Here is a 57,671-nt window from a genome sequence, read left to right as displayed (position 1 = left end):
CGAGCACCGATTGATCCACCAGCCAGTCAAACAGCACCACGTCAGCTTGCTGTAATAATCGAAACGCTTTTAGTGTGAGCAGCTCTGCATCACCGGGGCCGGCACCAACGATAAACACTTCACCGTTTTTACGGCGGCGTTGCGCGGTTTTGCCACCCACAATTGAGTCGCCGTGGTCACCAAACAGGGCGGCACCCATGCGGGATACTTTCAACATCAACGGCATCATCAGTGTATTAAAGCGCATATTCATTGGTTGTTTCCTTATTCTGTTCTGTCGCTGCCGTTGTCGATGCAATCAAACCCGCCAATTCGGTTTTACACGAACCACAATTGGTACCGCATTGCAGCGCCTTGCCAAGCTCACTAACGGTGTTAGTGCCCTGACTAATGGCTTGCCTGATGGTCTTTTCACGCACGCCAAAGCAGCTACAAACCACTTTACCGAGGCGGAATTCTTCGTCTGGCTGTTGCTCTAACAAGCCGTTAATCTGTTCAGATGTGAGTGACTCACTGCTATACAGTGAGTCCAGCCAGTCGCGCGGTATATCGTTTGGCCGGTGGTTAATTAGCACGGCGAGAATGAGCTTTTCTTTGTGGGTAACTACAACACTTAACTGTTCAGGGCCTTGCTTGGTAGCCCACTGCGCATCTCGCGGTAAGCACGGCAGGATTTCGCTGAGCATTTCCTGTGGTGTACGCGGATCAGCCACATCTATGCTTTGTGCCACCGGCGTTGGCATCTTCAGAAAATAATAAGCCGCCGTTTGTAAACGCTGTACCAGTATCTCATCACCAAAGATTACGCCATAGCTCTGCATCTCCACCGGGCTTAATTTAATGGCGCCGTGTTTTAATTCTGGCTGACCAGATAGTGTATCGTTTGCACCGTTCAGCAGCGCGCCAACCCGGGCATGAGAACCCCAGGTAGCAGACCAGTGAAACGGCGCGAACACCTCGCCACGACGCTGTTTATCATCAATTTTTACCGGCAAAATGACGTCTATATCGCCAGCACAGGCAGCTTGAGCTTTGATCAGATCACCGTCTTTAACGGCAAGTGCTTGTGCATCCACAGGATGAATACTTAACCAGGGCCGGTCGATATGTTTAAGTAAGCGCGGCGCGTTACCAGTGCGGGTCATGGTGTGCCACTGGTCCCGCACGCGACCGGTGTTTAATACGAAAGGATATTCGGCGCTGGTTTGCTGTTCAGGTAAACGTGGCGTGATGGCCACAAAATTAGCTTTGCCGTTAGGCGTGTAAAAAGACCCGTCAGCAAACAGGCGCGCTGTCCCAATACGGTGGGTGTTACTCAGGGGCCATTGCTGCGGGCGCAGACTATCGTATTGTGCGATGCTTAAGTCGGCCAACGGGCCTAAATCCAGCGCACGGGTGCCGTTGTTGTTCGCTGCGGTCAGCGCACAATGCTCGGCAAAAATCTCGGCCGGATGCTGATAGGCAAAAGCCTCTTCAAAGCCCATTGCCCGGCCTACCATCGACACTATTTCCCAGTCGTGTTTGGCTTCCCCCATGGGTTCAACCAATCCGCGCTGACGGGAGATTCGACGCTCAGAATTAGTCACGGTACCGTTTTTCTCTGACCAACCCGTTGCTGGTAAAGCGATGTGAGCATAATTGAGGGTGTCAGTTTGTGCAGCCGTGTCTGACACGATGACCAGCTCACAGTTTTTTAGCGCGGCTTCCACTAAGGCCCGGTTTGGCATACTGGCTACCGGGTTGGTTGCCATGATCCAGAGGCATTTCACTTTGCCATCGGCCGCCGCCTGAAACATATCCACCGCCCGTAAACCGGGCTTAGTGATGAGATTCGGCGCCCGCCAGAATTCTTTAACCGTTGCATGGTGCTGAGGGTTATCGATATCCATATGCGCGGCCAGCATATTGGATAAACCACCCACCTCACGCCCTCCCATAGCATTGGGCTGACCGGTAATCGAAAACGGCCCACTGCCCTCTTTGCCGATTTTGCCCGAGGCTAAGTGGCAGTTGATAATGGCATTGCCTTTATCCACACCACTGGTTGACTGATTAATGCCCATAGAGAAAAACGTAATAACCCGGGGCAAGCTCGCAAACCAATTAAACAACAGCTCTATTTCAGCAACCGGTACATCACAGGTTTCAGCAACCTTCGCCACCGTCCACGCTGACGCTTCAGCCAACGCCTCGGCAAAGCCATTGGTTGAATTCTGGATAAACGTATCGTCCAGGGAGTTGTGATGGGCAAGATAATTCAGCAAGCCACAAAACAATACGGCATCGGTGCCTGGCTTAAGCGCCACATGTAAATCGGCCAGTGAACAGCTGTCGGTTTGTCTGGGATCCACTACCACTACTTTCATGTCCGGATTACGCAGTTTAGCCCGTTCGATGCGCTGGAATAATACCGGGTGCGTCCAGGCCGCGTTGCTGCCGGTCAGGATCAGTAGATCGGTATGCTCAAGGTCTTCGTAATTACACGGTACAATGTCTTCGCCAAAGGCCCGTTTGTGGGCCACCACCGCAGAAGACATACACAGCCGCGAGTTAGTATCGATATTCGCAGTACCAATAAAGCCTTTCATCAGCTTATTGGCCACGTAGTAATCTTCGGTAAGCAACTGACCTGAGCCATAAATCGCTACGGCATCCGGGCCATGTTGCTCAACAATACTTTTCATTCTGGCCGCAATGATCGACGTCGCTTCATCCCAGCTGGCCGGCTGGCCAAACACCACCGGTTTGAGTAAACGCTTATTGCCGTCCAGGGTTTCCAGCAGATGGGTGCCCTTGATACACAGGCGCCCAAAGTTGGCCGGATGTTCAGCGGACCCTTTCAGCTCGCTGAGACTGCCTGTCATGCCGCCGCTTTGCACCACATCCACACCACAACCCACACCGCAGTATGGACAAGTGGTTTGAACCAGTTTATTGGCTGGTTGGTGTTTAGTGGTTGTTTGCGGCAGCATGGCATTCATCTCATCACCCGTCATTAAAGTTCGATTAACACGCGCTCGTGTTCAACGCGCACCGGATAGGTGTTAACGCTGATATCATCGCGTTCCAGGCACGTTCCCGTAGCCAGATCGTAGTGCTCTTTATAAAGCGGTGACGCCACAACAATTTTATCGGTCAGCGTGCCGACGATACCGCGAGACAGCACATTGGCCTCACCAATGGGATCCCAGTTGCTGATAGCATAGAGGTTCTCCTCGCCGTCGAGCTGTACACTGAAAATCGCTACCTGCACATCGCCGATAAGCGCACACACACCACTGTTAGTGACCAGGTCATCCACATGACACACATCATGCCATTGAGCAATAATATTAGCCTGAGCCTGCATGATAATTCTCCTAAACGAGTTCTACGGGAATGGCTTTACCAGCCGAAAATTTTTCGGCCTTGGTGGCCGGACGAATCTGCTCGCGCTCAGTCACAAACTGGATATTGGTATCCGACTCATCACTGTTAACGAACTGACGAAAACGTTTTAATGCTTCAGGTGATTCAACGGTGGTTTTCCACTCGCACTGATAGGTATCGGCGATATGCTGCATCTGCGCTTCAAGCTCGTCACAAATGCCCAGCGAATCGTCAATCACCACGGATTTAAGATACTCCAGTCCACCCTCGAGGTTTTCCATCCACACCGATGTGCGTTGTAAACGGTCTGCCGTTTTTGTATAGAACATCAGCACACGGTCGATGTATTTGACCAGCGTGGCATCATCCAGATCGGTAGCGAATAAATCGGCGTGGCGCGGTTTCATCCCGCCGTTTCCGCATACGTAGAGGTTCCAGCCGTTTTCGGTGGCGATAATACCTATGTCCTTACCCTGCGCTTCAGCGCATTCACGGGTACAACCGGAGACAGCAAATTTGATTTTGTGCGGGGCGCGCAGGCCTTTGTAGCGATTTTCTAAATCAATGGCCTGACCAACGGAGTCCTGCACGCCATAACGACACCAGGTACTGCCTACACAGGACTTAACGGTACGCAGTGCCTTGGCATAGGCATGCCCGGTTTCAAACCCGCCGGCCACCAGCTCTTCCCAGATAGCCGGAAGCTGGTCTACGCGGGCACCAAACAGGTCGATACGCTGGCCACCGGTAATTTTAGTGTAAAGATTGTACCGTTTAGCCACATCGCCAAGCAGAATGAGTTTGTCGGGGGTAATTTCCCCGCCGGCCACCCGTGGCACAATGGAATAGGTACCGTCTTTCTGCATATTACCCAGATAGGTATCATTGGTGTCCTGCAGCGGCTGATGTGCTTTTGCCAGAATGTAATCGTTCCATACCGAGGCAAAAATCGATCCGGCAGCCGGTTTACAAATATCACACCCTAAGCCCTTGCCGTGTTTTTCCAACAGCTCTTCGAAGCTTTGGATCTTACCGACCTGGATGAGATGATAGAGCTCCTGACGAGAGTAGTTAAAGTGCTCACAAAGGGCTTTGGACACTTCTACGCCGCGTTTTTCCAGTTCGCTGTCGACGACGTTTTTCAGTAATGCTGCACAACCACCACAACCGGTAGCGGCTCTGGTATTCGATTTCACATCGCCCACAGAGCAGCAACCGCTGTCTATAGCTCCTACAATGTCACCTTTAGAAACGTTGTGGCACGAACAAATGGTAGCCGTGTCGCCCAGTGCATCGGCACCCAGCAATGGCTTTTCGCCTGCCGACGGCAGGATCAACGATTCAGGACTGTCCGGTAAAGCAATACTGTTAAGCGCATACTGCAACAATGTGTCGTAATCGCTGGTATCACCGATGAGCACCGCACCCAGCACCAGGGATTTGTTGGCATCCACCACTAACTTTTTATACACGCCTTCCGGTTGATTATGATAGGTATAGGACAATGCCCCCGGGGTACGGGCATGGGCATCGCCAATAGAGCCTACTTCCACACCCATAAGTTTCAGTTTGGTGCTCATGTCAAAGCCGGCAAACTCGCCTTCATTACCGATGATATCGGCGACGGCAGCGCGAGCCATGGCATAACCAGGTGCAACCAGACCATAAATTTTCTTATCCCACAGGGCACATTCGCCAATGGCATAAATGTTCTTATCAGTGGTTTTACACTGATTATCGATGACGATACCGCCACGTTCGCCGATAACTAACCCAAATTCGCGAGCCAACTGATCGCTGGGACGGATCCCGGCAGAAAACAACACCAGATCGGTTTCCAGGTGTGTACCATCAGAAAACTTCATGCGGTAGCGACAGGTTTCACCGGCTTCAATACATTCGGTGGCTTTCTGGGTATGCACCTGCACACCGAGCGCCTCAATTTTGTCTTTCAGTAGTTCACCGCCCATGGGATCGAGCTGTACCGCCATCAATTGCGGGGCAAATTCTACTACGTGAGTGTCAAGCCCGGCCTGCTTGAGCGCATTTGCCGCTTCCAGGCCTAACAGGCCACCACCCACAACAACACCCACTTTGCTTTGCGCGGCAGAAGCGCTGATGGCTTCTAAATCTTCAATGGTACGGTATACCAGGCAGTGTTCCTGTTCGTTACCAGGAATTGGCGGCACGAACGGGTAAGAACCGGTTGCCAGTACCAGGGTATCGTACTCATACGTCTCGCCTGATTTGGTTGTAACAACCTGCTTATCACGATCGATGTCGGTTACCCAGGCGTTGGTGACGGCATTCACGCCCCAGTCCTGATAGGTTTGCTCATCGGTCAGCGCCAGGTCAGCAGCGGTTTTACCAGAAAAATAAGAAGAGAGGTAAACACGGTCATAAGCCAGACGGCTTTCGCCACTTAATACCGTGATATGGCAGTTGTGCTCACTGTTAATCAGTTGCTCAACAAAGTGGTGACCCACCATACCATTACCAATAATAACGATGCGTTGTTGCCGTGATGAAATGTTCATTTCGTCTACCTTTTTTAAAGGCAAAAAAAAACCCACAACCATTCCTGGTTGTGGGCTTCGTTGCCTGTTTAAGCATTTGCTAATCTGTTTGTGTAGGCTCTTGTACTACGCTATTGCCTGGCCGCGTAACTGCTACAAGAGTCTCGATATGTTTACTAATACAAGTTAAGTGCCAACATTTATAATTAATAACTTCAATCACTTAGCTTTTTTAAAGCTCACCTGCCCCATACTGACACGCACCAAAACGAAGCAAAATCCTATTATTGGTGCATCGCACTGTCTACTTTAGGGTGCGTCGAACAACAGCACCAGCAATACAATGACCGTAATAGCCAGAATGCCAGAGATACCCTGCCATACCCGAACCGGATGACGTTCCATTAAGGGTAGCGTGCGCCCGTACGCCGGATTAGGATGATGCAGGTCATAAACAAATTCCGACAAACTTTCGTAGCGTTTGCCAGCCTGAGGATGACAGGCACGTTTTATGGTGGCATCCAGCCACGCGGGCAACGATACATTGCGCTGATTTAAGCTGATGTAGCGCAGTTTGAGCAACCCTGCATAACTGGTCTTTTTGGCCACACCGGCATCATAGGGATACTCCCCCGACAACAGGTAATACAGTAATACCGCTAAAGAGAACTGCTCGGCGCGCTCATCAGGCCACAGGCCAACGAAATACTCTGGCGCAGCAAACAGCAAGTCACCGGGAATAAACAGTTGCTCCGTAGCCATTAAAAAGTTGTGTCCGGAAATGCTTGCCGCGCCAAAATCAATCAATGTGAGACTATTGTTTTCGCCTACCAGCACGTTTTCCGGACGAATATCCTGATGCAATATACCCTGCCGGTGCAGCGCAGTTAAAGCGCCGGATAATTGCGTAGCCCAGTCTCTGAGTAACATTAAATCAGGGGTGCCATTATCATCACGCCACTGCCGCAGACTAATGCCCGGGCAGTATGTCAGCACAACGTAAAAGCAGCTACGGGAAAACGTCTCACTGACGCCAGAAAGTAATTGCGGGTGACTCACCCGCTTAGCCACCCACTCCTCTTTGATCATTTCATCCAGAAAGCCGCTGTTATCCTGCATCGACACGGCAGGCACTTTAAGCACCACTTGCTCATTTGAGTGGTTATGACGGGCAAGGTATACGCTACTGCGCTCGGTATTGCTGAGCTGCTTTTCCACACGCCAGTCGTCAATGAAGCTCCCGACGCTCAGCGGGCTCTGTACAAATGGCAGGTAACCGGATGACTCATAACTCACCGGCACCGACTGATGAATAGAAGTAACGTTAACCGCGGCTATGGTCAGGTTATCATTACAACCGAAATCCAGGGCCATATTAGCAACCTGTTCACAGCCCTTATTTAAGTCGGTGTCATCTTGTTGCAAAACGGCTAACCAGTCTTCGACGCTAAGCGTTTCGGCGATGCCGTCGGTCATCACCACAAAGGTATCGCCGGGCAACATATCCCTGACACTAATATCGACTTTTAAATCGGGTTTAATACCCAGTGCGTTGCTGAGGTAATGATGGCCGCCCTCACCTTGCTGACGATGATCTTCGGTACACAGTTGGGCCTGATGCTGACGCACATGATAAATACGGCTGTCACCGCAGTGCAGCAAGATGGCTTTATCACCCTGCAGAAGCACGGCACTAAAAGTACACACGTAGCCCTTATCCGGGTTCTCCCGATAAGGGCTAAGCTGTGACTTGATATACAAGCGGGTGTTGACTGTTCGCAGGACCAGCTCAGCGGCGCGCGCCGGAGACCAGACATCGGCAGTCATCAGGTAATCGCGAACAAACTCATTAATTGCCAGTTCGCTGGCGTATTGACTCACCTGACTACTGCTTATGCCATCTGCAACAGCGGCTATCACACCACGATGCTGCAAACGCGAAAAATCAGGCACTGTCACAGCATGACAGTCCTGATTAATGTTTTTTATTCCTTTGCCGGAGAATGCTCCCCAGCGTACTTCAGGCATATAAACTTAGACTTTATCGTTGACCTTCGCTGCTGGGACGGCTTTATTAGTACCACCGGTAGCCAGTACACGCTTAGGGGCAGTTTTAACGTGCGTTGAGTAAAGTGTCAGGCCGGTGAACGCTAAACCACCTACCAGGTTACCTAATGCTGTTGGGATCTCGTTCCAGATAAAGTAATCCATCACTGAAAACTCACCACCCATGATCAGGCCAAATGGGAACAGGAACATGTTAACCACTGAGTGTTCAAAACCCATAAAGAAGAACAGCATGATAGGCATCCACATCGCTAGTACTTTACCGCTAACGTGAGTAGAAATCATTGCGCCTACCACACCCAGCGACACCATCCAGTTACACAGCATACCGCGAATAAAAATGGTAAACCAACCTGCCGTACCGAACTCGGCATAACCCAGCGTCCGTGCTTCACCAATGCCCGCTACCTTCGTCGCGATAGCGCCACCGTCAGTGTTATAGCCCATGGTAAAGATAAAAGACATCATAAAGGCAACAGTGAGCGCGCCGGCAAAGTTACCCACGAACACCAGCCCCCAGTTACGCAGGATCTGCGGCCAGGTAACACCGGGCCGTTTCGCCAGCCAGGCCAGTGGTGCCAACACAAACACACCGGTTAACAGGTCAAAGCCCATCAGGTAAAGCATACAGAAACCAACCGGGAACAGGATGGCCCCAATCAGAAATACGCCGGTTTTAACAGCGATGGTAATCGCAAACACTGCCGCTAATGCCAGGATAGCACCCGCCATAAATGCACGAATTAACGTGTCGCGGGTAGACATGAAAATCTTGGATTCTCCCGCATCAACCATTTTGGTTGCAAACTCAGAAGGTAGTAAATACGCCATATTAATCACCTAAATATATTGAACAGAAACACACCCACAAACACTTCATTACAATTGTCAGGCACAAAAAAAGGCGTCCGCACTCACTTCAAAGAAGTAAGTTGCGGACGCCTTTATCCGAATTCTTTTCCAATTGTAAAACCATTACGGTTTGCTATTTCTACGAATACAATTTCGATGCCAATTTAAATAAAAATAAATTAAACATATTTATCAATAACTTAAAATAAACCTGCAATTTTTAGAAACACTTATCCATAAATACGGCGCGCCACGATAGCGCAATTTCACCAATAAAGTGCATCATTACCGGTGCAACCTCCTTTGCTGCGGTAATTATTGCGCGCATTTTGGGCAAATCCCGCTATTACTGCCTAATTAAAACTCAAACTGCCTTCTTTATGACCAGATTATTACATGGGAATAAGAATTGCTTGCTTCTGAAGTTTACTAACCAGCCCACGTTACGGAGCGCCTGATGAGCAAACAAAGTGACATTACCAAGCGATTTTTATTGTCAGCGAAGCATCAGGAAATTCAGGCATTACAGCATTTATCTTCAAACTGCCGCACGGTAAAAGCCGTAAAGGACATGATCCATCAGCTCCAGCGCGAACGTGGTTTAAGCAATGTGTTCTTAGGTTCAAAGGGCGACCGGTTTGGTGAGCAGCGCCAGCAGCAGATCACCGCAAGTGAAGTCTGCGAGCAGGATTTACGCAGCCTGCTTAAGTCGCTTTACCTTGGCCAGCACGATAACGGCCAGTCCATGCGTTTACTCAGCAGTATCACCTTTGCTCTGCAGGGCATGGATCACTTACCCGATTTACGTAATAAAATTGCCGCTCAGCAGCTTACACCGCTGGAATCCACCAACGCCTATTGCCGCCTAATTACCGGTTTACTCGACGTTGTTTTTGAAGCGGCCGATGTAGCCAGCGATCCAACCATGACACGCCTGCTGGTAGCCCTGTTTAACTTTATGCAGGGTAAAGAATACGCCGGGCAGGAGCGCGCCTGGGGTGCTATTGGTTTTGCTGAAAGTCACTTCGACAGCGACCTGGGAGATAGAGTCAATGCGCTTACCGACTCTCAGCAGCACTGCTTTGAAACCTTCGCGAACTTCGCCGATGAAGAAGAAATGCAAATGTGGCAGTTACAACAAAATAGCGACACGGCTTCGCAAATAACCCGCTTACGCGGAATGATTCATTCACTGGCGTCTGGCGGGGAATGCTCAGCTGAGCTCAGTGAAATCTGGTACGACATCGCTACGCAGCGTATCGACGCCATGCAGTCCATTGAAGAGCATCTGACTGATCGTCTGACCGACCAGGCGACCCTGCGCATTCAACAGGCCGAAGAAGAGCTGCGTAATCATGAGATGCTAATCGCTTCCCTGAACAATTCACCACCGCTTACTGATACGCCAATTACCATGCTCTACGACAATACGGTAAAGGGTCTTAAGGGCGCCGGAAGAGAGGCGAAAAAACTGCCCGAGGGCTCTGCCCTGTCGGCGCATAAATCATTCTACGATCTTATTCGTGGTCAGGCTCAGCGTATCGAGGATATGGCCGATGAGCTCAGCGCCGCCAGACAGGCACTTAATGAGCAAAAAGTGATAGACCGGGCCAAGCTCTTATTAATGCAACAAGGTGGCCTGTCTGAACAACAGGCTTACCGCAAATTGCAAAGCTCCGCTATGGAACAAAATATGCGTTTGTCTGATTTAGCGCAGCGGGTGGTGAGCCGCGTGGGGTAATGACGCTTCTGTAAAATTTTGTTATAACTTTACCGCAAAATACTATAGCTATAGGATGTAGCCATGAAGAAATACCTTTTTATCAGTCTGATAACCCTGCTTGCCGGCTGTGCAAGCAACCAACTGACCGAAGATTCACAAGATAACTCAATTAACGACAGCAACTCTGCAGATCTCGCGTTATCAACCGACACCGAGTTTAACGCCCTATGGAAAGTTCAAAAACGCGTGGATCCCGGTTACTCTATGGATGCCGCGCGAAAAGGCTTGTCTGGTTGTGTAAAAGTGATGTTTGTAGTGAACAGCGAAGGAAAGGCAACAGAACCAGAAATTATCGATTCATTTCCGGCCGGTGTGTTTAACAAGCAGGCGATTGAGGCTATCAGCCAATGGCGCTGGCAACCTACAGCAGCAAACGCCGAAAGAGCACCGGCTCCAACAGACGTCAAATTTGATTTCATGATACAAGGCACACAAAATAAAGCGGCGGCAGAAAAGCACTGCGATATTACTGTTCCCTCTTTCTGAATGCATTAAAAGCAATAACAGGCACTGGTCACAGTAGCCCTTCAGCATATTGCCGGTGCCTGTCTGACTATTTCAAACACAAATCCACAGCGTTAAGAACACTCAGATTTTTAAGGATCCTCTGATGCGATTATGGACCTATCGACGTCCCTTCACCTATGACAACGACAGCTATGAAATCCGCTATTCGTTTTCGTTTACCACCTATACATCACGGCTGTATAAAAACGGACATCTGATTGATGAATTAACCGGTAACTTTATCGACGAGCTAAAAGTACTTACCCATACTGTCCACTCTGATGACGCAGGCAATACGCTAAAAGTGTCGGTGGGTTACATCAACTGGCTGACCGTTGGCATTGAGGTTTACCAGAGCGACGAGCGCATCTACGCCAGTCACCCGGATAACGACATTTACTTTGCCGATAAAAAACTAAAAAAACTCGCCGGCGCATACGCACAAGATACCGAAACGCTTAAACAGGAACGCCAGAAACAAAGTGACCAGTGGCGAAAGAACAAACACTCCATCTTCGCCGATATCGGCTTAGGGGCGGCATTTTTTATTGTATCCAAAACAACCGGCGACTTAACCTTGGCGGCATTTACCAGCATCGCTCTAGGCTTAGCACTGGTGGTAGTACAGCGCTTTGTAAAAGTGGATTTACTTGGCGGCTTTGCTGTTTTTGGTACGGTTATGCTGTTGATATCCGCATTGTTATCGCTCACTTTCGACAGTGAGTTTTTAGTGCAGCTAAAAGGCACAATAATGGGTGTGCTGGGCGCTCTGGTATTGCTAACCGATGGCGTATTCCGTAAAGGGAAGTACTTTGGCCCCCGGTTTGAACGCTATCTGAACGCGCCTATTAAATATCAGCCTTTCGTGATCGGGCTGAGTGCTATCGGATTAATGATGGCAGGCATTAATTACGCTGTGGCGATACTGCTTAGCGAAGATCAGTGGTTAACCTACACCACGTTTATCGATATGCCCTTATACCTTGTTTTGTTTTTTATGTTGATATCGAAAACAAGTCAAAAAGAAGCGTCCGAAATCAGTAACCGGTAAGCTCCATATAGCCCTTACCGGCATGACTGCCGCCAAACGATACCGCTCCCTCGTAATAAGGAAAGCGGCTGTCATTCCACTGGTCTGTTTTAAACGCTTTAGTGGAGATTTCGATTTGCTGTGCAGGAATAGTAATTTGCCATTCTACCGGGATATCCCGCCCTGCCACCAGACTCGTTTTGAGTGGTGATATTTGCAGCTCATCTGGCCCCAGTGTTAGCGACTCGCCATGTGCGCTGATTAATGTACCGGTGGTATAAGCCTCGCCGCCATCCACATACATGGTAAAAGCCATCAGTTTACGGCCATCATCAAAGTGCAGCGAAAACCAATCCCAGCCGAGGGCGTCTTCATCAACCAATTGCGACGTCCATTCGTGATCGTACCAGCCTATACCGCTAACCTGATGGGGCTCGCCCTCAACCTTAATCTGGCCGCTGGCGTTAATAAACGGCTGGCTGTAGTAATAGGAACGATAGTCTCCATCGCCGGTTTTAAAGCTCACGCCTTGTTGTCCATGCTTAATGAACGGTTTGTCAGCGGTGAGTGCCAGCGTGATCCCGGCCGGGCCTGAAGTGGCATTCAGGCGAGCAGGAAATAGTGTCGCGTCCTGCTCACTTTGCCATTGCCAGTTATCAATGAAAAAATTCACCGGTTCAGTAGAAAACCCGGCGATGCCGGTTCCCTGCTGGGCAAACTTTTCATCAAAGTAATGGCTGGTGTGGGTGTGAAGCGACGAATGTCCCATCCACACCGCGCCCTCGCCCCAATTTGACGCCATTTCAGGTCGGGCAAATTTGAACAACGTAAACTGATAATTAAACGGCTCGCCGGCGTCATTCTCCAACAGCAGCGTAAGGTACCACCACTCAATCTGATAGCCGTTATGCGGGCCGTGATCGGCGGGTAAGCTCACCGGTTGCTCACTACTGACTGTTGCCTGGTTATTCGCTTTAAAACCACCAAATAATGAAGTTCGGTTGTTTTGCTGAGCTAAAACGGCGCCCGGGAAAAGGCTCACCAGCAGCAATCCCCCCCACCACTGTCTGTTCATACTGCCTCCTGCTGCGAATAAAACCTGGCCTGTAACCTGCCAAGCGGCAATGCCATAAGTAGCAGTAACAGCCCCAGTCCGATTAGCAGACTTTGCATAATAATCATCGGGTCGAGGATCAGCGGATAGGTCCAGTGAAAGGCAAAACGATTCACCTTATTCACCAGCAACCAGGCCAGTAACAGCGCAAATGGCAGTGCCAGAAGCGCACAACTCACCGCAATAAAACAATATTGCGAGAACAACGACAACTTGATACGAAACGGACTGACGCCAACGCTGCGCAGCAGCAACAGTTGCGGTTTAATATCCATCACCAGCAGCGTAATCGATACAAAAAACGACAGCGCGGCCACCAGCATTGTGATCAGATTTAACGTATCAGTGGTTAAAAATGTGCGGGAGAACAACCTCATCGACTGCTCAATCAGCGTTTCACGGGGGATCAGCCGTGCTGACTCATTGCGCGCTTTGAGCCAGCTTTCAAGCGCCGCCTGCTCTGCAGGCGATGCAAAAGCCGCATAAGCTGAAATAAGCGCATAGTCACGGCAAAGCAACGCCTCTGGCAGCAACACTTGCGCTTTTGGATTACCGTAATCCGGATACACGCCCACTATTTCAAAGGCCTGCAAACCGGTATTTAAAGGCAGGCTCACAACGTCACCGGTGTTAAGCCCCTGCCGATACGCCAGTTGTTGATTAATGAACACCCCACGCTGTGCATGAAAGGCAGACCAGGCAGAGGGCAATTGATTATCAAGCATTAAATACTGCTGATATTCGGCGCCATCGGGAAAGCTGCGTAGCTCGAGGGTTTGCCCATTAACGCGAACGTCTTTGCCATAGCGGGCTAGCAGTGGCACCGGCGTGCCCTCCTCGGCCGACAAATCCCCGTCAAAATCCGTGTAGATATAAAACGGTGCAAACAGGCGTTGCTCCAACCATTGCTCCGTAGCCTGGCGAAAACTGTCGACCATCACATTCATGCCGATATTGGCCGCCAACGCGATAAAAAATGCACAGGCCGCCAGTCTGGTTCGCTGCGACAGACTCACCGCATTATGCATACTCCAGTGCAGCAGCGGCTTTGTTGTACTTACCCGCCGTGCAACCAGGCTCATTAACTGGGGCATCAGCAACACCACCGTGGTGCAACCGGCAATCAGAACCAGGCCAATATACAAAAGCGCCTCGCGCTGACTGGCTACCAGCCACGCACCCAGCGCCACTATCGCTAAGCTCAGTAACAACCAGACGTTATAAACCGGTTTGAAACGCCGCTTAAATGCCGCTACCAGATAACTGCGCCGGGCCAGACTGTGAGCCAGACGTTGCCTGATCAACAGCCCCATTACCATCACTGCGATTGCACAAAACACCACGGCCAGCAACATCAGGCGCGGCGTGGAAAACTGTCCACCGCTAAACTGCCCGTCCAGTAGAAATCGATAAATATTACTCAGCAACGGCGTGATTGCGCTAACCAGCGATGCTCCGGCAATTACCCCACCAACCGCGCCAACAAGGGCCAGGATCAACATTTCCAGTTGTAAAACACGTAGCAGTAATGCCTGACCAACCCCGAGTTGGCGCAGTTTAACCAACACCGGCGTACGCGCGGCTAACAGCAGGTTAAAGGCATTAAACACAATAAAAATGCTCACCAAAACCATCAGTGCGCCCATGGCCCACAGATTGAGGCTGAAACTGTCACTCAGGTTGTTGGCGGATGAAGTCAGCACAAAGGGGGCTAATTGAAGGTGTGCAGGGAGTGATTCTTCCAGCAACGCATACTGCTCAGTCGACAATGCCCCCATCACCAGCAGGCCGCCTAGCTGATGGGTTTGTAAAGTGACATCACCTTGATAAAACTGATTAATATCCTCAATACCATTGAGCGCTGCTTGTTGTGCAAAGCTGTTTTGCTGTGATGCTGCGCGATTAGCCATTGGCAACAGGTTAAACAGCGTAACCGTATCAACCGCTAGCCGATCACCGGTTTGAGTGTAAGCCACTAAAGCGTTAACACCCTGTCGCCGAAGCTCGGCATAATCAGAGCGCCTGAGAGGTTTATTTTCATTGCGCGGAATTATGTGAAAATTAACCGGTACATCACCCAGGGTAAACTGCTTTAACTGAGAAGACGCGCCGGCATTGATAAGTGTGACGGCAGTGAGACCTGCGCTGGCAATAAAGATCGCCACAATAATTAGCAATGGCTCCCAAAACCGCGCCCGGTAGGTGGCTAGTTGGGTACGCAGTGCCAGAATAAGAACTCGCATGGCCCGCGACATTATACTAAGGCTAACCGGCCCTGATGGAGCCGATACTGAGTTTGAGCGCGCCTGGCAACGTCCGGGCTGTGGGTAACTACCACCAACGCAGCACCCTGCTCCTGACAATAATTAAACAGCAACTGGCTCACCACATCGCTGGTTTGTTCATCGAGGTTGCCCGTGGGTTCATCGGCAAGCACCACATCAGGCTGATGATTAAGTGCGCGGGCAATGGCAACCCGTTGCTGCTCGCCACCAGAGAGCATACTGACCGGCGCTTTGTGCCGCTCCGCCAGCCCAAGATTTTCTAACAAGGACTGCTGACGGGAGGCATTGTAGTTACCTTTTAAGCGAGCGGTAAAGGCCACGTTGTCCCAAACGTTAAAGCAGTCCAGCAGATTAAACTGCTGAAAGATAACGCCAAGGTGGTGCATTCGAAACGCATCGGCAGCTTCCTGCGACAAACTCTCTAACGCATGTCCGGCAATCACAATGGTGCCGCCAGAGCTTTGTTCAAAGCCCGCCAGTAACGCCAGCAAAGTGGATTTACCACAGCCGGATGCGCCCTGAATACTCACCGATTGCCCGGCAATAACATTCAGCGAAAGCTGGTCGATAATGGGGGTGGCTGAGTCAGGGTAGTGTTTTATAAGGTCAGATACTGCGATCATTATTCGATTTTGTTCCTTAATCGACCGCACCTTACGAGGCGCTGTATACCTCTAGTTTAACGTAAATTAATCAAATTAAGATTAATTACAAGTTCACCAGATAGGCAACATCAATGTCTTAGCAAAAAGCTTTTAGTCAAACACCAAAACGGCTTGTCGGCTCAGCGCCACCAACCGTTCATGTTCATCCCAAATTTTCGCCTCAGTATGGGCATAACCATTAGCGGCAAACCGGGTATCCACCTCATACGCAAACCAGGGGTTACCGGCAACGGGAATAAGCGGGTTCACAAACTCCAGATCCCAGCTTACCGTACTCATCGGTGCCGGAGCTTCCAGTTGCTGCACCAGCGCTGGCGGCCATGCATCAATCAGCGCGATCAGGTGGGTATGGCCAAATAACTCTACCGGCGCGCGGTTGCGCATCCAGCCGTAATAATGACAGTGTGAACTGCCGGTGAAGGGGCGTTGCCCCTGAAGCATAGCCAGATCGTAGTGATGGAAAAACCTCGGCAGTTTAGCGGCGTCAGTTCCCATTAACATTGCCTTATCGGGTAGTTCAAATTGATGCGAAGTCAGCTTGTTGATATGCAATTTCGAGGTTAACTCAACACCATAACAGGCCTGCACACAAACGCTGACTTTGCCTGCCTGATTCAGCCTTACCAGGTATTGCGACATATTGCGGCCGGAGCGTAATTGCTCTATGACCACTTCAAAGGGTTCATCAAATACCACCGGACCAACAAAGTTAGAGTGAAAGGTACGTAAGGCGCGATCCGGCGCTACAATCAGACTCAGCGCATAATGCATCATCGCCGCACTGATACCACCAAAAGCCGTACGCCCCTGCCCCCAGTCATCGGGCAAACCGGGGTGAGTTACCCGCCATTGGTTGTCGCTTATTGGTGTAACGGCCGATAAGCTCGTAAACAATTGATCAATGTGATGCATCAGACAACCAGTTCCTTTTTTTGATTATTAGAATGTTAATAGCTTAGTAACACTAATACTTTAGAAGTATCTTTTCCTTTTAACTGAAGTATCAGTCAGTTAGCTATAATGCTCAATTAACCTTGCCATCTGGCTATCGAAACAGACACAAACTGATAACATCTATTCCTGGTAAGCTTATGATTAAAAAGACATTTGGCACATAAAGTGCTTCATTCTCTGACTTATTCGTGAGACGTGCTGTTAGAGCTACAGTTGCGCAAAGAGAGTGCAAATGGTCCTTTATATCTCCCCAAAATTGAGCTATCCGCTGAAACGTTCCAGCCTTTTTCTTTCATGCTGGTTATTTGCCTTTGGGATAAGCCCTTATTCCGCATCCCAGGCGGAAGAACAATGGTTTACCCGCGATCTGGCGGCCGACATCATCGACGACCGTTGCGAAACCTGCCACAACGATTACGAATTTGCCGGTAACTGGTCGGTAGCCGATATACATGTAAGCGACCTGACCAAAGGCAAAAACCAAAAACTATGGGAAGGTATCTTAAAGTCTGTCTCCATGGGCGATATGCCACCGGCCGATAAAAAACAGTTAAGCGCAGACGAGAAAACGGCCTTTCTGAACTGGCTTGAAGGTTCGCTGGATGACTATAGCGAGGCTCATCCTAACCCCGGCAGAGCCACCATAAGACGGCTCAACCGTAATGAATACGCCAGGTCAGTACGCCATTTACTGGCGCTGGATGTGGATATCAGCGATTCACTCCCGGGAGACGATTCGGGGTACGGCTTCGATAACAACGCCGATGTGCTAGGCGTCTCTACCACCCTCCTGGAGCGTTATCTGTTTGTTGCCGGCAAGCTCAGCAAACTGGCCACCGGCACCGCCGGCGAAGCCGCCGGTAAAGAGAGCTACATCGTGCCTAAAGACGGCCCGGTGAAAAACAGTGGTGTGCCCTCTTTTGATTTGCGCATGAGCGATGCACTGCCACTGGACTCCAGAGGCGGTGGCAGTTTTGAATTTTATGCACCGGTCAGTGGTGATTATGAAATCGCTGGTTTTTTGAATGCCAATACCAATAACGAAGTCGACCGCCTTGATATTCATCGCTATAGCCATACGCTCACGCTTACTGCAGGCCGACATCAAATCGGTATGACTTTTCGTAAAAACCTGGCCCTCAATGAACATGTGCCAACCATCCGAAAGGGCACAGACTACGTGGTGATCCCCGAGCGCCCCCCGGTTGAAATGACGCTGGATTTTATTGTTGATGGTGCACGTCTACATTCAACCAACGTCCCTTCTTACCACATGTCTGCGCGTTTCTCTCAGGCTGCATTCTTACGTGATGTGCTGGAAATTGAAGTGATTGGGCCGTTAACCCCCGGCAGCAGTGTTGCCTCGCAAACGGCCAGCACCCGCAAAATATTCAGCTGTCTGCCGGGGCAACAATCAACCGCAACAGCAGAACTTGATTGTGCCCGGCAGATTATAAGTTCATTAACCGCAGAGGCGTACCGCCGCCCGGTTAGCAACGAGGATATACAGCCCTTACTGGCAATTTTTGAGCGAGCCCGGATGGATATCAGTTTTCGCGCCAGTATCGCTACGGCCATACAGGCACTGCTGGTGTCGCCAAACTTTTTATACCTGCAGGAAATTCCGCCTGCCGAGGTTGAGCCTGGCAGCGTTTACCGCATTAGTGATACAGAATTCGCTGCCCGGCTAGCGTTGTTTTTATGGAGCAGCCTGCCGGATAAGGAACTTACCGCACTGGCCAGCGCGGGTAAGTTAAGAGAGCCGCAGGTGCTTACGCAGCAAATCAAACGCATGCTCGCAGCCGACAAAGCCAACGCGCTTACCGATAACTTTGCCGGACAATGGCTGTATTTACGCAATCTGCCCTACCATTTTCCGGATGTGTTTGAATTCCCGGAATTCACTATTCCCCTCAGGCATTCTATTGAGCGTGAAACGGAACTGTTCTTTACCCGTATTCTCAAAGACGACCTGCCCATTTTTGACTTTTTAAATGCCGATTACAGTTACCTCAACGAACCATTGGCAAAGCACTATGGTATCGATGGCGTTAAAGGCTACGCTTTTCGCAAAGTCTCCTTAAGTGACCAATCCCATCGCGGCGGATTACTCGGTCAGGCGAGTATTTTAACCCTCACCTCCAATCCTAACCATACGTCGCCGGTAAAACGTGGTAAGTGGATCCTCGACAACCTGTTAGCGGCCAGCCCCCCGCCGCCACCGCCGGATGTGCCGGCTTTGGTGGCCGAGCACGACGGTATGGCACTGACAGCCAGGGAACAGTTAAAGCGGCACCGGGCCGACCCGGTTTGCGCGGCCTGTCATGTGCGCATGGATCCGCTCGGTCTGGCACTTGAGCAATATGATGCCGTAGGCGCTTTTCGTACCCGCTATGCCGACCAGCCAATCGATGTTACTGCTACGATGCCCGATGGCACCCAGTTTGAGGGCCTGAACGGTCTTCACGATGTACTGTGGGACAGACGGGAGCGCTTTACCCAGGCATTTATCGACCGCCTGCTCACCTATGCCCTCGGTCGCGGTTTAGAAGCTTACGATCAGCCTGTTATCCGCACCATCGCCAGGCAAGCCAGTGAGGAAGATTACCGCATTCACAGCATTATTGAAGCGGTAGTCACCAGTACGCCATTTAACTTTAAAAAAGCACCAGAGGCAGCTAATGAACCACAACAATTCGCTAAAGCGCCGTAACCCAGCGTTATCCCGTCGTACCTTTTTAAAAGGCCTGGGCGTTAGCATGGCGTTGCCGGTGATGGAATCATTGGTGCCTGCAGCCATGGCAAAATCGCTGGAGCAGCGGCCCAAGCGTATGACAGTATTTTACTCCCCCAACGGGGTAAGAATGCAACGTTACACGCCTGCAACCGCCGGTAAAAATTATGCCATGACACCCATCTTAAAACCCCTCGAAAAAGTACGCGATAAGTTTACAGTGATTTCAGGCCTGGCCCATTACCAGGCCAGTGCGTTCGGTGCGCCGCCGGCCGGACATGGCCGTAGCTGCCCGGCATTTTTAACCGGCGCACATGCCAAAGCCACCGAAGGGGCTGATATTCAGTGCGGCATTTCTGCCGATCAGGTAGCCGCCAGTTACTTCGCCAAAGACACCCAGCTCGCCTCCCTTGAACTGGGCATCGAGCCGCCCAGTTTAATGGGCAGTTGTGATATTAATTACAGTTGTACCTACACCAACACCATTTCCTGGAAGAGCCCCACGCAGGCGTTGCCAGCAATGGTTGCTCCCAGCGATGTATTTGAGCACCTGTTTGGCGACGGCAATCAAATCGACGAGCAAACCCGTCAGATGCGACTAGCCCATAAGAGCAGTATTCTCGACTTTATTAACGATGAAGCTAAGCGGGTTAATAAACGTTTAGGCGTTAACGATCGGCATAAAATGGCACAGTATCTGGAATCCGTCCGCGATGTGGAACGACGCATTGCCAAAGCCCGGGAAACGGCGATAGAAATGGATCTTGAAGGCTTCACCGTGCCAGCGAATATTCCTGTGGATTACGAAGAACACGTGAAGATCATGCTCGACCTGCAAATGCTCGCACTGCAAACGGATATGACCCGGGTCAGTACCTTTATGCTCGGCCGGGAACTGAGTAATCACGCCTATAACAATCTGGGTATTCCAGATGGCCATCATGCGCTAAGCCACCATGCGAATATTCCGGAAAAAATCGATAAGCTGGTAAAAATCAATGCCTATCACATGCAGCTGTTTGCCGATTACCTGGAGAAAATGGCCAGTATCCCGGACGGTGAATCCAATCTGCTCGACAATACCTTTGTGGTGCGCGGCGCTTGTATAGGTGAGTCGAATGAACACGATCATATGGATTTGCCCATCATACTCGCCGGTGGCGGTCTGGAAGGAAACCGCCATATTGCCGCCAATAAACACACGCCCATGTGCAATTTACTGCTCTCGGTATTGCAGCAAATGAACGTACCTGTGGAAAGCTTTGGCGACAGCACCGGCCCGCTCGCCGGTTTGACTGCCTGAGGAGTAAGTAATGAATTCAATCACCAATATCCCGATTAAGGCTCTGCTTGTTGCGCTGGGTATTGCCGCGTTATCGGCCTGTCAATCTGAGTCACAGCTCACTAATGTGAAGCCTGCGCTGACCAGCGAGCAACACGATAAGCTGCTCATCGAGGCCAAACAGGCCATTCTCGCATCTGATATAAGCCGACTCGCAAAGCTTAGCAGCCAGATTGATGTTAATCGCCCGCTACCTGATAACGCCAGTTTGCTGGCCTGGGCAGTGGAAACTCAGGATCCGAAACTGGTTAGCCTGTTACTGGAAAACGGCGCGGATGCTAATCCCACCGCGGGAAACCGCTTTACCCCAATCATTCAGGCCTGCCGCTATGGCAATTCTGAGATCATTAACGCTTTACTGGCAGACGGAGCAAACCCTGATGATGCGGTGGAAGACGGCACCACTGCATTCCATCTGTGCGCTGGTTCAGCAAACCGCAGGGCGCTGGAAAAAATAGCCAGCCTGGGCGCAGATATCCACGCTAGCAATGAACATGGCCAAACCGCCCTGATGTTTGCGGCCAATCAGGGAAATACCGATAATCTTCAATATCTGGTGAATGCCGGTGCCAACATCAATGCACAAACTCTGGAGGGTTACAACCCGCTCTTTTTTGCGATTAAAAGTCAGGATGTGACAACAGCTCAAATGGCCATCTCTCAGGGCGCCGACGTATTTGCTGCCGCCAAAGACGGTACTACAGCTGCGCAACTTGCGGTATATGCGAAAAACTTTGCATTTTTAACCTGGTATATGGGTGAGCTGCCGGCGTTGATGGATGAGCAAGGCATAGATAGCGTCATTAATTCTCACGACCGCGATGGATACCAACTGCTCCATGCCGCCGTTAAAGCCAATCAGCCTGAGCTGGTTGCAAAGCTGCTGGCGCTTGGCGCTAATCCCAATCAGCGTAGTGAGCCATCAACCTTAACATGGCGATACGAGGCTAACTTCAAAACAGAAAACTATATGCCACCACAGCTGACGCCCATGGAAATTGCTGAGCAAAAAAACCTCACACACATTACTGAGATGTTGCAACACAACAATCCGTCACTGTCACTGGCGGGCATTTAATATCGGGCCTCAGGGCCCGATAACGAACATTTTAAAAGATGCTTAGTACAGGTTTAAAAGGCATTTTTTGCCAGCAACCATCAACCCTTTTCTACCTGAGTGATTTCGCCGGTTATTTGCCGAATTTAAAAATAAAGCGATCGGTTTTGCCTCGAATATCAGCGGCAAAGACTGATTTTTGCAAATCATCTTCCGGATTACGCAGATAAAACGCCTCTTCTCTGAGCGTAAAGCCTGCGCTTTCGAATTGGTGCTTAATAATATGAGGATCAATACGATGCAGAGTGTTCGCCGCGTTAAAACCTGAGCCCGCCTTGGCACTGTGGTCAATAATAACGACCACCCCATCCTCTTTAAGAATGCGTTTAAAGGTACTCAGTACTGGCATGTAATCAACAGCCTCGTCGCGGAAAGAAACGACTTTCCCATCGCGGACCGTATCGGTGAAATACATATCGTGATAGCCCAGTGCGGCAAAAATAATATCCACCGAATTGTCGGGAATTGGCATTTCGGAAAGAGCCACATTGTCCAGTCTTACTACATTGGGCAATCTGTTATCCTGAGTGCGTTTGATAATATCTTTTTGCGCAAATTGCCAGTAAACACTGTCATTTTGCATATATACCTTACCCGTTTCCCCTACTGCTCTTGAGAGAAGTTCGGTATACCAGCCACCACCAGCAAAAAAATCCAGCACTACGTGCCCCTTTCCAATGCCTGTAAAAGACAGCACTTGCGCCGGTTTTCTGGCTTCATCCCTCTGACTGTCTTCCTGCGGCCTTTCGCTGGCGCTAACAACCTCTGCAATTTGCTGTTGGCTTAACGGTGCGTTGGCAGCTTGAATTTGAAAAGACATCGCAGAAACGGCAAGAACAAAAGCAACGGATTTGGAAAGACTTCCAGTGAACATAGGGTTTTTCATTGAACTTAGGCCTAATTCGTTAAATAGAAGCATAAGGTTATCCTCAACTGTTCAGTATGTGTACAAAAAACTGTAACAGAACAATTCAACTCCCGACTAAAATACGAATCGGCTAAAACAACTGCCAACGTTCATTGGTTATTTTAAACGACCGGGTTTGGAAAGCCTGATAATAAGGGGAATTCCGACTGGATTTTATTACTCAGTAACCAGAAAAAACGATGGGGATTAAATGGTTTTGATACTGATATTTGAAGTCATATAAATGGTGCGTCTACCCTGATTCGAACAGGGGACCTCTACCATGTCAAGGTAGCGCTCTAACCAACTGAGCTATAGACGCGAATCTGAACGTCGGTGATTACCGAGTGGCGCGTATAATAGCGATGCGCCCGCCACTGTGCAAGCAGAAATTGTGAGAAATGCTTTAATTGCCTGTAGTTTAACCAATCAGGAAACTAACTCGCCCGACACAGAAAAGGCAGTGGTTGAATAACATCCATAATGCTGCCCTTACGATAGATATCGGCAAAACATTCCCCTAAACGATCTGACTCGCTAATAACCGTTTGCCAGTATTTGATACGCTGGGTGTCATCCATTTTTTCGAAGTCTTTGCGGTCGGGAATTTTGCCGTAGGGCAAGGAGGCAACAAACTCATCAGATGGCACCAGCATCACCACATTATCAAAACTACTGGCATGGGGAATACGTCGCTTCAGGGCTTTGTCGAACCAGCCAGGAATGGCCTTTGGATAAAAATGCGGATATAACACCAGGGCATCCTGGGGTCCGAACGACAAATCAAAATGATAATCGAGGATCCCGCCATCCCGATACATGCCACTAGGAGCAGCCACCATGTGCTCCACCCCATCGATTACCAGGGGTATGGAGCCCGATGCTAACAAAGCATCCTTTACGTTATTAAAGCCCAGCTCGATGTATTCTGTGGTTAACTGATACGGATCGGTGATATGTAGCTGACTGTCCGGCGCTGAAAATACGCTGCGGGTGTACAGTTTTTTTAGCAGGCGCCGGTTCATGGTATTTGCCGCGGCACTCACACCCAGCCCCAGCATTTGTCGGTACTTGCCGTAATGTTGCATTAAACCATGACAACGCGCGGCAATAACGTGCAACTTAAAGCGCTTATTGGTGAGTACTTCCATAACACCATTACGCCCCATCACATAATCGATCAGCTCGCGGGCTTTATGGGTGATTTCTCCAGGGCCTGGTTTGGGGGAATATACGGTTTGAGAATAGTTTTCGGCCAGCCGGTTAATGGCGGCTACCGGGTCGCGCTGGACAAAACAGGCAGAACGAAAGGCGCCGGCAGAAGAGCCAATAACGTTCACAGGTTGTGAGGAAGCCGCAAAAAATGCCGGAAACAGGATCCGGTCGATCCCGGCCAGAACAAACCACTTAGGCCCGCCCGAGGCCCCCAGCACATGGGAAAATAACGCAGGCGAAAGCCCGTGTTCACGTATACGTGCCAGCGCCGTAGGCCCGGCATAAATAGAAAGCGGCGTTCCCAAAACGGTATGTACCTTTGCGGTTAAATTTTGATTTTATTGCTTAATCCTACCTTAATGGCCCAATCAGGTAAATTGCCCCGAGGTACAGGTTTTAGCCGCCGCAAAAAGTTGTGAAAAAGTCTGGATTCCTGCTCTGATTTATGCACATCAACATACTGAACATATATTATACAGCAAGATAAAACCATTAATTTCATTAACTTACACGTTACCACATAACTACTCAACAAAGTTATCCACAGATATAGTGGATAACCTTGGTCAGTCGAAATAATACTTGGGATTGATTTTTGGTTAAGGTATAAATGGACGTGAATTTACTAACCTAGCAGTGTATGACCTACTCAATTGCCAAACCGCTCAGTTATTCAGCGCCCGCATCGGCCGGGGTGGTTATGCAGTTAAAAGCGCCGGCTACCGGTGAAGTGTTGCGACTGGACGAACTATCACACCCTCTGCTGCAGGCTGGCCTGCTGGGATCCGGGGCCGCGGTTAGTATGACCACAGGCGAAAACTGTGCGCCAGTCAGTGGCGTTGTGCACAGTATTAGTGTTGCCAGGGCACAACTGGTTCTGGTGCATCCGAAGGGCCTGAAATTGCAGTTACAAATTGGCCAGCCGGGCGAAATTGGTTATGGCGAACGGCTCCGGTGGCTGGTTAAAAAGGGCCAGCGGTGTGAAGCTGGTCTGCCGTTAATTCAGAGCGATCCTCTGTGGATAAAACAGCAAGGCGCACTTCCGGTGTGCGTCCTTACCCTGCTTAATGCGGCCAGGCTTAAAGCCCTCGTATTAACCTCAGATCCGAAGGTCAGACTTAATGACGATGGCTTTTTAACCCTGTACGCTTAGTGCACATCTGTTATTTATTCAGTGTGTGTGTCAGCGTAATTTCGGCATTCAGTACTTTCGATATCGGGCAATTTTCCTTTGCACCGTCAGCGATTTCCTTAAACTGTGCTTCGTCAATGCCTTCTACTATTGCATCGAGCACCAGTTCGGATTTCACAACGCTAAAACCGTCCCCATCTTTCTCCAGCGTAACGTGCGCTTCTACCGACAGTTCTCCCTGCTCAAAGCCTGCATCGGCCAGCGCAAAAGACAGCGCCATCGCAAAACAACTGGCATGAGCGCTGCCCAGTAGCTCTTCAGGATTGGTGCCCGGCTCATCTTCAAAGCGGGTATTAAAACCATAGGGTTGATTTTGCAGTGCGCCACTTTGGGTACTCACCTTGCCTTTCCCCTGTTTGCCCAGTGGCTGATAGTGTGCTGATGCGGTTTTTACAATACTCATCGATAACCTCCGATAGTTTGTTTAAATTGCCGGCATTGTTTCAGCCGGCCATAAAGAATGTACAGTGATTGAAGCATTACCCATGCCGATATCCTAAAATACGCTATACGCCTTTACCGGCAGGCCATAGCGTAAGCCTCAGGCTATCAAATAGTTAAAATCCGTGGGCGGTCTGTGTCATAATTACCGGCATTGCACAAAATTTTCATACTGGCAGAGCCCTTTAATCCTGAGATTTTACTCGGTGAGACGAGCAGGATAGACTTGCCAGCATTTATCGATTCAACGAGGCAACAACAGCATGACGGTAGTGATGTACGGTATTCCCAATTGCGATACCATTAAAAAAGCCAAAACCTGGTTAACTCAGCACGATATTTCTTTTACTTTTCATGATTATCGCAAGCAAGGCGTGCCACAAGATGTGCTGACCAGTGCGGTCAGTGAGCTGGGCTGGGAAAACGTGATAAATAAACGGGGAACCACTTATCGCCAGTTATCCGACGAGCAAAAAGAACAGTTGTCGGCAGACACCGCTGTGACTCTGATCACCGAACATCCGGCAATGATTAAGCGCCCTTTGCTGGTAACAGACAATGGCATGCACCTGGGCTTTAAACCGGCTCAGTACGAGGAGATTTTTAGCTAATGACCGACGTACTAGAGTTAACCAAAGAGCTGATTAATCGCCGCTCTGTGACCCCTGAAGATGCAGGGTGTCAGGAATTTATGAAAGCCTGGCTGGCCGAGTCGGGTTTCGAAAATGAAACCATGGTGTTTGAAGATACCACTAACCTGTGGTCACGACGCGGTACTCAGGGGCCGGTGTTTTGTTTTGCCGGCCATACTGATGTGGTGCCCAGTGGTCCGGAAGATGCCTGGCAAACCCAGCCGTTTGTAGCCACCGAAAAAGACGGTAATTTACACGGTCGCGGCGCTGCCGACATGAAAGGCTCACTGGCCGCAATGCTCGCAGCCACCAAACAGTTTGTGGCGGATTATCCGGATCACCATGGCAGCATTGCCTATTTAATTACCAGCGACGAAGAAGGCCCGTTTATTAATGGCACCACCCGGGTCATCGATACCCTGGAAGCGCGTAATGAGAAAATCACCTGGTGTGTAGTAGGTGAGCCCTCGAGCACCGACGTGGTTGGTGATGTAGTGAAAAATGGCCGTCGGGGCTCGCTCACCGGCGACCTGGTGGTGAAAGGGATCCAAGGACACGTGGCCTATCCGCACCTGGCCCGTAATCCGGTTCATCAGGCGGCTCCGGCCCTCGACGAACTGGCCAGGTCTCACTGGGATAACGGCAACGAATTTTTCCCACCGACCAGCTTTCAGATATCCAATATCCACGGCGGTACCGGCGCGGGTAATGTAATTCCCGGCGAATTACACGTTTGTTTTAACTTCCGCTTCTCTACCGAAGTAACCGATAAACAGCTTATCGCACGGGTAGAAGACATTCTGGATAAGCATAATCTGGAGTACCAGATAAAATGGACATTTAATGGCCAGCCCTTCCTGACCGATCACGGCGATTTATTAACGGCCACCCAAAAGGCTATCAGCAGTGAGATGGACTTCGACACCTGTTTGTCTACCGCTGGCGGCACTTCAGATGGCCGTTTTATTGCGCCCACAGGTGCACAGGTGGTAGAGCTCGGGCCGGTAAATGCCACTATCCACAAAATCGACGAACATGTGCGCATTCAGGATCTGTATCACCTTGAACGTATCTATTACCGTCTGCTGGAAAACCTGCTCACATGAATCTGACTCAAGCGTGGCTGGGGCGCGATGACAGTGCACTGATAAAGGTTGGTGAACACCATCAGTTGCTGCCCGACGTGGGCGGAGCATTTCTTGCCATGCAGCAACAGGCCCGGGCCGACGGTCAGGACATGCAAATCGTTAGCAGCTACCGCAATTTTGACCGTCAGTTGTCCATCTGGAACCGAAAGTGGCGCGGCGAACTGCCCTTGTATAACCATCAGGGGGAGCAGTTGGATGCCGCTTCACTGTCTGATGAAGAAAAAGTGTACGCTATTCTTATCTGGTCGGCCCTGCCCGGTGGTAGTCGTCACCATTGGGGGACCGATTTGGATGTATACGACAAAGCCTCGGTAGACGCCTGCGGCGGCCAGTTTGATTTGGTGGATGCGGAATACCGCCAGGGCGGTCCTTGCTTTGCGCTGGCACAGTGGATGGATGACCACCTGGCCGACTTTGGCTTCAGCCGTCCTTTTCTGCAGGATAACGGCGGCGTGGCCACTGAGTTATGGCACCTTACTCACCGCAGCAGTGCCGCGGCGTTTGAAGCCCAGCGTAATCAACAGGCTTTGTATGACTGCTTAAACAGTGTGAACATGGAAGGGAAAGCCACGGTACTGACTATGCTGGATGAGCTGTTTACACGATTTGTGTTAAATCAGGGAGTGCACTCATTATGAGTATGTGGGCGGTAATTGGAATTATTGCAGTGGTACTGGGCGTAATAATCAGCAACATTATGCTGCTAAAATACAGCGCTAAGTTTAAAATGCCAAAAACCTACACGCCACCCGACAGCCCTGGCGCTAAGAAAGCCGGGGAAAAAGCGGATGATGAACCGGAGCAAAAACGCTCCGGCGACAACTAACTGTTTTAAGCAACGGTCACTGCGGTACCACTGATGCTTACCATCAGCATACTGTTTTTATCGCCCAGCACTTCGTAGTCTAAATCGATGCCAACCACGGCATTCGCGCCCATGCCCAGCGCTTCCTGCTCGAGTTCTCGAAAAGCAATCTGCCGGGCTTTGGTTAACTCATCTTCATAAGAACCAGAACGTCCGCCCACAATGTCACGGATAGAGGCAAACAAATCCTTAAATATATTGGCCCCCATGATGGCTTCGCCAATCACAATACCGTGATAGCCCTTAATTTCTTTGCCTTCAATGGTGGGTGTTGTCGTTAGTATCATGCTGATTCCTTAAATAATACTGATTGTAATTCGGCTATCTGACGGGCCGCTTCGTCGGCAGTGTATTGCACCGCAGGCAGTTTCCCCCAGATTGGCGCAGGCCAGAGTGGATCGTCATGAAAACGCACCACATGGTGAATGTGTAGCTGCGCCACTACATTGCCCAGCGCCGCGATATTCATTTTGTGGCCAGCGTAATGCGTCATCATCGCTTTCGCCACGGCCCGGCTTTCAGCGCAAAACTGCAGGTAATCCTGGTCGTCCAAATCCGCCAGCTCTACCAGTTGAGCTCTGCGTGGCACCAGAATAAGCCAGGGAAACTGACTGTCATTCATTAACAAAACCTGGCACAGAGGTAAGTCTCCTACTAACAGGGTATCGGCACTGAGTACCGGATCCAGTTCAAACATCTAATTTCTCCACCGTGGTGGGCACTACCGTTAATAATGCCCGCTGCCCCAGCGCGACATGCGCATTAGGAAACACGATGGCTTCCCCTTCGTGCTCGGCCACGTAATCACAACCGGGTTCGGAAGCCAACACATCTCCGCGTTTAAAATCCGTAAAATTAGGGGTATCGTCGTCAAAGTGTAATTTAAAATCGGCAAAATTCCGGTTTATTACCTGATTAACCCTATACACCAGTAGTTGCTGGATAGTGGCCTGAGGCGCAAAATCCACTTCGCTGATCAGAGAGGTAAGCGATGCTTTTGCAGCCGCAAACCGGCTCATATCATTTTGACCAAACGGCCTGACTTTACCTAACTCCACCGTAAACCCGCGGGCTTTGCAGGTTGCGGTAGAGAAGTAGCTAAATGTGGTCGTAGGCGCTGATGATAACAGGAAAGTGTTGACCCCACAGGCAGCTAAAAAACCAAATTGTTTAGCGCTGTGCTCACGCTCATCATCCAGATAAGGCATAACCACAAATTTCTCATTCTTGGAATCACGGATAGCGGTATGCAAGTCATAGTGCAACTTCTCATCCCCTGCCCCGGCCTGACTAAAGAAACTGATTACCGTCTCTTCCAGTAATTTAGCCCGCTGACATTCAGCGTTGTTGCCATGCTGGTGCGCACCACTGAATAAGCGATTCATATTTTCTTCCACAAACCGCTCGCCGATATTCATCGCAGGCAGGTTGCCAAAAATGAGCAATAACCGGTGTTTGAGCGACAACGCACCGGTTAATATTGCGTCCAGGATGTCAGAGCAAATTTCAATGGGTGCGGTTTCATTACCGTGAACGCCACAAGACAATACTATGTGTTTGTTGCTGGCCTCTGCAGGCTCCAGAACAATGATACCCGGCGCAGTTACCGACACGTTAGCGCCGGAGGGCAAAGACCATTGTGTTGCATCAGCAAAGGTTTCAGGGTGGTAAAGGGAAAGGTGCAGAAACTGGCCATTTGCCAGATCGGAAAGTTCCATATCGAGTCTGTGATAAGTCCTGAGAATAACGTATCGGTAGTTTAGCGCGATACCACAGCGGATAACAGTCACACAAAAACTTCTTATAAAAGAAGTGTCAAGCTAACGTTTCAACGCTGAATAGCCGCCACCAGCTTGCGGCGTGAGGGCGAATCGCCGACGATAATGTCGCTATGGGCCAGACGCACAAATTCGCGACTCGGGATTGCTTTGGAAAACAGGTAACCCTGGCCGGTTTTAATCCCTATCTCTCTTAGCACATGCAATTGCTCAATGGTTTCAACCCCTTCGGCAATAACCTCGCAGTGCTTGGCATTACCAATCACCTTGGCGGCTTCGATAATCGCTTTGTTAACCGGGTTATCGCTCAGCTCCATGACGAAAGTTTTGTCTATCTTGAGGGCGTCGAGGGTTATTTCGCGAATGTACGCCAAATTCGAATAACCTTTGCCAAAGTCATCCACCGCAATTTTAATGCCCAGCGCATGAAGTTCTGCCAACTGCTTTTTCACCATTAACGAGTTGGAAACGGCAATGTCTTCCGTTAACTCGAGTTCCAGACGGGACAAATGAATATTGTATTTGTGACTTAAGGATTTGAGATTAGCAATCAGGCGGGTATCGTAAAGCTGGGTAGGAGAAATATTGACCGACAAAGTAATATTTAGCCCTTGCAGTTCAAACTCCACCAGTCCTTTTAAGGCGGTTTCCAGTGTCCAGTAGCCAAGCTCATTCATCATGTTGTACGATTCTGCCGCTTCAATCAGCGGCCCCGGAAACAGTAAACCGTCGGTGGGATGATTCCAGCGTAACAGGCACTCTGCCCCCACAATTTCCAGCGTCTGCAGATTGACCTTGGGCTGAAAATACAATTCCAGTTCGTTTCTTGCCAGTGCACGCTTTAAGTCTGCCTTTAACGCCAGACTGCGTCCGGTCTCGGCTTTATCCATCATGCCCAGCAAAAAGAAGTTTTCGTATTTATTTTCTTTGGCCTGCTTGAGCGCTGTTTCGGCACGCGACACAAACAATGTGAGGTCAAATTCGCCGCGGGATTTACTGACCACCCCAACGTTAAAGTCGGCAATAAAGGCATGCCCGTCGTAGTACATGGGCGATTTGAAATGTTCAATCAGAAATTCAAACTGCTGCTGCAAAACCAAAGGCGAGTGCACCCCCGGCAGTACCACACCAAACACGTCACCACTGATACGGCCAAATTCTAAGTCATGATTAAACAGAGACTGCAAGCGGTTGGCAATTTCAAGCAGGAACTGGTCACCCACCTCAATACCAAAACTGGTGGTAACATCCGAAAAGCGCACAACATCAATCAGCATCAGAGACAGCTGGTCGTGGCGTTCACCGCAATGCGCTATTTTATCGATAAAGGCATATCGGTTGGGAATAGTGGCCAGCGATAAATGTGTGCGATGCATGCAGTGAAAAATTCCTAAAACAAAATAACGCAAGTTATTGATAATAAACTATAGAAACATTGAACACTGCGACTTGCAAGTACAATCACGTATTCTTCACAATACCTTAGTATTATTTACAACTTCGTCGTGACAGGCAACAAAAAAAGCCCCTTAAAGGGGCTTTGTTAATGATGCTGGTTAGCCTTTTTTGACCGGACAAATATTTAGTTTCCAGATCCGCTCAACATAATCCCGAATGGAACGGTCGGAGGTAAACTTGCCCATTTTGGCGGTATTGATAATCGCCATTTTCGCCCAGCGCTCTTTATCGCGATAGGCTTTATCTACTTCGCCCTGCGCTTTGGAGTAAGCTTCATAGTCGGCCAGTACCAGGTACTGATCGCCATGATCAAGCAGGCTTTGCTTGATTGAGGCCAGTGCACCCGGCTTACCCGGTGTAAAGTAATCCGTTTCCAGCCAGTCCAGCACCGCTTTGATTTCCGGGTTTTTATAGTAGTAGTCATAAGGTTTGTAACCTGAGGCTTTCAGCTCATTCACCTCATCTACCGTTAATCCGAAAATAAAGATATTGTCATCGCCAACTTCCTCGGCAATTTCAATATTGGCCCCATCAAGGGTACCGATTGTCACCGCACCATTGAGTGCCAGTTTCATATTTCCGGTGCCCGAGGCTTCCTTACCTGCCGTACTGATTTGCTCAGAGACATCGGCGGCCGGGATCATTTTCTCAGCCAGCGACACACGGTAGTTAGGTAAAAACGCGACTTTCAGTTTTTGGTTCACCCGCGCATCGTTGTTAATTTTATCGGCCACTTTATTAATGGCGTAGATAATGTCCTTCGCCAGTTTATAACCTGGTGCTGCTTTGGCGCCAAAAATAAACACCCGAGGATGCATATCGTAATCCGGGTTCTCCAGTAAGCGCCGGTACAGTGCCATAATGTGCAGTAAGGCCAGGTGCTGACGCTTATATTCGTGCAGGCGTTTGATTTGCACATCAAAGATAGCATTGGTATCCACATCAAAGCCCAGAGACTCTTTAATTTCGTCTGCCAGCAACTGTTTATTTTGCTGTTTAACCTGCATAAATTGCTTCTGGAACGTTTTATTGGTGGCGAATTTTTCCAGCCCTTCGAGCTTTTTCAATTCCAGCGGCCAGTCTGCACCGATCTTCTTATCGATAAGTTTAGACAGTGCCGGGTTACAGGCTTTTAACCAGCGACGTGGCGTAATCCCGTTGGTCACATTGGTAAGCTTGCCAGGCCATAATGCATCAAACTCAGGGAACAGGTTTTGTTTCACCAGACGTGAATGCAATTCTGCTACGCCGTTCACGGCAAATGAACCAATCACCGATAGATGGCCCATACGTACCATCTTTTCGTTACCCTCTTCAATAATCGATAAGCGGCCTTTTACTGCATTGTCGCCGGGCCATTTCTTATCGACTTCTTTCATGAAGCGGTGATTAATTTCGTAAATGATTTCCAGGTGACGTGGCAGGATTTTCTCCAGCATACGCGCCGGCCATTTTTCCAGTGCTTCAGGTAATAATGTGTGATTGGTATAAGCAAATACCTTGGTACAAATTGCCCAGGCTTTGTCCCAGTCAAGCTCGGCCCGGTCTACCAGGATGCGCATTAATTCAGGGATGGCAATTGCCGGGTGAGTATCGTTTAACTGGATCACAACCTGATCGGTAAAGCGGCTCCAGTCATCGCCGTGGGCACGCTTATAACGACGGATAATATCTTTCAGTGAACAGGCGCAGAAGAAGTATTGCTGAATAAGACGCAGCTCTTTACCCGCTTCTGTTTCGTCATTCGGGTACAGCACTTTGGAAATCGTTTCGGCCTGCACGTTTTCTACCTGAGCATCAACATAGCCCCCGGCATTGAACACGTCCCAGTTAAAGTAGCCCGACGACTTACTTTGCCATAAACGCAGTACGTTTACGGTTTTGCCGCCATATCCTACCACCGGAATATCCCATGGGATCCCTTTCACAATATGACCCGGGTGCCATTCTTTTTGGATCCGGCCATTCTCGCCATATTTGGTTTCTACATAACCGTAAAGCGACACTTCCTGAATCGACTCAGGGCGGCAAATTTCCCAGGGGTTGCCGTAATCACGCCAGCTGTCAGGACGCTCAATTTGCGCGCCGCCCTGAATTTCCTGACGGAACAAGCCATGTTCGTAGTGGATGCCGTAGCCAATCGCGGGCAGCTCCATAGTGGCTAACGAATCAATAAAGCAAGCCGCGAGGCGCCCCAGACCACCGTTGCCAAGCGCCATGTCCGGCTCTTCTTCCAACACATCGCTCAGGTTAACGCCCAGCTCGTTCAGCGCATCGTTAGCCACATCAAATAAACCGAAGTTTTGCAGGTTGTTAGACAATAACCGGCCCATCAGAAACTCAGCTGAAAAATAATGTACCGCGCGGGTATCATTTAAATAATGGGTTTTCTGGGTTTTACGGATCCCTTCAAGCACATGCTCCTGCATGGCCGAGCAGGTCGCTTTCCACCAGGCGTGGTTATTAGCTTTGTTCTCATCTGTACCTAGCGTACAGTGCAGGTGCTTAACGACAGCGGCTTTAAATTCACTTTTGTTGATAGTCATATCACGTTCAACGTTGGTTTTCTTGGCGCTCATCTGAGGTTCTCACTATAGATGTCTGGTTAACAGTAAAATGTAATTAAATTACAACTCTATAGTGCAAATATATCAGTAATAGAATGACATGTTTGTAAAATATTTGTTAAAAATAGAAAAATCCAGCGTGTTTTTTGAACAACACGCTGGATTTTAACATTTTATTTACAATAATTAATGCTAGGTAGTGGCTATTTAATGATTTTTGCCACCAGCTGTTCCGCTTCTTTAATGAGTTCCTGTAAGTGACTTTCACCATTAAAGCTTTCAGCATAGATCTTGTAGATTTGTTCGGTACCTGATGGACGTGCAGCAAACCAGCCATTCTCGGTGGATACTTTTACCCCGCCAATGGCCGCATTATTGCCCGGCGCATGTGTCTGCACATTAGTAATGGGCTCACCGGCCAGGGATTCACTGGTAACCACGCTGGCATCCATCGCCGACAGTTTGGCTTTCTCTTCCAGACTCGCCGCCACATCCACACGCTGATAACAGGGTGAACCAAATTTCTCGGTCAGCGCCTGGTAATGCTCGCCTGGATCCTTACCGGTAACGGCCAGGATTTCCGCCGCCAGCAAGCACATAATAAAGCCGTCTTTGTCGGTCGCCCAGGTTGCGGCGTCACGCTGCAGGTAAATTCCCCCGGCGCTTTCTTCCCCGGCAAAGCCCAGAGTTCCGTCAGACAGCCCTTCAACAAACCATTTAAAGCCCACCGGCATTTCGGCCAGTTCACGGCCCATGTCGGCAACTACCCGATCGATCATAGAGCTGGAAACCAGCGTTTTACCCACTTTCAGACTGGCGTCCCACTGCGGGCGGTGTTGATAAAGGTAATTAATGGCAACCGCGAGGTAATGATTAGGGTTCATCAGACCACTGCTGGGGCACACTATGCCGTGGCGGTCAAAATCAGGATCGTTACCCCAGGCCAGATCAAACTTATCTTTCAGCTCAATCAGCCCTGCCATCGCATAAGCAGACGAGCAGTCCATACGTAACTTGCCGTCTTTGTCACGGCGCATAAAGCCAAACTGCGGATCCACCTGTGGATTGACCACGGTAATATCCAGGCCGTAGTGCTCGGCAAGGTATTTCCAGTAACCAACTCCGGCGCCGCCCAGCGGGTCCGTTCCCAGCTTCAAACCGGCTTTGGCGATAGCCTGCATATCCACGACTTCGGCAAGATCCTCAATATACGGCACCATAAAATCATCTTCAGACACGAAGTCGGAAGCCATTGCCGCTTTCAGATCGATGCGTTTGACGTCTTTATTATGATTCGCAATCAGGCCGTTAGCCCGTTCCTGAATAATTTTAGTGACATCACTATCCGCCGGTCCACCATGTGGCGGATTATATTTAAAGCCGCCGTCAGAAGGCGGGTTATGTGATGGCGTAATCACAATGCCATCGGCCAGGGCTTCAGTGCGTCCACGGTTATAACGAATAATCGTACGGGAAATAACCGGCGTCGGCGTATAGCCTTTAGAGTCGTTATCATCGCGCTGAATTACCACCGACACATTATTTGCACTGAGCACTTCAATTGCCGTAATCATTGCCGGCTCTGAAAGTGCATGGGTATCCTTACCAATAAACACCGGGCCGGTAATTTGCTGGTGTTCACGATATTCGGCCAGCGCCTGACAAATGGCGGCGATGTGCATATCATTGAATGTCGTTTGAGCTGCCGTGCCGCGATGGCCTGAAGTACCAAAACTCACCGCCTGGGCAGGATCGGTGGCATCCGGCTGATAACTAAAATACTGACTAACCAGTTGGGCCACGTTAATAAGCTGCTCAGGAGCAGCCGCCTTACCAGCTTCCGGGTGTAACGCCATGAAAATTTCCTTTTGTAAGTCGTGATATCAGGTCATTGTTTACGAATCAAAGGTTTCGCTAACCGTTTTCACTACCTTATCGTCATATCCTAAAATCTGCAAAACCTGACTCAACATGGCCAGCTTTTTCGCAGTATTATTGTTACTGACTACCCAAAATCCGCTCTCGGGAATCAATTTTGGGTTAGTGCTACTGCCTGACTTGAGCAACTCTTCTTTACTGCTGGCGAAGTATTTGCGGTTTTTACCCACAATCGACTCCACCTTGGCAAAATCAGTGGGATGCTGCAGGTATACCTGCTGTAAAATAAACAGAAACTGATCAACCCGCTTATCAAACTGGCTCAGGGCTTCTTTATTAACGCGCTCCAGGAGGTCGTCGCCTGATGCAGATGTAACCGGCGTTACAGATACCGGTGCGGGTGCAGGCTGCGCCTTGGGCGTGGCTTTAACCGGCGCTTCAGCAACCGGCTGCGGGCTGGTTTCAACCTGCTCCGTTGAGGCTGGGGCAGCAGGAATTGACGCACCACTGCTTACTACGGTAGTCACTATTCCGGGCTCGTCGATCAGTAACCGACGTAAAATTTCACAAGCACTCTCACCAATATGTTTTGTCTGACTTGCGATAAACGCATACAGCTCATCATCTATTTCTATTGTTTTCATACATACTACTTCCGTTTTTTGGCGGTCATTATAGTCAACCCGGCTGAGGATCGCAGCACTTTATACAGACAACTTCCATCGATAGCCAACCAACCGATTAATTTCTCGGTCAGGGGCCCGGCTCTCTCCTATACTTAAGTATCAGTGTGATCACCTAAGTCGCTGTTTATATTTGCTAGAATAATCTTTGTAATGGAATTCACGTATAAAAGCTAAAGCGCTAAAACCGGACAATATCATGCATACAGATCTTTCACCGGCTCTGGCTTATCTCAATAGTCAGGTGCTTGGTAAGCAACATCAGATAAAGCTCGCGGTTACCTGCCTGTTGGCGGATGGCCATTTATTGATCGAAGATTTGCCTGGTATGGGTAAAACTACCCTCTCCCATGCGCTGGCAACGGTGTTTGGTTTACACTTTTCACGGATTCAGTTTACCTCTGACCTGCTGCCCGCCGATATGCTCGGCGTGAATATTTACAACACCCAACAAGGCGGATTTGAATTTCACCAGGGCCCCATTTTCAGTCAGGTCGTACTGGCCGATGAAATAAACCGAGCCAGCCCGAAAACCCAGAGTGCGTTGCTAGAAGCCATGGAAGAAAGTCAGGTAAGCATAGACGGCAATACTCACACGTTACCTTCGCCGTTTTTTGTCATCGCTACCCAAAACCCCAGCTATCAGGCAGGAACTTACCCATTACCCGAATCACAACTCGACCGCTTTTTAATGCGCATCAGTTTAGGATACCCCGACGGAGAGGCTGAAAAGCGCATGCTTCGAGAATCGGCGGGTGTTAGCAGTCATCATCAAAAACCCGCCAGTCAGACCTTAAGTGTGGTACAGTTACAGGCTATTCAGGCGCAAGTCAGTGGCATTCACGTGAGCGACCCGATTCTGGATTATCTGTTACGCCTGGTAAATCAAAGCCGCGATAGCAGCGAATTTCCCTACCCGCTTTCACCGCGCGCCAGCAAAGCACTGATGCGTGCAGCCCAGGCCTGGGCTCTGTTGCATGAGCGGGACTTTGTATTACCGGAAGACCTCCAGGCTATTTTTACTGCGGTGGCCGAACATCGCCTGCGTGGCAGCCAGACCGACTACCGTGATGACGGCTTGTTGAGCCAGCGGATCCTGGACTTAACCGACCCACTAGCCGCCTGATGGTTTCGCGCTTTAAACGCTCGGTTCACGACCTGCAAAACCGTTGGCTGCAGCGACGGATACCGCCCAGCCCAAGGTATCAGCTTAACCTTAAGAATGTGTTTATTTTTCCCAGCCGGTTTGGCTTTGGTTTTCTGCTCACCTGTGTGGGCTTATTTATACTGGGCACCAATTACCAGAACAACCTGATGTTACTGCTCTGCCAGTTTCTGTTAGCCATTTTTCTACTGCATTTATTTGTCAGCTACCGCAATTTCACAGCGGTCTCCCTGTCACTGAAGGACATTCAACCCGTTTACGTTTCAGAACACGCTTTGTTGTGCTTGCAGCTCCATGTAAATAATGAGGATTTGCCCTTCTATGGGGGACTACATATTCAGCTGCGTGGCACTTCGCTGGCCTTGCTGCATCGCCGCGCAGACCAGGACCGCGAAGTAAAGTTATTGCTCCCCGCCGCCCAGCGCGGGATTTTCCGATTACCCCGAATTACGCTGTCCTCAACCTATCCATTAGGGCTGTTTCGCTGCTGGACACACCTGGATTTCAATAAGTCGATAGCCATTTATCCCAAACCCATTGCCTCAGCTTTAAAATTGACCTCCACAGATGCCAGTCAGGGCGATACAGCTGGCAATGTCGCCGGTATTGATGAGTTTGATTCATTGCGCAGCTTCAAACCGGGCGACCCGATGAACCGAGTCGCCTGGAAACAAGCGGCGAAAGGCGGCGAACTAAGCACCAAAACCTTTAATCAGGCACAGCAGGAAGGCGGCTGGTTAAGCCTGGAGACTTATGCCGGTGAACCATTAGAAAAAGCCCTGGGGTTACTGACCTATCAGATAAACCGACTGTCTTCCCAACAACATGTTTTCGGCCTCAACATTGGTAACAAGCGCATTGAACCCGCCACCGGTGAGGCTCACAAGCACCGCTGCCTGCAGTCGCTGGCCCGTTACCGGCAACCTGAGCAAGATTATGCAGCCGATTGATAAACCCATCCGTAATCAGACAGCCAGTGCACTGATTGCCCTGGTATTTTGCATATTGAGCCTGAGTTTATTCGAACCGTTACTGTTCTGGGTGTTACTGATCTCACTGTGCGCTACCGGGATCCGCATGGTCATGTACTTTGGCTGGTATCAGCCAATGCCGTCTCTGCGCACCATTAACCTGTTAGGGTTGCTATGCTGTTTGTGTCTGGGTTGGTTCAGCTTGCAGATTGGGTTGTTGCTGACCATGGTTAATTTGCTCATTCTGGCCGGGGCTTTAAAGCTCATTATCCTCAATCGGCCGCGGGATTTGTTCCACCTTTTCTGTACCAGCCTGTTTATTATTGGCATGGGATTTACTTTCCATCAATCGGTAGTAATGACCTTATTTTACAGCCTGCTTACTTTGTCTCTGCTGGTGGCAATAGGACGCTACTTCTCACCGTCACAACCCTTAAAATGGCATGTAAAACGATTGTTCATAATGAGCCTGCAGGCATTGCCTATTGCCATCCTGTTATTTCTAATTCTGCCCAAGTTGCCTCCGCTATGGAAAATGCCGGTGTCCAAAAGTACCGAGACCGGGTTAACCGATAAAGTGAGCCCCGGGGACATAGCCAACTTAACTCAATCTGCCGACCTGGCTTTCAGGGCCACATTTAAAGGCGTAATCCCTCCTCCTCCCGAGCGTTACTGGCGGGCGTTAACACTGGAGTATTTTGACGGTAAACAGTGGTCGGTTAGCCCACTGCGCAAGCAGGTACGCGAACAATACCGGCTATTAAACAACGAGTTTAAGCCACGGATAAGTGGCAGTTGGTGGCAGTACGAGGTGATAACGGAGCCCACTAACAAGCACTGGTTATTCAGTATAGATGTGGGTATCCCTGACGATCCTGGCAGCTCGCAAACCATCTGGCAGAGCAGAGACTATTCGCTGCTCAGCGACACACCAATAACGTCGAGGCGCGCCTATCGGCTTCGCTCTTATCCCACTACCCCCATGGACCAAACGCTGTACAGTATTGATAGCCGGCTAAACCTGCAGTTGCCCAACAATTCCACGGTGAATCCGCAAACCCAGGCGTGGGCTGAACAGCTGGCCGCTAACAACGCTACTCAGGTTGAGCGGGTTCAGGCAGTCATGGACTTTTTCGTGGACGAGGGATTTCGCTACACGCTCACCCCTCCCCCAATGCCGGACAACCCCATTGATGAGTTTCTATTTATACATCAGGAGGGGTTTTGCGCCCACTATGCCAGTGCCATGAGTTATGTGCTGCGTTTACTGGGGATCCCGGCCCGAATGGTCGCTGGCTACCATGGCGGAGAGTCACTGCAACCTGATGTTCTTAGCGTGTATCAGTACGATGCCCATGCGTGGGTGGAGGCATGGCTGGAAGGTCGTGGTTGGGTACGCTTTGATCCCAGTGGTATTGTTGCGCCGGCCCGAATTCAGTTGGGCCTGCAACAAGCGGTTGAAGAAGAGTCGTTTCTGGCCAATAACCAAATGGCAAGGTTGCAGCAAATTCCGCTGTTTGCCGAGCTGCGTAATCTCTTCAGCTTAATGGACTATCAGTGGAGCCGTTGGGTGCTCGGTTTTGATGCAGAGCGCCAGCAAAACCTGTTAGCGCTGATGCTGGGTAAGGTAACAACACAGCGCATTTTGTTCCTGATGCTGGGGATTTGCCTGGTGATCGGACTGTTACTGGCGCTGTACTTTATTCCGCACTGGCAACGGAAACGTCCACCGGCAAACCTGCGTTGGTTTTTACTGGCCACGCAAAAGGCTGAGCAAATTACCGGACTTGAACGTCACAATGACGGCCCCGGGCAGTTTGCAGAACGCGTCGCAGAACGATTATCGGAATCTTCTGCCGACGAGTTTAAGGCCATCAGTCAGGCCTTTATTGCCTTAAGTTACGCGCGCGACAGCGAAACCGAGACGCAAAACGATGGGTTTATCCGGCAATGTAAGAAATTTATCGGTCAGGCCAAACCGTTATAAACGAAACCACTTAAGCATAACGGCTCAACAGATAATTCAGGTGAGCCCGGACTTCTGGCCATTCACCCTTGCGAAGACTATACATAACCGTATCACGGATTGTGCCGTCCCGACGTTTGTGATGCCCTCGGATAACACCGTCTTTTTTAGCACCTAAACGTTCGATGGCCCGTTGGCTGGCATAATTGTAATTATCGGTGCGCCATCCTACCACGTTGCAACCCAGCTCATCGAAAGCATGCGTCAGCATAAGCAACTTGCAGGTGGTATTTACGTGGGTGCGCTGAGCGCTTTTGGCATACCAGGTATAGCCTATTTCAAGGCGTTTCACTGCCGGCAAAATATCGTGATAACTGGTTGTGCCGAGTACTTTGCCGCTGTTTTGTTCGATAACGGCAAAGGCAAACCGCTGCCCCGCCTCGCGGCTCTTCAGAGCATCTCGAATATACTCAGCGGTATTGTCAGGCTCCGGAACGGAGGTCACACGCAGTTGCCATAACTCGCCATCCGCGGCGGCCTCGCTTAAGCCGGCTTCGTGATGAACGTCAAGAGGTTCCAACTTGACACCGTTGGCGGTGAGTGTAACGGGGGTAACTAAGGCCATTGTTTCGTTTCTCTGATTAATCATTACCCGGTTGCGATGGTAACGGTAAACTAACCACCCTGCTCAATAAGCTGTTGGTTTACTTTCATGCTGCCATGTTCGTCATAATCAGGGTACATACTAATGGAATCGACTTTGCCAGCAACCACCCATAAGGAGACATCCAGTTCTGGTAAAATATAATCCTGGCCAAATTCGTCAAAATCATCATCGAGTTCCAGCCCGGGAAACATTAACTTAAGTTCCAGAATCGACTTACCAATAACCGCTTTACCCTCCAATTCGGTGTCAACTGATGACACCGAAATCGTCCCCAGCACAAAGTTGTCGCTTGATGAAAAACTCAGCTCGGTTCCGTTAGCGTATTGCCACACTACATCGCGGTCTTCAAGGCTGTCGCAAAGGGGATGAAAATGATAAATCTCCTCTGGCTGCCCCCATGCGTGGCGTACCTCGGGCATGGTCATACCAAAAAATAACCGGTCTATTCCGGCTTGCGGGTAAACTTTCACTGTTGCTCGTGACTCATAAAAGCGTAGAACCTACGTTGATTTACTGCCTTTGTACAGCAACGTTAAACAAAATGCGAGCAACAATGTCAGCCCCCGTCATAGCTCATACACAGACTGGTGACACCGGCGTCATTTTTGTGGTGAGAAGCGTGTATTTGCGGTGACAACCCGCTTCCTTTGCAAACACCTCATCATGACTGATTAATATAAAGCCCCCCTGATACGCTCCGAGCGCCGAGGCGAGCATCGAGCTGGCGTTTATATCCAGATGGTTATCCGGCTCATCCAGCAATAAAAAGGGCTGTTCAGGCTGATGACTGACAATCAGCATGGCCAGCTTCATCTTCTCGCCACCACTTAAAACACCGGCTCGTTTAAAAACATTATCGCGGCGAAAGCCAATGCCAGCCAATAACGTGCGAGCTTCAGACCCGGTTAAGTCGGGACACTGCGTTAGCAGGTTTTCCAGCAAACTCATTGCCGGGTTCACCAAACTAAAATGTTGATCCAGATAACACAGCCGGGTATGAATATGCAGCTCACCAGCTCGCAGTGCCAGTTGCCCCATCAGCGTTTTTAATAACGTGGATTTACCACTGCCGTTATCCCCCACCAGATGCAGCTTGTCACGCTCTCCTACCTGCAGGTTGATTCGCTGCGAGCAGCCATACGCCAGCACACCGTTGAGGAGCGTAATGACCTTTTTATTGCCTGCACTGGTCGCCGACAAATAGATAGCTTGTTGCTGGCTGATGGTTTGCTCAGCCAACAGCTTATCGGCTTTTTGCTGTAACTGTTTTTGCCTGCCCTCACTATTTTTGGTGCGGCTGGCGGCGCCGGCCGTAGCGCGATCTTTTTGTTTATCCAGCAAACACTTCGCCTGACTCCCGCGCAACTTTTGCCCCTGTACAGCTCGCTTCCGGGCTTTTTCAATACTACGCTGCGCTTGCTCTTGTAGTTGTTTTTGTTGCTTTTTGACGGCCTCTATCTGGCGGCCCAGGGCCTGCTCGGCCAAGGCCTTTTGTTGAGCATAATGAACGTAATTGCCACCATAAACTTGTACACCCGATTCAGTAAGTTCCCAGATTTCCTTCATATTCTGAAGTAACTTGCGGTCGTGGCTGATAACAAGCACTGCGGCTTTGGTCGACATTATTTGTCCCTGTAACCAGCGCCGGGCACGGCAATCCAAATGATTGGATGGCTCATCAAGAATTAACAACCGATAGTTACTTTGGAACAGCTGCCACAACCGCAGCTTTGCCAATTGTCCACCACTGAGGGTGGCGCAAGTTGTGTGGGGATCATCAGGTAATCCCAGTGCTGCCAACTGACGGGTAAGCTGCGCCGGTAAATCCCATTGCTCACCTACGGTATCAAACAACCCGCTGGCACATTCACCAGCCGCAATGCGAGCCAGTGCATCGAGTATCGCCGCAACACCCAGCGCTTCGGCAATAGTAACGTTATTGGTTATCAGGTGTGAGGCCTGCTGGTCATAAACCCCCATAGCGCTTTTACAGCAAACACTCCCCTGAGTGGGCGTCAATTGACCGGTTAACAACCCAGCCAACACTGATTTGCCGACGCCATTATCGCCAACCAGTCCAACACGTTGAGCGGTCATTGATACGGTTACAGAATGAAAAAGCGTTTCGCCCGTGGGCAGTTGAAAACCAAGATTTTGTGCTTGAAATATCGGCATTAGCGCCTCCCGAGAAGCGGGCTTCAGCCTAGCAGCACATGCAAATATTAAGGTGCAGTATAGCGACGGTAAAGCGCCATACTATTTCGACAGTGAGCTACGCCGACTAACCCTGTAGATCCAAAAAAAATAACAATAAAAATGGACGACAGGCTTAGTTGTTCATGATGGCGCTAATTCCGCATAAAATTATGCGCAGAATTTAACCAACAGCCATGAGCATTGCAAGCGATCACAACATTTTGTTACAGATTCGGCGCTCATGTAAGCAGGTAAACAGTAATGAAAAATAACGAAAAGCGATAATTGTTTATTGTTTTTCGATAATAAATTATTGTAAAAAAGAAAATTAAAGCTAAAGTAATAGCCAGCATAACTAAGCAAGGAAACGACCATGAAAAATCAGGAATCATCAGACACTATGAATACTAGTAGCCAGTTACCAGCCCCTAAATACACCCCGGCGCTTAAGGTATGGTTCGATTTTCTATATTATTTTAGCGTTCTTGCAATGGTTGTGGGAGTTGGATTTATCCTCGTTGTCGGATTAAATATTCCCGCGGAAATCAGCGAACGTCATACTGATATCGAATACTTGTTTAACGCCAGGGTAATTACCAATGATGTCACCGCGGCAGCGAGTGAGATTATGCAGGTTGATGGCAAGCTCAAGCTCAATAATACCAGCGGCCAGGCAGCCTTTTTTATTGCCAATACAGACAGAATACTCATTAGCGGTATATTCAGTTTGCTCGCGCTTTATAACCTGCGTAAATTGTTCGCTAACCTGGCTAGTCAGCGTATTTTCGATTTAGAAAATGTCGCTTATGTAAAAAAGCTGGGCTTGATTATCCTGGTATATAGCATTGTTTCGCCTTTTATTACCTACCTGTGCGGCATGGCGATACTGGCTGAAATCGGAGTGTTTCATGAGCAGCTTCAACTTTCCCCCTATGTTTCAATACCCATTGAAGGGATCCTGATTAGCGGAGCATTGCTGGTACTGGCCCAGATCCTTGAGTACGCTTTTCAGATGAAGCAAGAACAATCACTGACCATATAATTATGTCTAAAACCATTAAAATAAATCTGGATATGGTCATGCTGCAACGCAAGATGTCACTCACGGAGTTGTCAGAACGCGTTGGTATCACCATGGCTAATCTCTCAACGCTTAAAACCGGCAAAGCCAAAGCTATTCGTTTCTCCACACTGCTGTCCCTGTGTGAGGCACTGGATTGCGAGCCGGGTGACCTTATTCAATTGGAAGAAGATTAGCATTAGCCCTGCTCCTGCCAGCAAACCGGGATTTACAGCCATCTGTCGGCCCCGGTTTGACTTTACTGACTTTCTTTCGTTTACTGCCCTCAGCACGACCTATTATAAAAAACGACGACAAAGTGACTAACACCATGAAAAAACGAACTATTGTCGGCATGAGCCTGTTGCTCATGTCCTGCCATTCCATGGCCAAATCCGGCTACTACCGCGACCCGGACCTGCACAATAACCAGGTGGTCTTTACTGCCGAAGGCGACCTCTGGTTGCATGACATGACAAACGCAGCCACCCGCCGCCTGACCACTAATCTGGCGCAGGAACAACAAGCGGCCTTTTCGTCAGACGGTACACAAATTGCCTTTACCGCTAATTATGACGGCGCAACCGAAGTGTATGTGATCCCCACCGCAGGCGGACTGGCCAGGCGGGTAACCTTTGAAAACAGCTACGTTTATCTGCAGCAGTGGACCAGCGGCGGCAAGTTGCTATATAGCACCAATACCCGGGTAGGCCCCACCAATAACTGGTCGTTAAAACAGGTGGATCCGGTTACCCTGAATACCGAGGAAGTACCGGTTGCCGATGCCATTGAGGGCGCCATTGACGAAGCCTCTGACACGCTTTATTTCACCCAGTTTGGCCTGCAGGTGTCACGCGACAACGCCCGTTATTATCGCGGCGGTGCCCAGGGTGAATTGTGGCGTTATAAACTTGGCAGCCAAACCGAGGCGCTGCTGCTGACAGACGCCCACGACGCTTCGGCTCGCGAACCTATGGTGGCTGACGACAAACTGTATTTTGTCAGTAATCAGAACGGTAACGACAACCTGTGGGTGATGTCGGCTTCTGGTAAAAACGCCAGAGCGCTCACCGATTTTCAGGATTTTCCCATCAAGCGGGCAAGCCTGGATAACGGCCGGATTATTTTTCAGCATGGCGCTGACCTTAAAATTTACGACATTGCCAAACGCCGTACCCGCACACTGGACATAGCCCTGAGTGGCGACTTTCCTCAGTTACGGGATAACTGGCTGACCAAACCCACCAAATACCTGACTTCGGTAGATTTTAATGCCGACAACAAACAGGTGATCCTCACGGCCCGCGGCCGTCTGGCCATAGCCAGCACCGACGGCAAACGCCTGGTGGAAATTGACACACCTGCAGCTTCACGTTCGCGCAAGGCTATTTTAAGCCACGACGGTAATTGGGTGTATGCCATTAATGATGCCAGTGGCGAAATGGAAATCTGGCAATTTGCTGCCGATGGCTCATCCGAGCGCAAACAGCTCACCAGCGACGCCAGCATCAGCCGCTGGCAACTGGTGCTCTCGCCCGATGGCAACAAACTCGCCTTCGACGACTTTAACGGCGACCTGTGGATCCTCGATATCAACACAGGCGAAAGTGAAAAGCTTTACTCCGGCCAGACCGAAATGAGCCCCTATGCAGACATTGTGTTTAGTGCCGACAGTCAGTTGCTGGCCATTACTACGAGTAAATTAGGGGATGAGCGCCAGCGTATTTACCTTCACAATTTTGCCGAAAACCGCGGTCAGGTGCTGACCAGCGATAAGTATAGTTCCTATTCACCGGCGTTTAGTCAGGATCAGCAATGGTTGTATTTCCTGTCGGACCGGGAATTTAGCCCAACCACCCGCTCGCCCTGGGGCGACCGCAACATGGGCACGACTTTCGACCGGCGTACACAGATCTTCGCTTATGCCCTGAAAGCCGACGCCGCCTTCCCTTTCCAAAAGCCCACCGAACTGACGGCACAGGTGGAGCAGGAAGAAGACAACGACAGCGAGGAAGAAGACAAGACCCCTAAGGCACCGCTTATTGACTGGGAGCAGCTAGCTAACAGACTCTGGCAGGTGCCGGTGAGTCCGGGGAACTACAGTAATCTGGCCGCTAATGGCAAATACCTGTACGTCATGGACCGGGTGACCGAGCCTGGCAGCAAACCGGTGCTTAAGGCCATTGAACAAACACCGCATCATAAAACCAGCACCTTTACGGCTGGCCTGAGCGGCTACCAATTAAGTACTGATGGCAAGAGTATGTTGCTGTTAAAGCAAAGCAGCAATAACGACCAGATCTATATTGTGGGCGCAGGCAGCAGCTTCCCCTCTGACACCACCGACCAAAGAGCGGATGTATCGGCCTGGAAGTTACGCATCGACCCACAGCAGGAATGGCAACAGCTGTTTCATGATGCCTGGCTGATGCACCGAGATTATTTCTACGACAAAGCCATGCGTGGTGTGGACTGGGAGGCAATGAAAACGAAGTACGAGCCGTTGGTGGCCCGTATTACCGATCGCGCTGAACTCAATGATGTGCTTGGCCAGATGACCGGCGAGCTTAATGTACTGCACTCGCAGGTGTATGGCGGTGATTCTCCGCAGGAGCCGGATCGTCCCTCTCCTGCCAGTTTAGGGGCCAACTTGTTGCAAACCAACAAGGGCGTGCAAATTGCCAGTATTTATCAGTACGATAATGAGATTCCAGCCAAGGCATCACCGTTGTTAAAACCCGGTACCGATGCACAGGAAGGTGACATTATTACCAGTATTAATGCACGTCCGGTAACCACCTTGGCTGAATTACATCAGGCACTGCTTAACCAGGCCGGTCGGCAGGTATTACTGGGCTTAAACCGCCAGGGCGAAGCCCTGCAGACCATTGTTTACCCGGTAAGCAATCGTACTGATGCCCGCTTACGCTACCAGGACTGGACAACGCGCAACCGACAGAAAGTCGAGCAGGCTGACCTGGATATTGGTTATTTGCACCTGTATGCGATGGGCAGTAATGACGTATCGGATTTTGCCCGCGAATTTTACGCGGCTTATCAGAAAGACGGGCTGATTATCGACGTACGTCGTAACCGCGGTGGCAATATTGAAAGCTGGATTTTAGAGAAGCTGTTACGCAAAGTCTGGATGTTCTGGACCAGTGATAACCGCGAGCCGAATGGCAATATGCAACAAACCTTCCGTGGCCATTTAGTGGTGCTGGCCGATCAGTACACCTATTCCGACGGTGAAACCTTCACCGCGGGCGTTAAAGCCTTGGATTTAGGCCCGGTAATCGGCAAGCAGACCGCTGGTGCCGGTATCTGGTTGCGCGGCCGCAACCGCCTGGCCGATAACGGTATGGCACGGGTGGCTGAACTGCCGGTCTTTGCTGAAGACGGACGATGGATCACAGAAGGACTGGGCATTGCCCCGGATATTGAAGTCGATAACCTGCCACACGCCACGTTTAAGGGTGAAGATGCGCAACTGGATGCAGCCATTGAATACCTGCAACAGCGTATCAAGCAGCGACCGGTCAAACCGCTTAAACCCAAAGCTTATCCTGGCGTTACCACGCCGGCTGATGACATTGAGCTATAACTAACCGATGCGCTGCTTCCCATTGGGAGGCAGCGCTTTTCTGACTAAGACGTAACGGCTGCAACCACTTTGTGCAGGGTAAGCTCTGCTGCGAGTAAATCCACCTGCGCTTCAATGGCTTTTAATTTGGCCTTGAGAACCCCCGATTCCCGCGCATTTAACTTAAACATATCACTGTCACCGGCGTCGAAACGTTTGCGTTCAAGCTGCGATAAAGTCACCGCCAAATCCGCATTTTTGCGCTGCAGCGCCAGTACTTCATGGGCTTGTTGCCAATAGGCATAGGCCTGCTCAAATTGCTGATTAAGCTGATCCTGAGCCAGCGTTACCTCATATTCGAGCACTTTAAGTTTTGAGCGCATGGTGGCTTGTTCAGCCTTCGCTTTGCGGTTACCCAGCGTGTAAGAAAATGTCAGGCCTATCTTGCCTTCCGTTTCGGCCAGCGATGTGGGGCCACTGCCCATATCTTTAGCCACCAGCGCCTTGACATCGAGCTTGGGAAGTAACTGATTCTCCGCCAGTCGAAATTTATTCTGCGTAACGCTTTGCTCCGTGCGCAGCACGGCTAAGGCGGGATGTTGCATTATGGCACTGCGCAATCGGGCGGCCTGGGCAGGGGTAATCGTAAACGGCCACTGTATATCATCTGGCAATGTGGCATCGCTGGCAATCACCTGTGACTGCCCCTCGCTGTTACGCCAGTAAAAAGCCAGTGCCTGAGCCGAGGCCCTTTGGGTTTGCCGCAGCTGCGACAACGCCAGTTGTTGCTCCAGTATGCTGGCTTCAAATTCGGTGAGGTCAACTTCGGCTAAATCGCCGCGTTCCAGGCGGGTTGAAAGCCCTTCCCGACGGTATTTGAGGGTATCGAGCAGCGATTCCACCGCCGCAATTTTAAGGCTCACCTCGTACCATTTTAAATACTGACTAAGCCCCTTGTACAAAAAGTCATTCATGCTCAGCGCTAATTCGGCCTGGTACTGCTCAATGGATAAACGGGCATTAGTAACCCCTACCCGGCGTTTATCAATAGTGCGATTTTGCAACAGCGACAGCGCAACGCCAATACTGGCCTCACCACCTGACAAAGTATTATATTGTTCCTCGTAAACCGGAAAGTCGCCCGTAGCCACCCGGTATTCGCTGATCAGTTTGGCGTTCATTTCTCCCAGCGGTTTTACAAATCGCTGGGCTGCGGCGGAGCCGTCATAGTAGCCCGCCACGCGGCCACTCACATCCTGTTCAATACGCCCATCGAACTCACTTTGAGCACTCTGCAGCCCATACAAAAGCTGATTATTTTTCTCATTAAGTACATTCACATAGGGATGCATCTGCTGCATATTGTCAATAAGGGATGGCACGGTGGGCAGCACCTGCTCAGCCTTGAGCGGTGTAACAGCTCCCCAACTTATACCCAGTAATGCCAGCGCTATCATGCGTATTTTCATTGCTACTCCCTACCAACCTGGCGCAGATTGACTGGCCTGGGTGGCCGGCTTTTGTGGCGGGAAGTTGTTGAGCTGACGCCACAGCTCATAGCCAAGGCGAACTTCTTCAAGCAGGATCCAGGCTTTTACACGGCTGCCAAGACGGGCAATATTTTCCTCTGGCCAGGGCATTTCCGCTTCATCAGGCCGGATCCATACCTGAAACGCACCGCTGGCGTCGGCTACAGGCTCAACATAGGTGACTACCCCGCCGAAGGTACCAATGGCCGTGCCTGGCCAGCCGCTGAACTGAAATACCGGCCAGCCTTCAAATTGCAGGCGTGCCTTCGCACCGGGTTTTACCAACGGCGCATCCAGCCCGCTAATTACCACCCGTACAGTACGCTCTGCGTTTTTAGGAATAAACTGCGCCAGCACATCGCCGGCTTTTACAAAGGTCGAGCCGCCACCGTTAAACAGGCGCAGGATAGTGCCATCCACCGGGGCCGTTTTGGTCATGGTCGCCTGACGGGAGAGCACCATGGAAACCTGATTAATATCGGCCATCGACGATGCGGCTTTGGCTTTGAGTTCCTGCACTTTAATCAACGCCGCTTCAACGTCTTTGCGTGACACCAGGCCCTGCTCCTGCAGCGACTGCTGGCGTGCTAAATTACTTTCAGCATTCACCACTGCTGTTTCGTTAGCTTTGTGCGCCAGTCGCGTAGCGGCTAACTGCGACTGCAGCTTTTCCAGACGCTGAGCATCCACGTCTATCAGGGTCACAATAGGATCGCCCGCTCTGACCTGCATTCCCTCCCGGACATGCCAGGTTTGGATCTGGCCATCAACGAGCGCCGAAATCGCCTGCATGCGGTCTACGGGATCGAGGGAGTCTACCGCGCCCGAGCCATGGGCAGTTTGGATCCAGGGCGTGAAGTAAAGACCGGCGGCCACCACTAACACTAAAAAAGCGATTACCCAACACACCACCTTATGCACACTGGGAATAATCTGCGCGGGCAAGGAAGTGATATTTTGCATAAAACGGTTTTCAGCCTTACTCATGAGCTTCTCCCTGGTTGTCAGTATCACTGTCCTCCACGTATAACACATCCTGCAAGTTCAGAGTGGCGTTAAACACCCCCTTGAGCGGCATATTGGTAAAGTACAACACCGTGCAGTCCAACCGGGCGATACGCGCCACCAGCCGTTCTTTAATACTATGCGGAATGGCATCGAAATGTTGATTGATGACCAGTACCTGCGGTTTGGATAATACTGCGGCAGCGAGTTTCAACAACAAAAACTCCAGCGGTTGCAAGGGCGCGCCAAGCACTGATATTCGCGTTGCAATGCCGTCATCCAGATTATCGACTACTTCATCAAGCCCCACATACTCCAGCGCCTTGCGCACGTCAGCTACTGTTGCCTCTGGTGCAGCCAGCCGTAAATACTCCTCAATAGTACATTCAATAATAAGGGAGCGATCGAGGGTACTCACTGCCTGCCTGAGTTCATACATGTCGTAATCGAACAAACTAAAGTCACCCAACAAAATTTCACCTTTAGCCGGGCGTTCAAAACGCTTAAGGAAACCCACCAATTGCTTTTGCACCCAGCTCTTACGGGTGGTTATAAAGTACTTGTGGCCAGCTTCCAGCGTAGCATCCAGATAACAGCTGTCGTCAAAGTGGGTCAGAGCCAGACGTTTAAATACCAGCTTGGAAGACGACGGAATACGCGCCCCGTCATCGTGAGTTTCTTCCTGCGGGATAACCAATGCCGAACCGATTTTTTCAGCCGCGCCATACAATTCATAATAGAGTTTAAGGTACTGGCTAAACCGCGAGATACCAAAGAAGACCGCCGACATAATCAGCTCTGCTGCAACTAACTGACCGATGGAAAGCTGCCCCTGTACCACCAGAAAGCCACCCAGACCAAGCAGGGTTGCACTGGCAAAGGCGTACAGCAACAGAAATGAAACCGCCTGAGAAAAGGTAAAGGTAAAGTGGCCTTTGTGCTTGGCGATATAGCTTTTAATAAAATGCTCGGTATTGCGCCCGGCGTAATCCATATGATCCGACGATTTGAAAAACTCATGGGCGGCAGCAACATCATTTAGCCATTTAGCGGTATCGTACTTGGTTTGAGACAACTCAATAGCCGTTCGCTTAGCCCCCGGCCCCCAGATTTTCCACACCAGATACATTACCAGTAAAATAATCATGTTGAGGACAAACAAAAACGGGTGATAAAAGGACACCAGCGTAAACCCCACAATAATTTGCAGTACCAGCGCAAAACCATCCACCATCAGTGAAGGGATATTTTTTTGCAGGGTCATAATATCGAAGTAGCGATGGGTAATCGACGTGTTACGCCGCCCTTCAAAAAAGCTGTGTGGGGCCATAATGGTTTTAAGCCCCAGTTGGGAAACCAGCCGGGTGTATACGCGGCGCTCGTAATATTCCATCACCCGCATCCGCAGCGCACTGAAAATGCCCGATATAAATAACGTGGTAAACAGGATCGTAGCCAGAATGGTTACCGCCCGGATTGAACCAATATTGGCGATACTGTTAATTAGCGTTTGCACCGCAATCGGCACGGCCAGGGTGAGCAAGCTGATTGCCACACCATACACTGCCGCTACCCCAAAAAATCCGCCCTCAGGCTTAATCAAAGACACCAGGTATTTTTTGGTTTGTCGTAGATCGATGTTTTTTTCCATTTCAACATTCACTCAACTAAATATACAAGCGCACCATTATTTACTAAATACAATAATAAACCGCCGACAAAAAAGAATAAAACTGTTATATTCTAATATAAACATCGGAAATTCCTTATTATGCATCAGTTAAATTATCATCACCTTTACTACTTTTACCTGATTGCCCGGGAAGGCAGTATCGCCAGTGCCGCTAAACTGTTACATGTTACTCCACAAACCGTTAGTGGTCAGCTGAGTACTTTTGAGAAACAACTGGGTTATTCGCTGTTTGACCGGGTGAGTAAACGGCTCTACCTTAACAGCAAAGGCAAACTGGTGTACCAGCATGCCAGCGAAATATTTCAAAAAGGCGCCAGGTTAGTCGAGTTACTTCACGCCGATAACGAAACCATTGTTCAGACCTTTGTGATAGGGATTACCGATGCTATTCCCAAGGTCCTGGCCTATGATTTTGTACATGCCACGATGGCCCTCTCCGGGAATGTACGCTTTATTTTCAGAGAAGGACCATTTGACTCGTTAATCAGTGACTTAGCTGTCAACCATATCGACCTTGTTATTGCCGACAGAGGGATCGCCCCCGGCACACAGTTAAACGCCAACAGCTATTTTTTAGGCGAGTCCCATTTAAGTTTTTTTGCCGCTAAATCACAGGTGAATCATCACCAGGCGTTTCCTCGCTCCCTCAACGGCGTCAGTTTACTGTTACCGGGCATTAAGTCGGGCATTACCCTTGGCCTGACCAGCTGGCTGGAAGCCAATCAACTCTATCCCCGAATTGTGGCAGAGTTTGACGATAGTGCCTTATTAAAAGTGTTCGGCAGCGAAGGCTTTGGGGTATTTTGTGCCCCTTCGGCTATCGCCAGTCATGTGGCGGATTTTTACAATGTGGCCTGCATCGGTGAAATCACCGATATTACTGAGCGTTTTTATGCTATCACCGGCAAAAACCGCGCTCAGCACTCATTGGTGAATAGCATAGTGGCGGAGGCCAGGACGCTTTTGGGCTAAGCAATGTTTACCGGGTGCATTTTTGTGAACAGAAGCGCACTAAACCATACCTTGCTTACCGATTTAACGTATACTATTGGTAAGTGAAGTGGTGATAACCGCCACCTATTTAAGGCCTGCTAGCCATACCGGCTCAATCTGCTTCAGGCAAACAGCAATGAAACCCAGGTTCAACAGGCCTCCAACAACTAATAAGTCCCGACATGAATCACAATGATGTTTTGCGCAGAGTGCGCTTCGCCCTTCGAATAGACGATACTGCGGCCATAAATATATTTAAGTTAGCTGGCTACAAAATGGATATTGAATATCTGAAAGCCAACATGAAAAAAGAAGAAGAAGCCGGCTTTTTGCCCTGCCGTGACAGCGTAATGGCAATGTTTCTGGACGGCCTGATCATAAAGATGCGCGGCGCCCAGTCGGATGCTCCTCCTCCGCAACTGGCGCGGGGGGAGTTTTTAAGTAACAACGAAATATTACGTAAATTACGCATTGCCTTATCGTTTCGTGATGACGATATGCTTGAAGTAATGAAGCTGGGCAATTTTAATATGAGTAAGGGCGAAATGTCGGCCTTCTTCCGTAAGCCTGATCATCGTAATTTTAAACCCTGTGGCGATCAGGTATTGCGCTACTTCCTGTTAGGACTGGCCCGAAAGTTAAGGCCGGATGTATCCAGCCCAACAACGGATAATGCAACGCCGGTAAATTCCCCGGCGATTAGAAAATCACTGAAAAAGAAAACGGCCCCCAAGCGCAACGTCGCCACTAAAAAGCCCGATGAAAAACGCACTAAAACGGGCGGTCGCATATCGGCCTGGCACAAGCCGGATGATAGTGGCAACGGCGCGAAGCGCCCGCCTAAAAAACGCCAGCAGGATTAACATCTGCTGGTCGTTTAAAGCCTGCCATAGAGTTAGCCTCAGCTATGCCATTTACCCCACTTCATATGGGCCCGGGCCTGTTCGTTAAAGCGCTGCTGCAAAGCAGCTTTAGCTTAATGGTTTTTGGCTGGACCCAAATCATTATGGATATACAACCGTTGTGGGTAATGGTGGTGGGACACGGTCATGTACATGGCTTCTCTCATACGCTGGTGGGCAGTTCACTGATTGCTATTATCGCTGCGCTCACGGGTAAACCTTTATCTGAACTTGGCCTCAGGATAATGGCGATCACCAGCCAGCCCGAACCGCTCAAAATTGCCTGGCGGGTGGCCTTTTTAAGTGCCTTCATTGGCAGTTATACGCATGTGGGGCTTGATGCCATTATGCATGCCGATGTGCAACCCGCCTATCCACTGACTTTGGTTAATCCATTACTCGGTATAGTATCGGTAAAGGCATTGCATAAACTCTGCTTGTACAGTGGTATGCTTGGCGCAATCGTATTTTATCTGGTGCAGTGGCGCTCGCATCACCTTAACTCTCATTAAAGACAATCCGGGGCGTTATTCGTTATGGAACTCAATCAGGTTACCCTGCCAGTTCAGGATATGCACAAAGCAGTGCAGTTTTACTTAACCCTGGGCTTTACCCAGATAGTGGATACGCCCCACTATGCACGCTTTAGTTGCCCCCAGGGGAGCTCAACGTTTTCGCTGGCGCTGGAAGATAAGGCTAGCGCTAACCCCACCGTGATTTATTTTGAGCATGAAGCGCTCGACGAGCTTTACCAGACTTTACAACAACGGGGCATCCCCTTTGAACAGCCGCCAACTGAGCAGCGCTACCTGTGGAAAGAGGCAGTACTAAGAGACCCTTCAGGCAATAAAATTAAGCTGTACTGGGCCGGTGAAAATCGCTTAAACCCGCCCTGGAAGGTCAATATCAAAGCGTAACGGCTTAAAACGGTTTATCATGGGATTCACCGATTTGAAAATAATCAAAATCAACATACCCGCCGGCCTGCTCAGTAGCATAGTTAAATAACCCATAGCGATACCCCATAAAGTGTTTGGTAAAGGTATACAGCATTTGCAGAGGCTTACCTATTTTGTGCCATTTATCGCCATCCAGGCTGTAATAGAACGTGGCAATATCGCGGCTAAAATCTGTATCGATGCGTAAATAAACCCGGTCTTGTTCTACCCCAAGTGTAGCCAGCGTTTCGTAGGCCTGACTCAGTTGATGTACACCCACGATCCCTTGTTTTTCATCCTCGTTGTCGATCCCCAGAATAGAACGTACCATCACCAGGGATTTCTGAGCGTTACTACCCGCTTTCACCGCCACATAGCCATATTTATTCTGCAGTGCAATCAGTCCTGCCACGTCGCCCGCCTTCATGTGCTGAACATTGATGGCAGTTGTTGCCGAACTATGAGAGCCAAACGTTCGTTGTGTCAGGGTATTTTTGGCTGTGAGTACGGTTTTGTCGGTGCGCCCGGTAGTAATTCTTAAGCGGCCAGGATTATTCAGCACCGCCCAGTGGGCGTTATCCGGGTTATGGTTCCATTGCCATACCAGTGGCAACGGGCGCTGCCCTGCACTGCGCTCAAAGTGGTCTGAAGCGACAATGCCCTGCATACCGGTTTCATTATCTGGTAACGCCAGTTTATCCGGCACTTTACCGTCTTCGCCAAGAACCGGCCAGTCATCCTGCCAGGTCACCGGAACAAGGTACGGAATTCGCCCGACACTGCCCCGATCGCCAAATAGCATGGCATACCAGTTACCCTCAGGTGTATCGATTAATCCACCTTGGGCTATGTGCGCATAATCCAGCGCCACCCGGCTTTCCCACGGCCCTTCAATGTTGTCGGCACGGTGGATAATCACGGAGCGGGCCCAACGACTTTTCGGCGAGGCAATAGTAAACAAATAGTACTTTTTGTTAATCTTATGCATTTGCGAACCTTCACCCGGCAGCCCGCCAACTTCATTCTCACCGAAGGCCTTGTTGACGTTTTCGATGATGACTTTGTGTGTGCCGCCCGGCTTAAGATCTGACGCATCAGCTTTAAGCTCAACAAGGGAAATTTTGCCGCCGCCGTATATCATGTAAACACGGCCGTCATCGTCAAAGAACAACGAATTGTCATGTAACACCGGTGCAAATTCGTGGGCCTGCCACGTGCCATTTTCAATGTCCCGGGTTTTGTAAACATGGGTTTTACCGGTGGTAGCTGAGAACGTGGCGGCATAGAACATCCCGTTGTGATATCGCAGGCTGCTGGCCCAGGAGCCTTTGCCATAGGCGTCCTGACCGTTCTCAAGATTCATTTTGTCGTTTTCAACCAACCGATCATAGGCGTAGCCTGCTATCTCCCAGTTAACCAGATCGCTGGATTTCATAATGGGCAGGCCCGGGCTCATGTGCATAGTGGTACTGCTCATGTAATAGGTGTCGCCCACTCTGATGGTGCTGACATCCGGTACGTCAGCCCAGATAACCGGATTTTGTGCAGCACTCGTCTGATAACAAAGAAAAGCGAATACCAAACTGCTAAATACACCGATCCGTTTAATCATAATCAACACTCACCCGTTTAACACTCGCAACCAATACCGCAACAGAATTCGGCATTACAAAGTGTTGCACGTTAGGCAAATTGAACGGCTGGGTAAATGCCACAGGCTTTACCTTTTAAGACGAACCGATTGTTATATTTAACTATTTATTAACTTTTGTAGCGCAAAGACGCCCTGCAAACTGCCTCACCGTCCGGTAGCCATTAGCAGCAGGCTTTGGTTCAATTCGCTGGCAGAAAAAAACCGGCAGAAGCCGGTTTTTCATTCAGGTTTAATTAGCCTCACGGGCCAG

48 protein-coding genes, 1 tRNA gene and 2 pseudogenes (1 of these 51 only partly in view) are annotated in these 57,671 nt (G+C 49.9%); 21 read left to right on the top strand and 30 right to left on the bottom strand.

The window, feature by feature from the left end:
- The 8 genes and pseudogenes from cobA to AC27IB_RS10695 form a co-directional block, all read right to left on the bottom strand.
- On the bottom strand, nucleotides 1-253 hold the start of the coding sequence (gene cobA / locus AC27IB_RS10730; RefSeq protein WP_487120823.1) for a uroporphyrinogen-III C-methyltransferase. It extends 644 nt beyond the left edge of the window; 253 of the gene's 897 nt are visible here — the first part of the coding sequence; it begins with the start codon at nucleotides 251-253; its stop codon lies beyond the left edge, outside the window.
- A complete protein-coding gene (locus tag AC27IB_RS10725; protein ID WP_487120849.1) occupies nucleotides 237-686 on the bottom strand; it encodes a (2Fe-2S)-binding protein in 450 nt (149 codons plus the stop codon). The genes cobA and AC27IB_RS10725 overlap by 17 nt, the downstream gene beginning before the upstream one ends.
- Before the next feature lie 174 nt (nucleotides 687-860).
- Nucleotides 861-1,175 (bottom strand): annotated as a pseudogene (locus AC27IB_RS10720) (molybdopterin dinucleotide binding domain-containing protein); the annotation flags it as partial.
- 330 nt (nucleotides 1,176-1,505) lie between these two features.
- Nucleotides 1,506-2,972: pseudogene (locus AC27IB_RS10715) on the bottom strand (molybdopterin-dependent oxidoreductase); the annotation flags it as partial.
- A 23-nt stretch (nucleotides 2,973-2,995) separates the two neighbouring features.
- Nucleotides 2,996-3,349 (bottom strand): nitrite reductase small subunit NirD, encoded by a 354-nt coding sequence (nirD, locus tag AC27IB_RS10710; RefSeq protein ID WP_296053651.1) that lies wholly within the window; start codon nucleotides 3,347-3,349, stop codon nucleotides 2,996-2,998.
- Between the two features lie 10 nt (nucleotides 3,350-3,359).
- A complete protein-coding gene (gene nirB, locus AC27IB_RS10705) occupies nucleotides 3,360-5,906 on the bottom strand; it encodes a nitrite reductase large subunit NirB (protein WP_487120821.1) in 2,547 nt (848 codons plus the stop codon).
- A gap of 288 nt (nucleotides 5,907-6,194) precedes the next feature.
- Entirely contained in the window at nucleotides 6,195-7,913 is a 1,719-nt protein-coding gene (locus AC27IB_RS10700; protein WP_487120819.1) for a bifunctional protein-serine/threonine kinase/phosphatase, read from the bottom strand.
- A 6-nt stretch (nucleotides 7,914-7,919) separates the two neighbouring features.
- Nucleotides 7,920-8,783, bottom strand: coding sequence for a formate/nitrite transporter family protein (locus tag AC27IB_RS10695; protein ID WP_296051020.1), 864 nt, complete (start codon nucleotides 8,781-8,783; stop codon nucleotides 7,920-7,922).
- 478 nt (nucleotides 8,784-9,261) lie between these two features.
- Between AC27IB_RS10695 and AC27IB_RS10690 the strand changes: the two genes are divergently transcribed.
- The 3 genes from AC27IB_RS10690 (at nucleotide 9,262) to AC27IB_RS10680 (ending at nucleotide 12,145) form a co-directional block, all read left to right on the top strand.
- Nucleotides 9,262-10,545, top strand: a complete 1,284-nt coding sequence (locus AC27IB_RS10690; RefSeq protein ID WP_487120817.1) for a nitrate- and nitrite sensing domain-containing protein — start codon at nucleotides 9,262-9,264, stop codon at nucleotides 10,543-10,545.
- Between the two features lie 63 nt (nucleotides 10,546-10,608).
- Nucleotides 10,609-11,073 (top strand): energy transducer TonB, encoded by a 465-nt coding sequence (locus AC27IB_RS10685; protein ID WP_296051014.1) that lies wholly within the window; start codon nucleotides 10,609-10,611, stop codon nucleotides 11,071-11,073.
- A gap of 124 nt (nucleotides 11,074-11,197) precedes the next feature.
- On the top strand, nucleotides 11,198-12,145 hold the full coding sequence (locus AC27IB_RS10680; RefSeq protein WP_296051012.1) for a septation protein IspZ: 948 nt from the start codon (nucleotides 11,198-11,200) through the stop codon (nucleotides 12,143-12,145).
- Here AC27IB_RS10680 and AC27IB_RS10675 read toward each other — a convergent pair.
- From AC27IB_RS10675 to AC27IB_RS10660, 4 genes are all read right to left on the bottom strand, one after another.
- A complete protein-coding gene (locus AC27IB_RS10675; RefSeq protein WP_487120814.1) occupies nucleotides 12,132-13,199 on the bottom strand; it encodes a lipocalin-like domain-containing protein in 1,068 nt (355 codons plus the stop codon). The genes AC27IB_RS10680 and AC27IB_RS10675 overlap by 14 nt on opposite strands.
- Nucleotides 13,196-15,481, bottom strand: coding sequence for an FtsX-like permease family protein (locus tag AC27IB_RS10670; protein ID WP_487120812.1), 2,286 nt, complete (start codon nucleotides 15,479-15,481; stop codon nucleotides 13,196-13,198). The genes AC27IB_RS10675 and AC27IB_RS10670 overlap by 4 nt, the downstream gene beginning before the upstream one ends.
- An 11-nt stretch (nucleotides 15,482-15,492) precedes the next feature.
- Entirely contained in the window at nucleotides 15,493-16,146 is a 654-nt protein-coding gene (locus AC27IB_RS10665) for an ABC transporter ATP-binding protein (protein WP_296051004.1), read from the bottom strand.
- Nucleotides 16,147-16,278: 132 nt separating this feature from the next.
- Entirely contained in the window at nucleotides 16,279-17,100 is an 822-nt protein-coding gene (locus AC27IB_RS10660; protein ID WP_487120810.1) for an acyl-CoA thioesterase, read from the bottom strand.
- Nucleotides 17,101-17,374: 274 nt separating this feature from the next.
- Between AC27IB_RS10660 and AC27IB_RS10655 the strand changes: the two genes are divergently transcribed.
- Genes AC27IB_RS10655 through AC27IB_RS10645 form a run of 3 tightly spaced genes read left to right on the top strand, consistent with a single transcriptional unit; the run spans nucleotide 17,375 to nucleotide 22,296 of the window.
- Nucleotides 17,375-19,855, top strand: a complete 2,481-nt coding sequence (locus tag AC27IB_RS10655) for a DUF1592 domain-containing protein (RefSeq protein ID WP_487120808.1) — start codon at nucleotides 17,375-17,377, stop codon at nucleotides 19,853-19,855.
- A complete protein-coding gene (locus AC27IB_RS10650) occupies nucleotides 19,824-21,179 on the top strand; it encodes a DUF1552 domain-containing protein (RefSeq protein WP_487120806.1) in 1,356 nt (451 codons plus the stop codon). Before AC27IB_RS10655 ends, AC27IB_RS10650 begins: the two co-directional genes overlap by 32 nt.
- 10 nt (nucleotides 21,180-21,189) lie before the next feature.
- Complete coding sequence (locus AC27IB_RS10645; RefSeq protein WP_487120804.1) at nucleotides 21,190-22,296, top strand: ankyrin repeat domain-containing protein; 1,107 nt, start codon at nucleotides 21,190-21,192, stop codon at nucleotides 22,294-22,296.
- Between the two features lie 112 nt (nucleotides 22,297-22,408).
- Here AC27IB_RS10645 and AC27IB_RS10640 read toward each other — a convergent pair whose 3' ends face one another.
- The 3 genes from AC27IB_RS10640 to AC27IB_RS10630 form a co-directional block, all read right to left on the bottom strand.
- A complete protein-coding gene (locus AC27IB_RS10640) occupies nucleotides 22,409-23,209 on the bottom strand; it encodes a class I SAM-dependent methyltransferase (protein WP_487120802.1) in 801 nt (266 codons plus the stop codon).
- Between the two features lie 278 nt (nucleotides 23,210-23,487).
- Nucleotides 23,488-23,564, bottom strand: a tRNA-Val gene (locus AC27IB_RS10635).
- Between the two features lie 115 nt (nucleotides 23,565-23,679).
- Entirely contained in the window at nucleotides 23,680-24,762 is a 1,083-nt protein-coding gene (locus AC27IB_RS10630; protein WP_487120800.1) for a patatin-like phospholipase family protein, read from the bottom strand.
- Nucleotides 24,763-25,097: 335 nt separating this feature from the next.
- Here AC27IB_RS10630 and AC27IB_RS10625 point away from each other — a divergent pair, with 335 nt between their 5' ends.
- Entirely contained in the window at nucleotides 25,098-25,610 is a 513-nt protein-coding gene (locus AC27IB_RS10625; protein ID WP_487120798.1) for a PTS glucose transporter subunit IIA, read from the top strand.
- Nucleotides 25,611-25,620: 10 nt separating this feature from the next.
- Here AC27IB_RS10625 and AC27IB_RS10620 read toward each other — a convergent pair whose 3' ends face one another.
- Nucleotides 25,621-26,052 carry an OsmC family protein gene (locus tag AC27IB_RS10620; RefSeq protein ID WP_487120796.1) on the bottom strand — a complete coding sequence of 144 codons (432 nt, stop codon included), beginning with the start codon at nucleotides 26,050-26,052 and terminating at the stop codon, nucleotides 25,621-25,623.
- Nucleotides 26,053-26,353: 301 nt separating this feature from the next.
- On the opposite strand from AC27IB_RS10620, the gene AC27IB_RS10615 reads away from it, so the two are divergent.
- Genes AC27IB_RS10615 through AC27IB_RS10600 form a run of 4 tightly spaced genes read left to right on the top strand, consistent with a single transcriptional unit; the run spans nucleotide 26,354 to nucleotide 28,696 of the window.
- A complete protein-coding gene (locus AC27IB_RS10615) occupies nucleotides 26,354-26,701 on the top strand; it encodes an ArsC family reductase (RefSeq protein ID WP_487120794.1) in 348 nt (115 codons plus the stop codon).
- Nucleotides 26,701-27,828: a succinyl-diaminopimelate desuccinylase gene (dapE, locus tag AC27IB_RS10610; protein ID WP_487120792.1), complete on the top strand. Its 1,128-nt coding sequence runs from the start codon at nucleotides 26,701-26,703 to the stop codon at nucleotides 27,826-27,828. Before AC27IB_RS10615 ends, dapE begins: the two co-directional genes overlap by 1 nt.
- Nucleotides 27,825-28,508, top strand: a complete 684-nt coding sequence (locus AC27IB_RS10605) for a M15 family metallopeptidase (protein WP_487120790.1) — start codon at nucleotides 27,825-27,827, stop codon at nucleotides 28,506-28,508. Before dapE ends, AC27IB_RS10605 begins: the two co-directional genes overlap by 4 nt.
- Entirely contained in the window at nucleotides 28,505-28,696 is a 192-nt protein-coding gene (locus tag AC27IB_RS10600) for a DUF2897 family protein (RefSeq protein WP_487120788.1), read from the top strand. The genes AC27IB_RS10605 and AC27IB_RS10600 overlap by 4 nt, the downstream gene beginning before the upstream one ends.
- A 5-nt stretch (nucleotides 28,697-28,701) precedes the next feature.
- On the opposite strand, the gene AC27IB_RS10595 is transcribed toward AC27IB_RS10600, so the two are convergent.
- The 7 genes from AC27IB_RS10595 to seqA all read right to left on the bottom strand — a co-directional run bounded on the left by AC27IB_RS10595 (nucleotide 28,702) and on the right by seqA (nucleotide 37,060).
- Complete coding sequence (locus tag AC27IB_RS10595) at nucleotides 28,702-29,022, bottom strand: heavy metal-binding domain-containing protein (RefSeq protein ID WP_487120786.1); 321 nt, start codon at nucleotides 29,020-29,022, stop codon at nucleotides 28,702-28,704.
- A complete protein-coding gene (locus AC27IB_RS10590; protein ID WP_487120784.1) occupies nucleotides 29,019-29,432 on the bottom strand; it encodes an HIT domain-containing protein in 414 nt (137 codons plus the stop codon). The genes AC27IB_RS10595 and AC27IB_RS10590 overlap by 4 nt, the downstream gene beginning before the upstream one ends.
- A complete protein-coding gene (gene astE, locus AC27IB_RS10585) occupies nucleotides 29,425-30,453 on the bottom strand; it encodes a succinylglutamate desuccinylase (RefSeq protein ID WP_487120782.1) in 1,029 nt (342 codons plus the stop codon). Before astE ends, AC27IB_RS10590 begins: the two co-directional genes overlap by 8 nt.
- Nucleotides 30,454-30,563: 110 nt before the next feature.
- Nucleotides 30,564-31,889, bottom strand: a complete 1,326-nt coding sequence (locus AC27IB_RS10580) for a putative bifunctional diguanylate cyclase/phosphodiesterase (protein ID WP_487120780.1) — start codon at nucleotides 31,887-31,889, stop codon at nucleotides 30,564-30,566.
- 180 nt (nucleotides 31,890-32,069) lie between these two features.
- The gene (locus AC27IB_RS10575) at nucleotides 32,070-34,550 is read right to left on the bottom strand and encodes a glycogen/starch/alpha-glucan phosphorylase (RefSeq protein ID WP_487120778.1); all 2,481 of its coding nucleotides are present in this window, start codon (nucleotides 34,548-34,550) and stop codon (nucleotides 32,070-32,072) included.
- Between the two features lie 191 nt (nucleotides 34,551-34,741).
- Nucleotides 34,742-36,394 carry a phosphoglucomutase (alpha-D-glucose-1,6-bisphosphate-dependent) gene (gene pgm, locus AC27IB_RS10570; RefSeq protein WP_487120776.1) on the bottom strand — a complete coding sequence of 551 codons (1,653 nt, stop codon included), beginning with the start codon at nucleotides 36,392-36,394 and terminating at the stop codon, nucleotides 34,742-34,744.
- Between the two features lie 39 nt (nucleotides 36,395-36,433).
- Nucleotides 36,434-37,060, bottom strand: a complete 627-nt coding sequence (gene seqA, locus AC27IB_RS10565) for a replication initiation negative regulator SeqA (protein ID WP_487120774.1) — start codon at nucleotides 37,058-37,060, stop codon at nucleotides 36,434-36,436.
- A gap of 238 nt (nucleotides 37,061-37,298) precedes the next feature.
- On the opposite strand from seqA, the gene AC27IB_RS10560 reads away from it, so the two are divergent.
- Genes AC27IB_RS10560 through AC27IB_RS10550 form a run of 3 tightly spaced genes read left to right on the top strand, consistent with a single transcriptional unit; the run spans nucleotide 37,299 to nucleotide 41,222 of the window.
- Entirely contained in the window at nucleotides 37,299-38,225 is a 927-nt protein-coding gene (locus AC27IB_RS10560) for an AAA family ATPase (protein ID WP_487120772.1), read from the top strand.
- Nucleotides 38,225-39,214 carry a DUF58 domain-containing protein gene (locus AC27IB_RS10555; RefSeq protein ID WP_487120770.1) on the top strand — a complete coding sequence of 330 codons (990 nt, stop codon included), beginning with the start codon at nucleotides 38,225-38,227 and terminating at the stop codon, nucleotides 39,212-39,214. The genes AC27IB_RS10560 and AC27IB_RS10555 overlap by 1 nt, the downstream gene beginning before the upstream one ends.
- Nucleotides 39,201-41,222 (top strand): transglutaminase TgpA family protein, encoded by a 2,022-nt coding sequence (locus tag AC27IB_RS10550; RefSeq protein ID WP_487120768.1) that lies wholly within the window; start codon nucleotides 39,201-39,203, stop codon nucleotides 41,220-41,222. The genes AC27IB_RS10555 and AC27IB_RS10550 overlap by 14 nt, the downstream gene beginning before the upstream one ends.
- A 10-nt stretch (nucleotides 41,223-41,232) precedes the next feature.
- Here the strand turns inward: AC27IB_RS10550 and AC27IB_RS10545 are convergent, their stop codons facing one another.
- The 3 genes from AC27IB_RS10545 to AC27IB_RS10535 all read right to left on the bottom strand — a co-directional run bounded on the left by AC27IB_RS10545 (nucleotide 41,233) and on the right by AC27IB_RS10535 (nucleotide 44,043).
- A complete protein-coding gene (locus tag AC27IB_RS10545; protein WP_487120766.1) occupies nucleotides 41,233-41,826 on the bottom strand; it encodes a GNAT family N-acetyltransferase in 594 nt (197 codons plus the stop codon).
- A gap of 50 nt (nucleotides 41,827-41,876) precedes the next feature.
- Complete coding sequence (locus tag AC27IB_RS10540) at nucleotides 41,877-42,338, bottom strand: hypothetical protein (RefSeq protein ID WP_296050768.1); 462 nt, start codon at nucleotides 42,336-42,338, stop codon at nucleotides 41,877-41,879.
- 103 nt (nucleotides 42,339-42,441) lie between these two features.
- Nucleotides 42,442-44,043: an ATP-binding cassette domain-containing protein gene (locus AC27IB_RS10535; RefSeq protein ID WP_487120764.1), complete on the bottom strand. Its 1,602-nt coding sequence runs from the start codon at nucleotides 44,041-44,043 to the stop codon at nucleotides 42,442-42,444.
- 394 nt (nucleotides 44,044-44,437) lie between these two features.
- Between AC27IB_RS10535 and AC27IB_RS10530 the strand changes: the two genes are divergently transcribed.
- The 3 genes from AC27IB_RS10530 to AC27IB_RS10520 all read left to right on the top strand — a co-directional run bounded on the left by AC27IB_RS10530 (nucleotide 44,438) and on the right by AC27IB_RS10520 (nucleotide 48,728).
- Nucleotides 44,438-45,106, top strand: coding sequence for a DUF2975 domain-containing protein (locus AC27IB_RS10530; protein ID WP_487120762.1), 669 nt, complete (start codon nucleotides 44,438-44,440; stop codon nucleotides 45,104-45,106).
- 2 nt (nucleotides 45,107-45,108) lie between these two features.
- Nucleotides 45,109-45,321, top strand: coding sequence for a helix-turn-helix domain-containing protein (locus tag AC27IB_RS10525; RefSeq protein ID WP_487120760.1), 213 nt, complete (start codon nucleotides 45,109-45,111; stop codon nucleotides 45,319-45,321).
- 134 nt (nucleotides 45,322-45,455) lie between these two features.
- A complete protein-coding gene (locus AC27IB_RS10520) occupies nucleotides 45,456-48,728 on the top strand; it encodes a S41 family peptidase (RefSeq protein ID WP_487120758.1) in 3,273 nt (1,090 codons plus the stop codon).
- A 44-nt stretch (nucleotides 48,729-48,772) separates the two neighbouring features.
- Here AC27IB_RS10520 and AC27IB_RS10515 read toward each other — a convergent pair whose 3' ends face one another.
- Genes AC27IB_RS10515 through AC27IB_RS10505 form a run of 3 tightly spaced genes read right to left on the bottom strand, consistent with a single transcriptional unit; the run spans nucleotide 48,773 to nucleotide 52,892 of the window.
- Entirely contained in the window at nucleotides 48,773-50,176 is a 1,404-nt protein-coding gene (locus tag AC27IB_RS10515; RefSeq protein ID WP_487120756.1) for a TolC family protein, read from the bottom strand.
- A gap of 9 nt (nucleotides 50,177-50,185) precedes the next feature.
- Nucleotides 50,186-51,223, bottom strand: a complete 1,038-nt coding sequence (locus AC27IB_RS10510; protein ID WP_487120754.1) for an efflux RND transporter periplasmic adaptor subunit — start codon at nucleotides 51,221-51,223, stop codon at nucleotides 50,186-50,188.
- Nucleotides 51,216-52,892, bottom strand: coding sequence for an ABC transporter transmembrane domain-containing protein (locus tag AC27IB_RS10505; RefSeq protein ID WP_487120752.1), 1,677 nt, complete (start codon nucleotides 52,890-52,892; stop codon nucleotides 51,216-51,218). Before AC27IB_RS10505 ends, AC27IB_RS10510 begins: the two co-directional genes overlap by 8 nt.
- A 120-nt stretch (nucleotides 52,893-53,012) precedes the next feature.
- Here AC27IB_RS10505 and AC27IB_RS10500 point away from each other — a divergent pair, with 120 nt between their 5' ends.
- The 4 genes from AC27IB_RS10500 to AC27IB_RS10485 all read left to right on the top strand — a co-directional run bounded on the left by AC27IB_RS10500 (nucleotide 53,013) and on the right by AC27IB_RS10485 (nucleotide 55,746).
- Nucleotides 53,013-53,906, top strand: coding sequence for a LysR family transcriptional regulator (locus AC27IB_RS10500; protein ID WP_296050790.1), 894 nt, complete (start codon nucleotides 53,013-53,015; stop codon nucleotides 53,904-53,906).
- Nucleotides 53,907-54,109: 203 nt separating this feature from the next.
- Nucleotides 54,110-54,790 (top strand): YehS family protein, encoded by a 681-nt coding sequence (locus AC27IB_RS10495; RefSeq protein WP_487120750.1) that lies wholly within the window; start codon nucleotides 54,110-54,112, stop codon nucleotides 54,788-54,790.
- Between the two features lie 44 nt (nucleotides 54,791-54,834).
- Complete coding sequence (locus tag AC27IB_RS10490; RefSeq protein ID WP_487120748.1) at nucleotides 54,835-55,341, top strand: hypothetical protein; 507 nt, start codon at nucleotides 54,835-54,837, stop codon at nucleotides 55,339-55,341.
- Nucleotides 55,342-55,365: 24 nt separating this feature from the next.
- The gene (locus tag AC27IB_RS10485; RefSeq protein WP_296053077.1) at nucleotides 55,366-55,746 is read left to right on the top strand and encodes a VOC family protein; all 381 of its coding nucleotides are present in this window, start codon (nucleotides 55,366-55,368) and stop codon (nucleotides 55,744-55,746) included.
- A 4-nt stretch (nucleotides 55,747-55,750) separates the two neighbouring features.
- Here AC27IB_RS10485 and AC27IB_RS10480 read toward each other — a convergent pair whose 3' ends face one another.
- Complete coding sequence (locus AC27IB_RS10480) at nucleotides 55,751-57,379, bottom strand: glycoside hydrolase family 43 protein (protein WP_487120746.1); 1,629 nt, start codon at nucleotides 57,377-57,379, stop codon at nucleotides 55,751-55,753.
- Between the last annotated feature and the right edge of the window lie 292 nt (nucleotides 57,380-57,671).

It is taken from the genome of Alteromonas sp. 4NH20-0104, assembly GCF_057547795.1.
Note: the sequence above shows the minus strand (reverse complement) of the source record. Positions and strands in the feature narration are given on the sequence as shown.

Excerpts from the sequence above, each read along its gene's own strand:
- nirD (WP_296053651.1), bottom strand. The coding sequence starts at position 3,349 with ATGCAGGCTCAGGCTAATATTATTGCTCAATGGCATGATGTGTGTCAT.
- AC27IB_RS10660 (WP_487120810.1), bottom strand. The coding sequence starts at position 17,100 with ATGCATCACATTGATCAATTGTTTACGAGCTTATCGGCCGTTACACCA.
- AC27IB_RS10605 (WP_487120790.1), top strand. The coding sequence starts at position 27,825 with ATGAATCTGACTCAAGCGTGGCTGGGGCGCGATGACAGTGCACTGATA.
- AC27IB_RS10615 (WP_487120794.1), top strand. The coding sequence starts at position 26,354 with ATGACGGTAGTGATGTACGGTATTCCCAATTGCGATACCATTAAAAAA.
- AC27IB_RS10725 (WP_487120849.1), bottom strand. The coding sequence starts at position 686 with ATGCTCAGCGAAATCCTGCCGTGCTTACCGCGAGATGCGCAGTGGGCT.
- AC27IB_RS10520 (WP_487120758.1), top strand. The coding sequence starts at position 45,456 with ATGAAAAAACGAACTATTGTCGGCATGAGCCTGTTGCTCATGTCCTGC.
- nirB (WP_487120821.1), bottom strand. The coding sequence starts at position 5,906 with ATGAACATTTCATCACGGCAACAACGCATCGTTATTATTGGTAATGGT.
- AC27IB_RS10575 (WP_487120778.1), bottom strand. The coding sequence starts at position 34,550 with ATGAGCGCCAAGAAAACCAACGTTGAACGTGATATGACTATCAACAAA.
- AC27IB_RS10480 (WP_487120746.1), bottom strand. The coding sequence starts at position 57,379 with ATGATTAAACGGATCGGTGTATTTAGCAGTTTGGTATTCGCTTTTCTT.
- AC27IB_RS10490 (WP_487120748.1), top strand. The coding sequence starts at position 54,835 with ATGCCATTTACCCCACTTCATATGGGCCCGGGCCTGTTCGTTAAAGCG.
- AC27IB_RS10500 (WP_296050790.1), top strand. The coding sequence starts at position 53,013 with ATGCATCAGTTAAATTATCATCACCTTTACTACTTTTACCTGATTGCC.
- AC27IB_RS10515 (WP_487120756.1), bottom strand. The coding sequence starts at position 50,176 with ATGAAAATACGCATGATAGCGCTGGCATTACTGGGTATAAGTTGGGGA.
- AC27IB_RS10700 (WP_487120819.1), bottom strand. The coding sequence starts at position 7,913 with ATGCCTGAAGTACGCTGGGGAGCATTCTCCGGCAAAGGAATAAAAAAC.
- AC27IB_RS10690 (WP_487120817.1), top strand. The coding sequence starts at position 9,262 with ATGAGCAAACAAAGTGACATTACCAAGCGATTTTTATTGTCAGCGAAG.
- AC27IB_RS10550 (WP_487120768.1), top strand. The coding sequence starts at position 39,201 with ATGCAGCCGATTGATAAACCCATCCGTAATCAGACAGCCAGTGCACTG.
- AC27IB_RS10695 (WP_296051020.1), bottom strand. The coding sequence starts at position 8,783 with ATGGCGTATTTACTACCTTCTGAGTTTGCAACCAAAATGGTTGATGCG.
- AC27IB_RS10620 (WP_487120796.1), bottom strand. The coding sequence starts at position 26,052 with ATGAGTATTGTAAAAACCGCATCAGCACACTATCAGCCACTGGGCAAA.
- AC27IB_RS10670 (WP_487120812.1), bottom strand. The coding sequence starts at position 15,481 with ATGCGAGTTCTTATTCTGGCACTGCGTACCCAACTAGCCACCTACCGG.
- AC27IB_RS10560 (WP_487120772.1), top strand. The coding sequence starts at position 37,299 with ATGCATACAGATCTTTCACCGGCTCTGGCTTATCTCAATAGTCAGGTG.
- AC27IB_RS10495 (WP_487120750.1), top strand. The coding sequence starts at position 54,110 with ATGAATCACAATGATGTTTTGCGCAGAGTGCGCTTCGCCCTTCGAATA.
- AC27IB_RS10545 (WP_487120766.1), bottom strand. The coding sequence starts at position 41,826 with ATGGCCTTAGTTACCCCCGTTACACTCACCGCCAACGGTGTCAAGTTG.
- AC27IB_RS10665 (WP_296051004.1), bottom strand. The coding sequence starts at position 16,146 with ATGATCGCAGTATCTGACCTTATAAAACACTACCCTGACTCAGCCACC.
- AC27IB_RS10680 (WP_296051012.1), top strand. The coding sequence starts at position 11,198 with ATGCGATTATGGACCTATCGACGTCCCTTCACCTATGACAACGACAGC.
- AC27IB_RS10525 (WP_487120760.1), top strand. The coding sequence starts at position 45,109 with ATGTCTAAAACCATTAAAATAAATCTGGATATGGTCATGCTGCAACGC.
- AC27IB_RS10625 (WP_487120798.1), top strand. The coding sequence starts at position 25,098 with ATGACCTACTCAATTGCCAAACCGCTCAGTTATTCAGCGCCCGCATCG.
- AC27IB_RS10510 (WP_487120754.1), bottom strand. The coding sequence starts at position 51,223 with ATGAGTAAGGCTGAAAACCGTTTTATGCAAAATATCACTTCCTTGCCC.
- AC27IB_RS10595 (WP_487120786.1), bottom strand. The coding sequence starts at position 29,022 with ATGATACTAACGACAACACCCACCATTGAAGGCAAAGAAATTAAGGGC.
- AC27IB_RS10485 (WP_296053077.1), top strand. The coding sequence starts at position 55,366 with ATGGAACTCAATCAGGTTACCCTGCCAGTTCAGGATATGCACAAAGCA.
- AC27IB_RS10655 (WP_487120808.1), top strand. The coding sequence starts at position 17,375 with ATGGTCCTTTATATCTCCCCAAAATTGAGCTATCCGCTGAAACGTTCC.
- AC27IB_RS10590 (WP_487120784.1), bottom strand. The coding sequence starts at position 29,432 with ATGTTTGAACTGGATCCGGTACTCAGTGCCGATACCCTGTTAGTAGGA.
- AC27IB_RS10580 (WP_487120780.1), bottom strand. The coding sequence starts at position 31,889 with ATGCATCGCACACATTTATCGCTGGCCACTATTCCCAACCGATATGCC.
- AC27IB_RS10650 (WP_487120806.1), top strand. The coding sequence starts at position 19,824 with ATGAACCACAACAATTCGCTAAAGCGCCGTAACCCAGCGTTATCCCGT.
- AC27IB_RS10600 (WP_487120788.1), top strand. The coding sequence starts at position 28,505 with ATGAGTATGTGGGCGGTAATTGGAATTATTGCAGTGGTACTGGGCGTA.
- AC27IB_RS10530 (WP_487120762.1), top strand. The coding sequence starts at position 44,438 with ATGAAAAATCAGGAATCATCAGACACTATGAATACTAGTAGCCAGTTA.
- AC27IB_RS10535 (WP_487120764.1), bottom strand. The coding sequence starts at position 44,043 with ATGCCGATATTTCAAGCACAAAATCTTGGTTTTCAACTGCCCACGGGC.
- AC27IB_RS10675 (WP_487120814.1), bottom strand. The coding sequence starts at position 13,199 with ATGAACAGACAGTGGTGGGGGGGATTGCTGCTGGTGAGCCTTTTCCCG.
- AC27IB_RS10505 (WP_487120752.1), bottom strand. The coding sequence starts at position 52,892 with ATGGAAAAAAACATCGATCTACGACAAACCAAAAAATACCTGGTGTCT.
- AC27IB_RS10685 (WP_296051014.1), top strand. The coding sequence starts at position 10,609 with ATGAAGAAATACCTTTTTATCAGTCTGATAACCCTGCTTGCCGGCTGT.
- dapE (WP_487120792.1), top strand. The coding sequence starts at position 26,701 with ATGACCGACGTACTAGAGTTAACCAAAGAGCTGATTAATCGCCGCTCT.
- AC27IB_RS10645 (WP_487120804.1), top strand. The coding sequence starts at position 21,190 with ATGAATTCAATCACCAATATCCCGATTAAGGCTCTGCTTGTTGCGCTG.
- pgm (WP_487120776.1), bottom strand. The coding sequence starts at position 36,394 with ATGGCGTTACACCCGGAAGCTGGTAAGGCGGCTGCTCCTGAGCAGCTT.
- AC27IB_RS10640 (WP_487120802.1), bottom strand. The coding sequence starts at position 23,209 with ATGTTCACTGGAAGTCTTTCCAAATCCGTTGCTTTTGTTCTTGCCGTT.
- astE (WP_487120782.1), bottom strand. The coding sequence starts at position 30,453 with ATGGAACTTTCCGATCTGGCAAATGGCCAGTTTCTGCACCTTTCCCTT.
- AC27IB_RS10555 (WP_487120770.1), top strand. The coding sequence starts at position 38,225 with ATGGTTTCGCGCTTTAAACGCTCGGTTCACGACCTGCAAAACCGTTGG.
- seqA (WP_487120774.1), bottom strand. The coding sequence starts at position 37,060 with ATGAAAACAATAGAAATAGATGATGAGCTGTATGCGTTTATCGCAAGT.